We start from the raw sequence: 55,963 nt of genomic DNA, 5'->3' as shown, positions 1-55,963 counted from the left end.
TGGTGGCCCGCAGCACGGGCATTTCCAGGCTCAATGAGGTGATGCTGCGCCCCGCCAGTTCCAGCGGCTGCAGCAGGTGCACCTGGTCAGGGTCCGACTCCAGCGCCGCATCTTCAGCCTGCTCGAGGAAGTAGCGGCTCGGGCGGGTCGACATGTCGTGAACGTACTGGGCGATGCTCACGTAGTCCGGACGCTTGAGCTGGTCGAGCAGCTTGTCCGAGAGGCCGGTGGCGAGCTTGGCCAGTTCGAAGAACTGATCGTCCTCATCCTCGCCGGCACGGGCCAGGGCCTCCTTTTGCGCGGCGTAGAACAGCGGCTTGAGCTGGATCTCTGCGATCTGCGAGCCGTCATCGGCGTTGATTGGCGAAAGCAGGCAATGCTTGGGGGGCAGCCAGGACATGTAGTGAACTCCTTGATGACGGATGGGGCCGCCAGCGACGCCATGGAATGCGTCGGGACGGCCAACAGGAAGCGGCGAAACGCGGCTCAAGGCATCAGCACGGCACGGCGTGCGCTACCGAGGATGTCCACGCCGTTGAGCACGAACTTCTGCGTACGCACGTCGACATCGATCACAGACACGCCGTTTTCCAGGCGGTTGTAGGTACGGCAGGAGAACTCGAGGGTGGTCTTGGGCTTGTCGCCCATTTTCAGCATGCCTTCCTCGAGGGATTTCAGCCGGCCGCCGACTGTGTGGTAGATGAAGTAGGTGTTGCCATCCTGGTCCTGGCCCGCCTCGCGGACATTGAGCAGGATGTCGTCGCCCACGGTCACGCCCAGGGCCAGCATCAGTTCCGGACCTGCGCCCTGCAACTCCAGCTTGGCGGTCAGCGGCTTGCCACTCTTGGCCATTTCCTCGCCGATGAAGCGCCCGCCTTGCATCGTCTCCATCTCGAATTCGATCTTCGGTGGGGTAAACGTCTCCACCGTGGCCGACAGCGGCAGGCCTTGGAGGGTGGCCGCAATGGCCTGTCTTACGCGGTTGGTAAACATTAGAGAACGTCCTCCAGGAACTGTTCGATGATTTCATCGCGGGCGTTGAGCTGGTAAACCATGTGCTCGTTGGGGGCGTAGCGGCCGTAGTCGATGACCACGAACCAGGTGCCGTTCTTGTACTTCTCGACGCTGTTCAGCTCCGGGTGCAGGTAGACGTTGCCACCGGGGATGGTCTCGTCGGCCACCAGGGTCTGCAGCCAGTCGTTGATGCGCTTGACCTCCTGTTCCATGAAGGACTTGGTGAGGTTGCGCGCCATGGCCTTCTGGCCGGCCTTGACCAGCTTGCGGCTGATGGCATCCTCCAGGCCGACGTAGCTGATGAACTTGCCGGTGACCGAACGGTTGCCCAGCAGGGAAAAGCCGCCGAGCACGGTGCGGGCGTAGTAGCTGACGCCGTAGCGGTTGAGCAGGTCGCCCTCGGTGGAGGTATCGAGGATGTTGTATTCGACGACGCGGGACACGTCCTCGGCGAAGGTCGCCTGGTTGCCCGGGCTTTCCCACTGCTTGACCTTGGCCAGTGCGGCGATGGCCAGGCTCGACGGCGCCAGGAACACGTTCTTCTTCGCCGCCTTGGAATAGACGGCCGGCAGGTTGTGCACCAGCAGGCAACGGTCGAAGCCCAGGTCGGCGCCCCCCAGTTCCTTGCTGTAGGCCACCTGGTCGGCGACCGGGGCATCCTTGCCATCGAGTACCACCCGGGCCTTGATGCGCTTGCCGAAGGCGGCGAACTCGCCGGCGACGGCCTTGGAGCCGGTGAAGCCCGGCGCGCCGATAATGGTCAGGTCCTCGGGAACGCTGCTCAGCGCAGCCAGGCCCAGCTTGCGGCCGGTGGCGGGATCTTCACCGCCGATCACGTTGTTCAGGGTGTCGGCAAAGGTTGCGCCCTCTTCGACGATGACCACGTAGACCGGTACCTTGACCACTTTCAGGATCTGGTACACCGCCTGGAACAGGGTGCCGGCCTCCGCGCCGGTGGGGTCCAGCTGGGCCTGGGTGGTGAAGCTGTTCAGCCGCAGCGGGGTGTTGCGCGGCAGCAGGGCGCTGGCATTCGGTGCAGTACCGACCAGACCGATCACGTTGTCGCCCAGGCCACCCATGGCCTCCGGCGATTCGGTGGCATTGACGGTGATGCCGTTGTGCTCGAAGTTCAAAACCTCAGCCATGGTTATTCTACCTTCCGGGTGTTGGCCTTCTTGGCCGGGTGGGTGTTCTGGGCCAGGACGCTGGACAGTTCCAGGCGCCCGGCGCTACGCAGCGCGCTGGCCTCGACATCGAGCAGCTCGAGCTCCTGGCCGACGCTCGACCAGTGCCCGCCCCCGATGGGGAACGGCACGATGACGGTGTATTTCTGGCGGTTGGACATTTGCGAATTTCTCCAGACGCAAAAACACGAAAGCCCCTGGGCAGGGGCTGTGTGCAGGCGAAAAAAAACCGCTTTCGCGGTGTTGGGTTACTTCAGAAAGGCCGGTGCCTCGGGCCAGGTAATCGTGAACGGATCACCAACGTCCTGCGGAATGTCGCGCAGGGCTTGGCGATACGTCGCCAACTCGTTCGACTGCGCCTCAGTCAGCGGGCTGTCCGCCCCCTGCAGCGAGTCTGCCGCGACGAGCAACTGGCTACGACGGGTGCGGATGGATGCCCACTCGGCGATGGCGATGGCCTCGGCGCTAGGACGAAACTCTATTGTCACAGCGTTATCTTCACTCAATTGAATTCCACCTTTTCAGTAAGGGACAGTTTCGCCTGGAGACTTCCAACTGGCGTCATCCCTCCAACACCCACCTGCATGGTGTCGATACGGACCGTCGTCACATAAATATTCGGAAACTTCAGCCTGATCACCACATTGCCCAGGGAGTCGGTGTAGATAGCTGGCGACATGTTGCCGAAAACAGCCTGATTGATCACTGCTCGCTGTGGGGAGTAGCAGTAGCCAACGATCGTTTCGTCAACAATAGCGGCCCCCCCGTAGCTGTAGCCGCGAATGTTGTACCAGAACATCTGATCATGCTTGTTGATATTGAATGGCAGCCTGAAGTGCATGTAGACATTGACGGAGCTGCCCAGGTCGACTTGCGAGAATCCACCTGAAACCCCTTTACCGACAGCGCCGCCAGTACCCCAGACACCACCCTGGAAGATGTTCATCAGCAACGTGCCCTGTACACCAGGCGCACCCACCATATCTTTCCGGTTCCGGAAGTCGTCGAATTCGGCCCGTGCGACATCCATCCGCGCATCGATCTGCGCTATTTTTCCGTCAACAACTTTGGTCAGACCATCAGCTGCGCTGACAAGCTCACCAATTTTCTGTTCAATACCCATTTAAAGAACCTCTACCCTCATGAGTTTTTCCTGGACCGGCAACATCTACCCAGATGCTTGCCGTTGAAATCTCTGAAACTGTTGCCATGTTCTAGCTGGCTTCCAATGCCATTACTCGAAACAGCACTCCGAGGTGCCGAGTCATGTTATTGATATTGGCAGTAGCCACTACCGCCAGCTCTTCAGCCATCAATACATTGAGGTTGTTGGAGCCCACTACCACCTGCACGCTTTGCGCCGGCAGCGACGACAGATCCAGCGTGAACTTCTGCAGCACCCGGGCCGCCGCGGCCTTGTAGGTCAGCAGGGTCCCGGCCACCGAATACACCGCCAGCAAGGTCCCGCTGGCGAGGTAGAAACCGAACTCGCCGATTTCGTATTCCTCAGGCCCATCGAACAGCGCAGCCATCCGGAGTTGCCGGGAGCCCAGGTCCTCGTAGTCGACGATCGCCACCCGCTGGCGTTCGTCGCGCAGGGTGGTCTCGCTGCCGTTCGGGTCGTAGCGCGCCGTCCCGGCGCCGATATGGGTGATGCTTCCTTTCAAGCCCTGGTTTCTTGCCTGCAGTACTTCAGCCAGGCCGGCTGAGGTGAAGCGAACCAGGCGCGTAATGTCTCGTGTCATGGCTGCGCCTTGAAATTGTCGTGTGAAAAGGGCTCCGACGGGGCCCATCGATTGCGCCTGCCCATCCGTTCAGGGCAGGACCGCACTGAGGAAAAGCTCACCCTCGCCGAACGGCTGGTGAGTGCCACTGCCGACGCCCAGCGATGCCTGCAGCCTCAGGTCAGGCAACGCGCCTTCGAGGCTGTCGTCGTGAATACTGAGCAGGCTGTCGGCGGCAGCGGCGACCCGCACATCCCCGCGGGTTTCGTGCACGAGGGTGATCGTCCCCAGGTCGCGCTCGCTTTTGGCCGCATTGATGCGGCGGATCAGCCGGTTGTGATCGCCACTGGACCAACTGCGGCCGATGATCGCCTGCACATCGAAGGAGTATGGCGTGCCTCGGGGATGCTGTTCGTACCAGGCAAAAATGTTCGGCGTGAAGCCCAGCGACTCCACCGCATGACTCAACGCCTGGCGCACCCCGGCCTGGCGCTGGATCTGCCAGGAAAGAGAAACCGTCAGGCGTTTTTCGGTCTCGCTGGCCTGGGCATCCCACTCGCTGACTCCTCGATCCGCGCCCAGATAGGGCAGGAACCCGGCAGGTGTCTGCAGCGGATTCATCAGTTCGGGAAAAGGCGGGACGACACGTTCGAGCAGTTTGCCGAAAGCCAGGTCGAGGGCCTTTTCCAAGGGTGAGCTGTTCGCGGGCAACAGGCTGCCGGATCGTGTTTGCTGCGTCATAACGTCAGCACCTCCACCTCGACCCCTGTGCAATAGGGTGCCTGGAAGGCCGTCGTGACGATGGGCTCGCGCGGCTCAAGAATCTCGACCTGAACCGCCCCGACACTGTGCAGGGTGTAGTCGATCCAGCTCGGCTCGACCCGCCCTTCCAGGCGATGGCAGGCCTCGGCATAAGCCTGGAGCTGACGGCTTGCCGCCAACTGCGTCAGCCCCGAATCCGGCCCACCATTGATCCTGGCCACCACCCGGATCTTGTAGCCCTTGATCTCGGCCCCCTGGACACTCACGAGGTCCGTCTCCGGCCTGACATCCGGGCGGGAGAAATGACTGCGCACCCGCTCAAGCAGGTCGGCCGACGGCGTGCCGTCGCCACGGCGTGCGAGAACCGTCACCATCACCTCGCCAGGCGCCGTGCGCCGGCCGTTGCCGTCCTTGACCTGAGCGGCGTAACCATCCGGGTCGAAGGTGTAGGTGACCGCCACGACGCCCGGTGAAGTGCTTTGTACCTTGACCGAGGGCCGCTCACCCAGCGTGAACACCTCACGACGATACTGCATGCGCGACCCTGCGGCCGGCGCATGGGGTGCCAGGTAGTAGCGCAGGCGCGCATCGTCATCGCTTTCATGGATCGGTGGAACCGGCGGAAACGCCGTCGGGTCGCCCGGATCCAGCAACTGTCGCTCCAGCCCCATGTCCGCCAGGCGAGCGTCAAGGTTGCTGCCGGTGGCCCACCACGCCAGCATCTGCCTGATACGGGCGTTGTACTTGCGCTCATGGGTTTGCAGACGCACGCAGAACGCTTCAAGGGCCATGGTCAGCAACTCGCTTTCATTCTCGAGGCTGACTTTCAGCTTGGCCGCACTGTCGGGGGAACGGGCGCCGACATACTCGACGACAAAGGTCTTGAACTCGGCGAGCAGGTCCTCGAAGACGTCGACGTTGACGATCTCCGGCTCCGCCAACTGGTTCTGCCCAGGGATCAACATGCTCATGTGACTACCTCGAATGTCTGTTGACGGTTCTTCCAGGTCCCGGCGAAACGCAGCAACAGGCCGGCATCCTGGCGACTGGCGACGATCACCTGCGGAGCGAAATCGCCGATGCCATTGGCCGAGTTGTAGAACGCCTGTGCCGCATGACTCTGGGCCAGCAGCAGCAGGTCGTCGCCCAGGTTCTGCCCCAGCAATTCGGGAATCCGCGAGCCGTAGAGAGGCCGCTTCTGGCGGGTGCCCAGGGGCGTGGTCAGCGCGCGGGTGGCGCGCTGCACGAACTGGAGCCAGTCGTCGACCGTGGCTCCGCTGTTTCTGTCGACTCCGATCAAGACGGGCTCCTTATGCGGTGCTGATGACCCGGCCCCGGTGATCCACCAGCGGGCCGAGCAGGTGAACGCCGGCGGCATCGAGGGTCAGGCCCACCGCGCCCAGCTTCAGTTCGATGGACTGCGGTGTCAGCGCCAGGCGCGCCGGTCCCAGGGTCAGCTCAATGGTTTCGCGGGAACCTCGAAAAGTGGCTTCGGCGTTTTTCCAGCTCAGGACATGAGCGCTATCGTCGTAGCTGCTCTCGGTACCGTCCCTGTGCAGCCGGCGTGTCAGGTTGGCCGTCGTCGCAGCCGGGGGGAAGCGATCGCAGTTGATGCCAAACAGCGCCACCGACTGGCTACCACCCTCGCCTGCGCCGTAGTTGAGCAGCAGGCATTGCTCGCCCAGCGAGGGGATGCGCGATTCGCTCTGCTCGCCAGCGCTGGGATTGAAGAAACGGATCGCCGGTGTCAGCAGCTCGCCGTGGCTGACCTTGCAGGTATTGCTCGCCGCGTCCACCGCAGCGCATACGCCGATACGGCAGAAACTCTCGGCCCGGCGATGCAGGTCGTCGATTTCCGCCTCCATTTCGGCAAGACGCTCGATGATCGGGCTCAGTTGCAGGCGTAGCAGCGCCTCGAACATGATGAGTTCCTTGTGGGTTTTCTAGGGAAGCGGCAGGTATTGATCGGGGTCGTCCAGGTTGGTCACTTCCCAACTGCGGGCGAACCTGGGAATACCGGTCGGATCGTCCAGCAGGGGCTGGCCGAAATAGAACATCTGCTTGAAGGAAATGGTCCAGCCGCCGTAGACCTGGCCGGCATCGGCGAAGGTCGAGGGCACCCCCTGGATGTTGCTCGGCAACTCGCATTGCCCTGCTGCTCCCCAGCGGTTATCGATCACCAGATCGATCAGTTGGCTGGCGAGGTTGCAGGCCGACAAGGTCGCATCCATCTCCTGGGTGGACACGACTGTCTGCAGCGAAAGGCTGAACTCGTGGGCGCGGCGACCGTCGTGGGCGCGACTACCCGCGCTGTCACCGTCGATGCCTATCAGCACCCAGGCAGGTACCACCACGCCATCAAACTCGCGACGAGTCCCCACCTTGAGTTGTGGGTAAGCGGCCTTGATCACGTTCCTGAGGGTGCTAAACAGCATCGAGGGCGTGTCGATAGTGTTTGAAGACATATACGATTCCTGTTGCAGCGTCACGGCCGATCCGATTGAGAATTGCGCACGACCGGCTCATCGATCCCGATGCGCCTGGCCGCCCAGCGCTCATAGAGACCGATGGCGACATCCGCCCCGGCCATGGCCGTCAGGCAGCCGAAGGCACCGGCGGTCCAGATCGACACGCCGGCGGCGTACAGCAGCATGATGGTCGACACGCCGCAGACCATGCAGGCGCCGGAGCGCAGTACCAGCCGCCGCAGCAGTGGCCAGCCGCGGGCGCCCTCCTTGTCGGCGCGCCACATCTCGCCGGACACTCCGCCGATCACGGCCAGTACGATGACCAGCCAGATAGGCATGTCTGCCAACGCTTGTTGCTCGTTCGTCATGTCACGCCTCCTGTGGAAGAAAATGGCCACTGACTGGCCGGTAATGGTTTGGCTTGTAGTTCAAGGTGAAGGATTCTCGTGGGAGCCCGGTTCCGTGGGCATTCCAAAAGGCCCGGCTCGTGCCAGGCCCTTTGGTAATGCCGGTGTCGGCTCCGGCCCCGCACGCCATCAGGGCGAGCGCGGGATACGCGAAGCGGACACCCGATCCTTCGGCGCTACTGGCGCGGTACGGATCGATTCAAATTGTTCCTCCGACCGCGGCCCCTGCCCGCCGGATAACTGCTTACGGTGCTTTACGCTGCACACCCGGGTCAGTTGCCAACCCTCTGGACCATCAAGGCCGATCCATCGCTGCCTGTTCTTTGAAGCGGTACGACTAAAGAGCTTCGGGGTCATGCCCCTGGCATCGCTGCCTTTGGCTGGCCTTTCCGGCCGGCTTGGAACAAAGAATATGCATGTATGCATATCCAGTCAATGCACAAATGCATTTATTTTTGCACGAGCAATGCACGAATGCATGGAGGCCCCGCCGATCAAGGGGTGGGTCTTTTTTGCAGGCGAAAAAAAACCCACATGACTGTGGGTTTTTCCGAATCAGAGAGGGTTAACGGGCGTACATGCCCCACCAGAAGACGTGCCCGAGGATGGCGATCTGCTCTTCCTGGATTTCCTGGAAGGTGTAGTCCTCATCCGGGTGCTCGTCGCGGTTGAAGCTGCGCAGGCGGATACCGGTGGGCAGGCGATAGAGCTGCTTCACCCGCAGTTGGCCGTTGTGGTTGATCGCGTAGAGATCGCCGTCGACGATATCGCCGATGGCACTCTTGCCGGCGTTGACCCCGACCGTGGCACCGTCGCGCAGTACCGGCAACATGCTGTTGCCGCGCACGGTCACGCACTTGGCCTGGTCGAACTGCACGCCGTTGTGGCGCAGGCTGCGCTTGCCGAAGCGCAGGCTGGCCTTCTCGCTTTCCTCGATGACGAATCTTCCTGATCCAGCAGCCAATTCAACCTCGCGAAGAAAGGGCACGGACACCTCGTCTTCATCGACGGGGGTGTCGTCGTCCCACAGGCTTATATCCTTGAGTTCAGAGTGCAGCGGGCCCTGCTCCTGATCGCGGGCGGCGCCGATATCGGCACGGCCGCGCAACTGGTCGGTGGTCACCTGGAAATACTCGGCGATCTTCGAAATGTGCTTGTCCGAAGGATCGACGATCTTCCCGCTGAGTATGCGCGACAGGGTGGATTGGGGCACGCCGGTACGACGGTGAAGCTCCGTGGGGGAGATCCCGTGGCGGTCGAGCAGCGCTCGGAGGACGGTAGAAACATTGCGTATTTGCATAACGCGCATATTGATTGGGCTTTGCGTGAATAGCAAATGCTAATTTGCATATCCAGTGCATAAATCTAACATCAAAAGCAAAAGGCCATGTCTGCGGACCCGAAGCACCCGTGTTAACCTTGCGCCCATTGCCAGGCAAACAGCCCGATTTTGCCCCCACACTTTATTCAAGCTATCACCTACCCCACTGATGAATAAGCCAATTTCCGACCTGTCCTCGCACACCCCGATGATGCAGCAATACTGGCGCCTGAAGAACCAGCATCCCGATCAGCTGATGTTCTACCGCATGGGCGACTTCTATGAGATTTTCTATGAAGACGCGAAGAAGGCCGCCAAGCTGCTGGACATCACCCTGACCGCCCGCGGCCAGTCGGCCGGGCAGTCGATTCCGATGTGCGGGATTCCGTTTCACTCCCTCGAAGGCTACCTGGCCAAGCTGGTGAAACTCGGCGAATCGGTGGTGATCTGCGAACAGATCGGCGACCCGGCGACCAGCAAGGGCCCGGTGGAGCGCCAGGTGGTGCGGATCATCACCCCCGGCACCATCAGTGACGAAGCCCTGCTCGACGAGCGCCGCGACAACCTGATCGCCGCCGTGCTCGGCGACGAGCGGCTGTTCGGCCTGGCGGTGCTGGACATCACCAGCGGCAACTTCACCGTGCTGGAAATCAAGGGCTGGGAAAACCTGCTGGCCGAGCTGGAGCGGATCAATCCGGTGGAGCTGCTGATCCCCGACGACTGGCCGCAGGGCCTGCCGGCGGAGAAACGCCGTGGTACCCGTCGTCGCGCCCCCTGGGATTTCGAACGTGATTCCGCGCACAAGAGCCTCTGCCAGCAATTCGCCGTGCAGGACCTCAAGGGCTTCGGTTGCGAAACCCTGACCCTGGCCATCGGTGCCGCCGGCTGCCTGCTAGCCTACGCCAAGGAAACCCAGCGCACCGCCCTGCCGCACTTGCGCAGCCTGCGTCATGAGCGGCTGGACGATACCGTGGTGCTCGACGCCGCGACCCGCCGCAACCTGGAGCTGGACATCAACCTCGCCGGCGGTCGCGACAATACCCTGCAGTCGGTGGTCGACCGTTGCCAGACCGCCATGGGCAGCCGCCTGCTGACCCGCTGGCTGAACCGCCCGTTGCGCGACCTGAAGATCCTCACCGCGCGCCAGGTGTCCATCGGCTGTCTGCTGGAAGGCTACCGCTTCGAACGGCTGCAACCCCAGCTCAAGGAAATCGGCGATATCGAGCGGATCCTCGCCCGGATCGGCCTGCGCAACGCCCGCCCGCGCGACCTGGCGCGCCTGCGCGATGCCCTCGGGGCCCTGCCGCAACTGCAGGACGCGATGCTCGAACTGGACGCCCCGCACCTCAAGCAACTGGCCGCCACTGCCCGCACCTACCCGGAACTGGCGATCCTGCTGGAACGCGCCATTATCGACAACCCGCCGGCGGTGATCCGCGACGGCGGCGTATTGAAGACCGGCTACGATGCCGAGCTGGACGAACTGCTGTCGCTCAGCGAAAACGCCGGGCAGTTCCTGATCGACCTGGAAGCCCGGGAAAAGGCGCGCACGGGCCTGGCCAACCTCAAGGTCGGCTACAACCGCGTGCACGGCTACTTCATCGAACTGCCGAGCAAGCAGGCCGAATCGGCCCCGGCCGACTACATCCGGCGCCAGACCCTCAAGGGCGCCGAGCGCTTCATCACCCCGGAACTCAAGGAATTCGAAGACAAGGCGCTGTCGGCCAAGAGCCGCGCCCTGGCACGGGAGAAGATGCTCTACGAGGCGCTGCTGGAAACCCTGATCGGCGAGTTGCCACCGCTGCAGGACACCGCTGCCGCGCTGGCCGAACTGGATGTGCTGAGCAACCTTGCCGAACGCGCGCTGAACCTCGACCTGAACTGCCCGCGTTTCGTCGACGAGCCGTGCATGCGCATCAGCCAGGGTCGCCACCCGGTGGTCGAGCAGGTGCTGACCACACCGTTCGTGGCCAACGACCTGGCCCTCGACGACAACACCCGCATGCTGGTGATCACCGGTCCGAACATGGGCGGTAAATCCACCTACATGCGCCAGACCGCCCTGATCGTGTTGCTGGCCCACATCGGCAGCTATGTGCCTGCCGCCAGTTGCGAGCTGTCGCCGGTGGACCGGATCTTCACCCGGATCGGCTCCAGCGACGACCTGGCCGGTGGTCGTTCGACCTTCATGGTGGAAATGAGCGAAACCGCCAATATCCTGCACAACGCCACCGAGCGCAGCCTGGTGCTGATGGACGAGGTCGGTCGCGGCACCAGTACCTTCGACGGCCTGTCCCTGGCCTGGGCAGCCGCCGAGCGCCTGGCGCACCTGCGGGCCTATACGCTGTTCGCCACCCACTACTTCGAACTGACGGTGCTGCCGGAGAGCGAACCGCTGGTAGCCAACGTGCATCTGAATGCTACCGAGCACAACGAACGGATCGTCTTCCTGCACCACGTGCTGCCCGGTCCGGCCAGCCAGAGCTACGGCCTGGCGGTGGCGCAACTGGCCGGCGTACCCGGCGACGTGATCCGCCGTGCCCGCGAACACCTGAGCCGCCTGGAGACCACCAGCCTGCCCCACGAGGCGCCGGTGGCCAAGCCCGGCAAGCCGGCGGTGCCGCAGCAGAGCGACCTGTTCGCCAGCCTGCCGCACCCGGTGCTCGACGAACTGGCCAAGCTCGACCTGGACGACCTGACACCACGCCGTGCGCTGGAAATGCTTTACACATTGAAGACACGGATCTAACGCAGACGGCCGCAAGCTGCTAGAATCTCGCGCGGCTTGGGAAGCTGCGGGCTATTAGCCTGGTTCGCAGAGCCGTTCCCAAGCCCAGCGAGCCCGTCCTGATAGGGTTTTCGCCGCCGCCGCCTGAGGAGAGAATTAGAAATGACCTTCGTCGTCACCGACAACTGCATCAAGTGCAAGTACACCGACTGCGTAGAAGTCTGTCCGGTGGACTGCTTTTACGAAGGCCCGAACTTCCTGGTGATTCACCCGGATGAGTGCATCGATTGCGCACTGTGCGAGCCAGAATGCCCGGCCGTGGCCATCTTCTCCGAAGATGAAGTCCCGGAGGAAATGAAAACCTTCATTGAATTGAACCTCGAGTTGGCCGAGATCTGGCCGAACATCACCGAGAAGAAGGATTCGCTGCCGGACGCCGAGAAGTGGGATGGCGAAAAGGACAAGTTGCAGTATCTCGAACGCTGAGTCCTGCGTACTCCCGAAAAGGCCCCTTGCGGGCCTTTTTGCGTTGTTGGGCCAGGGCCAGCACTTTTCTACAGGCAAAAAAAAGGGGCGGTGTAACCCGCCCACATTTTTTCCCTAGTCCCTTTTTTCCCTTTCATCATCCTGATGAATCGCATCCCGCGATGTTCCTCTTAGCGATCTTCCATGATCGCCGTGTCTATCCGTCGACACAGGGCTGATATTAATGACTTTCAGATCGCCCGCAAGTGGATCCAGAAGCACACAGAGAGTTTTCGGATCCATTGGAAGTTTTAAAAAGCACTTATATTTCAATCAATTAAACAGATTTCTCGGCAATCTGCTGCCGTGTTCATCCTCGATCGCTTACGCAACACGTAAGTAAAGGCTTACACAGCCAAGCCAGCAAAAAAGAACTTCCGCAGCTCCGGAAGGTCGGAATGAACCCCGAAAACGCTCAAAAATAAGTAACGCCTTCGTCACCCGGCTCCCTCCGAAAACTTTCCACGGGTAAAAACCTCGATACTCAAAACCAATCCTTAGTATAGAAAACAGCACTCAGATATTCAGCTACCTCACGCCACGCAGGCTCATGCAACTTGGGCAAGACAGCGACTCTTCCAAACTGAGGACCGGGAAACCGGCCCCTTGACCGAAAGGTCAAATGCTAATTATTATCATTAGCATAACCCCGTCAGGTGCCGTCGTGACGCAATCCCAGTTCAACCAGGTCTTCCTCACCCAGCGGCTTACGTTGCTGCGTACGCTGCAACGCATGGTGCAGAACCCCAGCACCGCCGAGGACCTGCTGCAGGAGACCTACCTGCGGGTCACCCGTGCCCTGAGCGAACGCTCCATCGATCATCTTGAACCCTTCGTGTTCCAGACCGCTCGCAACCTCGCGCTCGACCACCTGCGTGCACGGCGTATCCAGGCCCGCACGCTGATGGAGGATGTGCCGCTGGAGGTGGTGGAAAGTGTCGTCGCCCCCTTGAGTACTCCGGAAGATGCCACCCATGCCGAACAATTGCTGGAGCGCCTGAGCGTGAGCCTGGGTCAACTGACTGCCCGCCAACAGCAGATCTTCATTCTCAGCCGCCTGCATGGCTGCAGTTACCAGGAGATCGCCGAACGCCTCGAAGTGTCCCTGAGCACCGTGCAGAAGGACCTGAAACTGATCATGGCCATCTGTGTCGGGGTGGCCGAACGCCTGGATCGCCCTTAAGCTTGCCCTCAGCGCCAAGACCTACAAGATCCGCCAGCCCACGGGAGGCGGATCACCGAACCAAACCGTGACAACGATTGCCGAGGAACACCCGTGACGGACAGCCCCAACCAGCCACCTCCCGCAGCCGCTCGGCCAGTGTTGCCAGACGACGCCATGGATCAGGCACTGGACTGGCTGATCGTGATGGAATGCCCGACAGCCGGGCAACGCGCCGAATTCGACGCCTGGCTTGCCGCCGATCCGGCCCATGCCCAGGCCTATGCCCGGGCCAGTGGCGCCTGGAACGCACAAGCGGTGATCGCCGCCGCCCAGGCGCTGCAGGCAACCACCCGCCGGCGACCGTCCCTGCTGCGGCGCCTGCGCCCACACTGGAAACCGCTGGCAACCGCCGCCGTGCTGCTGATCGCCATCGGCACCTACGGCAACCTGCCCCTGCGCCTGCAGGCCGATCACCTGACCGTGGCCGGCGAGCGCCAGCACCTGCAACTGGAAGACGGCTCGAAGGTCCTGCTCAACACCAACTCGGCGTTCTCCAGCCGTTTCACCGACCAGCAACACCTGGCCCGACTGTACAAGGGCGAGGCGTTCTTCGAGGTATCCGGCCAGCGCGAACATCCGCTGGAGATCGATGCCGGGCCGGTCCAGGCCAGCGTACAGGATACCGCCTTCGCCGTGCGCTACCTGGACGGTGAGGCGCAGGTGCAGGTACAGCGCGGCGATGTCGACCTGCGTACCCGCGACGACAGTGCCCGCCTGCGCCTGTCCGCCGGCAGCAGTGTGCGGGTCGGCCCGCATGGTTTCGGGCCTCCGGAAAAACTCGATGCACAGAAGGACCTGGCGTGGATCCAGGGCCGCCTGGTGTTCGAGAATTGCCCGATGGGCCAGGTGCTGGCCGAACTGCGACGCTACTACCCGGGCTGGATCGTCAACAACAACGAGCAGTTGGACAAGGTCGCCGTGACCGGCAACTACCGCCTGGACAAGCCGCTGGACGTGCTCCGCTCACTGGCCCACATCACTTCCGCAAGGGTCTCGGAGTACCCAGCGCTGGTCATTCTCAACTGACCGAAAGTTTTTTTACTCGATAGCACTCGATCATTCGTCTCGTCATAGCCAATGCAAGTGATTCTCATAACGAATCGCATCGCATCGCAACTATAAGTTTCGAAGATCGGAGCGCTTTCGATGCCCACTCGTTTCACCTCCAAGGCCCGCAGTGGCGGCCTGCAACAGTGCACCCTGTCCCTGCTTACCGCCGCCATGCTGCTCGCCGGCGCCCAGGCGACACCCGTACTGGCGGCCAGCGGCGCCACGCAACCGGCGCGCAGCCTCGCCAACTACAATTTCGCCATCGCCCAGCAGCCGCTGGTTTCGGCGCTGAATGCGTTCACCGCGGTGACCGGTTGGCAGGTCGGCTTGCCCGCCGAGCTCGGCCAGGGCGTGGCATCGCCTGGCGTACACGGTGCGTTGCCCCCGGAAAAGGCCCTGGAGCAGTTGCTGACCGGCACCAACCTGAGCTACCGCAAGCTCGGCGACAACAACGTCGTCCTGGAAAAGCGGGCCAATGGCACCACGCTCAATCTGCAACAGGTGACCATCAGCGCCACCCGCCAGGAGCAGGACGTGTCCTCGGTCCCCAGCACCGTGACTGTGCAGGACCGCCAGCAGCTCGACCAGCAGAACGTCAACACCATCAAGCAACTGGTGCGCTATGAGCCGGGCGTTTCCGTCAGCGGCGCGGGCCTGCGCGGCGGCGGTATCAGCGGCTACAACATCCGCGGTATCGATGGCGACCGCATCCTGACCCAGGTCGATGGTGTCGAGATTCCCGACAGTTTCTTCAATGGCCCCTATGCACAGACCCACCGCAACTACGTCGACCCGGAAATCGTCAAGCGCGTGGAAATCCTCCGCGGCCCGGCGTCGGTGCTCTACGGCAGCAACGCCATCGGTGGCGCAGTCAGCTATTACACCCTCGATCCGAGCGACATCATCAAGCCCGGCGAGGACGTCGGCGCCCGCCTTAAGAGCGGCTACAGCTCCTCCGACAACAGCTGGCTGACCTCCGGCACCGTCGCCGGCCGTACCGGCGACTTCGATGGCCTGCTGCACCTGAGCCAGCGCAACGGCCGCGAAACCGAGTCCTACGGCGACACCGGCGGCACCGGCCTGAAACGCACCGAAGCCAACCCGGAAACCAACCGCACCACCAACGTGCTGGCCAAGCTGGGCTGGAACTACAACGATGACTCGCGCCTGGGCCTGACCTACGAGCGCTACAAGAGCGATATCGACACCAACCAGCGCAGCGCCGTGGGTGGGCCGTTCAGCAATGGTACGGGAGTGGGCATGTACCGTTCGCGTACCGGCAACGATACCGTCACCCGCGAACGCTTTGGCATCGAGAACAGTTTCGGTCTGGACAGCGCCGTGGCCGATCACGTCAAGCTGAGCCTGAATTATCAAACCGCCAAGACCGATGAAAGCACCCTGGAAGACTACTTCCCCTTCGTGCGTCGTGTGCTGCGCAGCCGGGACACGGTCTACAAGGAGCAGCAATGGGTACTCGACGCCCAGGCGGACAAGGCCTTCAACCTCGGTGAAACCGATCACCTGCTGACCTACGGCAGCACCATCAAGCAGCAAAAGGTCACCGGCTCGCGTAGCGGCAGTGGCACCTGTCTGGCGGTGAGCACCGTACCCGGCCAGGGTTGCACCGCGGTCGGCGGCAACAGCCCACTGGATCGCCTGGTGAAATCCAGCGACTTCCCCGATCCGACCATCGACACCTACTCGCTGTTCGCCCAGGACCAGATCAGCTGGAACCAGTGGACCTTCCTGCCCGGCCTGCGCTATGACTACACCCAGCTCAAGCCGCACATCACCCAGGCATTCATCAATACCATCACCGCCGCAGGCGGTGGCGACATCGACGGCTCGAAAAAGACCTGGCACCGCGTCTCGCCCAAGTTCGGCCTGACCTACGCCCTGACCGACCAGTACACCTGGTACGGCCAGTACGCCGAAGGTTTCCGCACCCCGTCCGCCAAGGCCCTGTACGGTCGCTTCCAGAACGGTACCACCGGCTATAACGTCGAACCCAACCCGAACCTGGAGCCGGAAAAAAGCAAAAGCTACGAAACCGGCCTGCGCGGTCGATTCGAGGCCGGCTCCTTCGACGTGGCGGTGTTCTACAACAAGTATCGCGATTTCATCAACGAAGACGCGGTCGCTCCCGGCTACAGCGAGCTGACGTTCCAGACCAACAACATCAAGCACGCCACCATCAAGGGCGCGGAGGTCAAGGGACGGCTGAACCTGGACCACTTCGGCGCACCGCAAGGGCTCTACACCCAGGGCTCGGTGTCCTACGCCTACGGTCGCAACGATGACAGTGGCGAACCGATCAACAGCGTCAACCCGCTCACCGGCGTGTTCGGCCTGGGCTACGACCAGGACAAGTACGGGGCACTGCTGAGCTGGACCCTGGTCAAGCGCAAGGACCGGGTCGACGACAGCACCTTCAACGCGCCAGACGGCCTGACCAGCAGCAAGCAGTTCAAGACCCCGGGCTATGGCGTATTCGACCTGACCGGCTTCTACAAGGTCACCGACGACGTGACGGTCAATGCCGGCCTGTACAACCTGACCGACAAGAAGTACTGGAACTGGGATGACGTACGTGGCTACGACGGCGTGGGCGAAGCCGGTGTGCTCAGCCCGGCCAACCTCGACCGTCTGACCGCTCCGGGCCGCAACTTCTCGGTCAACCTGATCTGGGATATCTGACCGACCGCCGCCTCCCCCGCCACACTGCCAGACGGCGGGGTGAGGTTTTTTTACTGTGGCGCGTCTCCTTGTTCGTCTAGTAACTGAAAGCGCCTCTCATTCCCAAGGACTCCCCAATGACCTCCCAGGACAATACCCAACGCCCAAGCCTGCGCTCCCAGCGTCTGAACCAGATCACCCACGAGCCACACAGCAAGCTCGATCAACTGGTGAAGGCCCACGCACCGTTCGAGAACCAGGCCAATTTCGCCCGTTTCGTGGTCGCCCAGTATCTGTTCCAGTCGGAACTGGTGGCGCTGTACAACGACCCGGAACTGATCGCCATCGTCCCCGACCTGCCGGCGCGCTGCCGTGCCGAAGCGGCCAAGGCCGACCTGGCGGACCTGGATACCGAAGTCCCGGAGCCGGTGGCCGGTGCCCTGAAGCACCCGAGCAAGGCCGAAGCCCTGGGCTGGATCTTCGTCTCCGAAGGTTCCAAGCTCGGTGCCGCGTTCCTGATCAAGCGTGCCGTAGGCCTGGGCCTGAGCGAAACCTTCGGTGCCCGTCACCTGGGCGAGCCGGCTGGTGGCCGTGCCGAGGGCTGGAAGAGCTTCATCAGGACCCTGGACGGCCTGGAGTTCAGCGCCGAGGAGGAAGCGGCGGTGGAGAAAGGAGCCATCGATGCGTTCGTACGCTTTACCGTGCTGCTGGAACAAGCCTACGAATCGGCGCCTGAGCTGGCCTGAATACGGGTCTGCCTGCAAGACCTTCGGTGGTTTCGAAGGCCTCTTCGCAGGCAAGCCCTGCTCCTACAGAGATAAGTCGTACATCCTTCCAGGATACGGCGTACATCTGTAGGAGCAGGGCTTGCCCGCGAAGGGCCCCGACGTGAATGAAACACCAGGCTTGAGCCAAGCCGCCCGGCGCACCACAATTGAGACCATGACCAGCAAAACACCCTCGTCCTCCAAGCTCAGCCGCCTCCTGTTCGGCGTGCTTGCCTATGTCAGCCTCGGCATCGGCCTGATCGCCATCGTCGTGCCCGGCCTGCCCACCACCGAGTTCATCCTGCTGGCCGCCTGGGCCGCCACCCGCAGTTCGCCGCGGCTCAGCGCCTGGCTGGAGAACCACCGGCTGTTCGGCCCGATCCTGAGCAACTGGCGCAACGGCAAGATCATCGCCCGTCGGGCCAAGGTCAGCGCCACCGTCAGCATGCTGCTGTGCGCGACGCTGATGCTGGTGATGCTCGAACACCACTGGCCGGTGTACCTGGCCATTGCCGGCATGACCCTCGGCAACCTGTGGATCTGGTCCCGCCCCGAACGCCTGCCGGTCATCGAGCTGCCCTGAAAGGCAGCGAAGCCCCGCACTGATGTACGCCCCGCCTTCCTGTAGAAGCAGGGCTTGCCCGCGAATGGGCCCTCAAGCCCCCAGCCAATTCTGCGAAGTATCCGATTCAGCCATCGCGTCCAGCGCACAATCGTCGGAAGGGACCTGCAAAAATCGACAGCCGCGAATATTTGCGCTGCAATGATTCTACTCATGGAGGGCCTTTCGATGACCGATCTGCTGACATCCATTCAAGCCGCACTCGAGCTACCCGCCTCGACTCCAGACTTCACCGAATCCGGTGCCCTGCCCTCGGCCTTTGCCGTCACCGAGTTGGCCAGCGCCAGCCTGGCGGCCGTGGGCGAAGCGGTGGCCGAACTGCTCCGGCAACAGACCGGACAAAACCCGGGAGTCAGCGTCGACCGGCGCCTGGCCTCGTTCTGGTTCGCCAGCTCCCTGCGCCCCATCGGCTGGAACCTGCCAGAGCCCTGGGACCCGATTGCCGGCGACTACGCCACCGCCGATGGCTGGATTCGCCTGCACACCAACGCGCCGCATCATCGGGCCGCCGCCGAGCGGGTACTCGGGCCGGCCGGCGACCGCGCGGTGATGGCCGAGCTCGTCGCCCGCTGGAACAAGGGCGAGCTTGAGCAGGCGATCGTCGACAGCGGAGGCTGCGCTGCCGAAATGCGCACCTGGGACGACTGGAAAAACCACCCCCAGGGACTGGCGGTCAACGCCGAGGCACTGATCCAGCGCAGTACCGACGACGATCCGCACCCCCGGGCCTGGAGCGGCTCGACCACGCAGCCGCTGGCCGGAGTCAGGGTCCTCGACCTGACCCGCATCCTCGCCGGCCCCGTCGCCAGTCGCATGCTGGCCGGGCTCGGCGCCGAGGTGTTGCGAATCGATCCGCCCCATTGGGAGGAGCCGAGCCTGGTCCCGGAAGTCACCCGGGGCAAACGCTGCGCCCGCCTGGACTTGCACGACAGCGCCGACCGACGGGTGTTCGACCGCTTGCTGGGCGAGGCCGATATCCTGCTGCATGGCTATCGGGCCGACGCACTGGAACGGCTGGGCTACGCTGCGCAGCACCGTCGGCAACTGTCGCCCGGGTTGATCGATGTCAGCCTCAATGCCTATGGCTGGAGCGGGCCGTGGCGCAACCGCCGCGGCTTCGACAGCCTGGTGCAGATGAGCTGCGGCATCGCCCAGGCCGGCATGCACTGGAAGCCGGCGCAGGTGCCGACGCCACTGCCTGTGCAAGCACTGGACCATGGCACCGGCTACCTGATGGCGGCCACGGCGATCCGCGCGTTGACCGAACGGCTGCACAGCGGACGTGGCGGCTCGGCCAGGCTGTCGCTGGCACGCACGGCGAAACTGCTGCTGGAGCAGGGGACGGCCCATGACCCGCAGCCCCTGCGTCGGGAAACCTCCAGAGACCGTAGCACCTGGGTCGAGTACACCGCCTGGGGGCCGGCGCATCGCCTGATCCCGCCACTGAACATCGAGGGCACGCCGTTGCATTGGCGGTTGCCGGCCACGAAATTGGGCAAGCACCCACCCCAGTGGTGACTTCGAGGGCTGGCCATTATATGGCCAGCCTTTTTATTTCCAGTTATTTCAGTCGCTGAGAAACATGTAGGTCCTACACCATTAACCCTGTTCCAACTCATGGCGCCACAAACTTTCAAATTAGCGACAAAGCCTGACCGGCAAGCCCATAAAAAACATAAAAAAATCAATAAAAATCAATTACTTAAAATAAATAGCCGCGCAATTAAATGCAGTTGGACATTCAAGATCCGATACACCCATAACCTGATCTGAATCAGTTCCCGCCTCAACCTGCATCCCTACTCTGGAGCCTCACTTCTCCTGAACTGGAGTCATGCAATGGCTGAGTCTCCCGGAAAACTACGCTTGGGCGCCCTGGTTGCCCTGGTAGTGGGTTCGATGATCGGCGGTGGAATCTTTTCCCTGCCACAAAACATGGCCGCCAGCGCCGATGTCGGCGCGGTCCTGATCGGCTGGGCGATTACCGCCGTGGGCATGTTGACCCTGGCCTTCGTGTTCCAGACCCTGGCCAATCGCAAGCCGGACCTGGACGGCGGGGTCTACGCCTATGCCAAGGCCGGTTTCGGCGACTACATGGGTTTCTCCTCGGCCTGGGGTTACTGGATCAGCGCCTGGCTGGGCAACGTCGGCTACTTCGTCCTGCTGTTCAGCACCCTGGGCTACTTCTTCCCGATCTTCGGCGAGGGCAATACCGTCGCGGCGGTGGTCGGCGCCTCGTTGCTGCTGTGGGCCGTACACTTCCTGGTGTTGCGCGGTATCCGGGAAGCAGCGTTCATCAACCTGGTGACCACGGTCGCCAAGGTGGTGCCGTTGCTGCTGTTCGTACTGATCGCGCTGTTCGCCTTCAAGCTGGACATTTTCACCGCTGACATCTGGGGCCTGAACAACCCGAACCTGGGCAGCGTGATGAACCAGGTGCGCAACATGATGCTGGTCACCGTCTGGGTGTTCATCGGCATCGAGGGCGCGAGTATCTTCTCCTCCCGCGCGGAAAAACGCTCGGACGTGGGCAAGGCAACGGTCATCGGTTTCATCACCGTGCTGCTGTTGCTGGTGCTGGTCAACGTGCTGTCGCTGGGGATCATGACCCAGCCGGAACTGGCCAAGCTGCAGAACCCGTCCATGGCCGCCGTGCTCGAGCACGTGGTCGGTCACTGGGGCGCGCGGCTGATCAGCATCGGCCTGATCATCTCGCTGCTCGGGGCCCTGTTGTCGTGGGTGCTGCTGTGCGCCGAGATCATGTTCGCCGCCGCCCGCGACCACACCATGCCGGCGTTCCTGCGCCGCGAGAACGCCAATCACGTGCCGGCCAACGCCCTCTGGCTGACCAACGCCATGGTCCAGGTGTTCCTGGTCATCACGCTGTTTTCCGCCAGTACCTACCTGTCGCTGATCTACCTCGCCACCTCGATGATCCTGGTGCCCTATCTGTGGTCGGCGGCCTATGCGGTGCTGCTGGCGGTACGTGGCGAAACCTATGAAAACGCCCCGGCCGAACGCCGCAAGGACCTGTGCATCGCGGCCATCGCCCTGCTCTACGCGATCTGGCTGCTGTACGCCGGTGGGGTGAAGTACCTGCTGCTGTCCGCCCTGCTCTACGCCCCGGGCGCGATCCTGTTCGCCAAGGCCAAGCACGAGCTGGGCAAACCCATTTTCACCCCCGTCGAGAAGCTGATTTTCACCGCAGTGGTCGCTGGCGCCCTGCTGGCCGCCTACGGCCTGTACGACGGCTTCCTGACGCTGTAACCCCCTGTTCGTTCCCTCTGGAGGATCTGCAATGACCACGGAAAAAGTGAAGTACGGCGTCCACTCCGAAGCCGGCAAACTGCGCAAGGTGATGGTGTGCTCGCCGGGCCTGGCTCACCAGCGGCTGACCCCGAACAACTGCGACGAACTGCTGTTCGACGATGTGCTCTGGGTCGCCCAGGCCAAGCGCGATCACTTCGACTTCGTCACCAAGATGCGCGAACGCGATATCGACGTGCTGGAAATGCACAATCTGCTGACCGACATCGTCGGCCAGACGGAAGCCCTGGACTGGATTCTCGATCGCAAGCTCACCGCCAATCAGGTCGGAATCGGCCTGGTCAACGAAGTCGGCTCGTGGCTGCGCAGCCTGGAACCCCGCAAGGCCGCCGAGTTCCTCATCGGCGGGATATCGGCCGACGACTTGCCCGACAGCTTCGGCGGCAAGACCATCCAGATGTTCCGTGACTTCCTCGGCCACTCCAGCTTCATCCTGCCGCCACTGCCCAATACCCAGTTCACCCGGGACACGACCTGCTGGATCTACGGCGGGGTCACCCTCAACCCGATGTACTGGCCGGCACGCCGCCAGGAAACCCTGCTGGCCACGGCCATCTATAAATTCCACCCGGAATTCGTCAACGCCGACTTCCAGGTCTGGTACGGCGACCCGGACCAGGAGCACGGTAACGCCACCCTAGAGGGCGGCGACGTGATGCCGATCGGCAACGGCGTGGTCCTGATCGGCATGGGCGAGCGTTCCTCGCGCCAGGCCATCGGCCAGTTGGCGCTGAACCTGTTCAAGAACAAGGCGGTGGAACGGGTGATCGTCGCCGGCCTGCCGAAGTCCCGCGCGGCCATGCACCTGGACACCGTGTTCAGCTTCTGCGACCGCGACCTGGTGACCGTCTTCCCGGAAGTGGTGAACCAGATCGTCGCCTTCAGCCTGCGGCCCGACGAGAGCAAGCCGGGCGGCATCGATGTACGCCGCGAGGAAACCAGCTTCCTCGACACCGTCGCCAAGGCCCTCGGCCTCAAGGCCCTGCGCGTGGTGGAGACCGGCGGCAACAGCTTCGCCGCCGAACGGGAACAGTGGGATGACGGCAACAACGTGGTCGCCGTGGAGCCGGGCGTGGTGATCGGTTACGACCGCAACACCTACACCAACACCCTGCTGCGCAAGGCCGGCGTCGAGGTCATCACCATCAGTGCCGGCGAACTCGGCCGCGGCCGTGGCGGCGGTCATTGCATGACCTGCCCGATCATACGCGACCCCATCGACTACTGACCGACAACCCGCCACGGTTCCCCAGGGCACCGGCCCTTGTAGGAGCAGGGCTTGCCCGCGAAGGCGTCCGTTTAGGCAGCGCCAGGCTTGAGGGCCTATTCGCGGGCAAGCCCGGCTCCTACAAGAAGGGCGAGAAAGGCCGGCCGATCGTGGCGACAACCGATATATCCAGGGAGATACCCAACATGGCTTTCAACATGCGCAACCGCAGCCTGCTGAGCTTGATGCACCACACCAACCGCGAGCTGCACTACCTGCTCGACCTGTCCCGCGACCTCAAGCGTGCCAAGTACACCGGCACCGAGCGGCCGCACCTCAAGGGCAAGAACATCGCGCTGATCTTCGAGAAGACCTCGACCCGCACCCGCTGCGCCTTCGAGGTCGCGGCCCATGACCAGGGCGCCCACGTCACCTACATCGACCCGGTGTCATCGCAGATCGGCCACAAGGAAAGCATGAAGGATACGGCCCGCGTCCTCGGACGGATGTTCGACGCCATCGAGTACCGCGGCTTCGAACAGGAGATCGTCGAGGAACTGGCCCGGTTCGCCGGCGTGCCGGTGTTCAACGGCCTGACCGCCGAGTTCCACCCGACCCAGATGATCGCCGACGTGCTGACCATGCGCGAGCACAGCGACAAGCCGCTGCATGACATCAGCTACGCCTACCTGGGCGATGCCCGCTACAACATGGGCAACTCACTGCTGATGATCGGCGCCAAGCTCGGCATGGACGTGCGAATCGCCGCGCCGAAGGCGCTGTGGCCCCATGCCGACTTCATCGCCCAGTGCCAGGCGTTCGCCGAGGACAGCGGCGCACGCATCACCCTCACCGAGGACCCCGTGGCGGCGGTCAAGGGCGTGGATTTCATCCACACCGACGTGTGGGTCTCCATGGGCGAGCCGGTGGAGGCCTGGGATGAACGCATCGAGCAGTTGCTGCCGTACCAGGTCAACAGCCGGCTGATGAAGGCCGCAGGCAATCCACGGGTCAAATTCATGCACTGCCTGCCGGCGTTCCACAACAGCGAGACCAAGGTCGGCAAGGACATCGCCGCCCGTTACCCGCACCTGGCCAATGGCGTGGAGGTCACCGAGGAGGTGTTCGAGTCGCCGGCCAACATCGCCTTCGAACAGGCGGAAAACCGCATGCACACCATCAAGGCGATCCTGGTGGCGGCGTTGGCGGATATCTGACCCTGCAGGAGCGGGCTTGTCGGGACGCCGCACCGCCGCGAAGCCCTTGGCGGCCAAGCCCACTCCCCCCCCAAAACCGGCCACACGACTCTCAAAGAAGGACTGCACCATGCGTATCGTCGTAGCCCTGGGCGGCAACGCCCTTCTGCGCCGTGGTGAACCCATGACCGCGGACAACCAACGCGCCAACATCCGTATCGCTGCCGAACAGATCGCGAAAATCCACCCTGGCAACCAACTGGTGATCGCCCACGGCAACGGGCCGCAGGTCGGTCTGCTGTCATTGCAGGCGGCCGCCTACACCCAGGTTTCGCCCTACCCGCTGGATGTCCTCGGCGCAGAAACCGAGGGCATGATCGGCTACATCATCGAACAGGAACTGGGCAACCTGCTGGATTTCGAGGTGCCTTTCGCCACCTTGCTGACCCAGGTCGAGGTCGACCCCGGCGACCCGGCCTTCCAGCAGCCGAGCAAACCCATCGGCCCGGTCTATACCAGGGAAGAGGCCGAACGGCTGGCCGCGGAAAAAGGCTGGAGCATCGCCCCCGACGGCGACCGGTTCCGCCGGGTGGTCGCCAGCCCGAAACCCAAGCGCATCTTCGAGATCCGTCCGATCAAGTGGCTGCTGGAAAACGGCAGCATCGTGATCTGCGCCGGCGGCGGCGGGATTCCGACGATGTACGACGAAAACCGCAAGCTGCAAGGCATCGAGGCGGTGATCGACAAGGACCTGTGTTCGGCGCTGCTGGCCCGGCAGTTGGAATGCGACCTGCTGGTGATCGCCACCGACGTCAGCGCGGCCTTCGTCGACTGGGGCAAGCCGACCCGGAAGGCGATCGCCCAGGCGCACCCCGACGACCTGGAAAAACTCGGCTTCGCCGCCGGCTCCATGGGCCCGAAAGTCGAGGCCGCCTGCGAGTTCGCCCGGCAGACCGGCAAGGTTGCGGTGATCGGCTCGCTGGCGGATATCGAGGCTATCGTCCAAGGTAAAGCGGGCACCCGGGTCAGTACCGCCCAACCCGGCATCGTCTATTCATGAGAACCTTCGGGGCAGGCCATGGTCTGCCCTACTCACGCCTTGTAAGGAGACATCACCATGGCCAAGTTCGAGCCCGGTCACCTGCATATCGAGCGACACGCGCTGAACAGGGATGACTTCAGCTACAACCTGTGCATCGACTACGAACTCGCCCAGGATCCGCGCGAGGGCCAGGGCATGCAGTTCCGGCTGCACGGCACCATCGAAGACAAGCCACTCGACGAGTCGTTCTTCCTGGCCAAGGACCAGGCCTTCGACTTCGCCCGCCACGCCACCCGCCTCGCCCAGCAGCACGGCATGCCCAAGAGCGCCAACATCATCGCGCTGCACCGGTACTACGACGAGATGTTCGAGGATGTGCGCGCGCAACTGCATGTGAAGTCCGGCGATCCGATGAAGCCCGAACACCTCGAGTAGCCCGCGCGGCTGGTGCGGAGCATTGCGCGTGGGAAGCCTGCGGCGGAGATGGCATAATTGCGCCCTTCTCGCCAGGAACCGTATCCCGTCCCATGCGTATCCACGTCAGCTTCATCGACCGCGTCGGCATCACCCAGGAGGTCCTGGCGCTGCTCGGTGGGCGCAACCTGAACCTGGATGCGGTGGAGATGGTGCCACCCAACGTCTATATCGACGCACCGACCCTCAGCCCGCAAGTGCTGGAAGAGCTGCGCGATGCCCTGTTCAGTGTGCGTGGCGTTCAGGCGGTCACGGTGGTGGACATCCTGCCCGGACAACGCCGGCACCTGCAGCTCGACGCCCTGCTCGCGGCCATGACCGATCCGGTGCTGGCGCTGGACAGCCAGGGCGTGGTGCTGCTGGCCAACCCGGCCATGGTCGCCCTGTACGGCCGCGAGCCGGCGGGGGAAAGCGTCGCTGGGCTGTTCGCCGACCCCGGCCTGCTGGATGCCCTGCTGGAGAACGGCTTTCGCCTGCCGCTGCGGGAAATCACCGTCAATGGCCAGACGCTGCTGCTCGATGCCACGCCGATCACCGATGCCGGTGCCCTGCTGACGCTGTACCAGCCCAGCCGGATCGGTGAACGCCTGTCCGCGCTGCATCACGATCATGCCGAAGGCTTCGACTCGCTGCTCGGCGAGTCGGCGCCGATCCGTACCCTCAAGGCCCGGGCCCAGCGGGTCGCGGCCCTCGATGCCCCCCTGCTGATCCAGGGCGAAACCGGTACCGGCAAGGAACTGGTGGCCCGTGCCTGCCATGCCATCAGCGCCCGTCATGGTGCGCCGTTTCTCGCCCTGAACTGTGCGGCACTCCCGGAAAGCCTCGCCGAGAGCGAACTGTTCGGCTATGCCCCCGGCGCCTTCACCGGCGCCCAGCGCGGCGGCAAGCCGGGGCTGATGGAACTGGCCAACCAGGGCACGGTATTTCTCGACGAAATCGGCGAGATGTCGCCGTACCTGCAGGCCAAGCTGCTGCGTTTTCTCAATGACGGCAGCTTTCGCCGGGTGGGGGGCGATCGCGAGATCAAGGTCAATGTGCGGATCATCAGCGCCACCCACCGCGACCTGGAGAAGATGGTCAGCGAAGGCAACTTCCGCGAAGACCTGTTCTACCGCCTCAACGTCCTCAACGTCGAGGTGCCGCCGCTGCGCGAACGCGGCCAGGATATCCTGCTGCTGGCGCGCTACTTCATGCAGCAGGCCTGCACGCAGATCCAGCGCCCGGTGTGCCGGCTCGCCCCCGGCACCTACCCGGCGCTGCTGGGCAACCGCTGGCCGGGCAACGTCCGCCAGTTGCAGAACGTGATCTTCCGCGCGGCGGCGATCTGCGAGGGCAGCCTGGTGGATATCGGCGACCTGGACATCGCCGGCACCTCCGTGGCGCGCGAGAGCGACGGCGAAATCGAAAGCCTGGAACAGGCGGTCGAGGATTTCGAGCGCAACCTGCTGGAAAAGCTCTACGCCCAATACCCATCGACCCGCCAGTTGGCCAACCGCCTGCAGACCTCCCACACGGCGATTGCCCATCGCCTGCGCAAGTACGGGATTCCCGGCAAGCCCTGAACCGCCACCCTATCCCTGGCTGCAAACCGACCCGCGGGGTACACCAGCAGGCGGCCAGCGGCCGACCTCCGGGAACAACCATCCCCTGCGACCACTCCAGAAGCGACACTCATCTGTACTGAAAGCGATACAGCGGAACGATTTCGCTACAACGACTGCCTTCCCCATTCTGACAAGACTTTGATCCCGTTGCGCTTTTTTCGGCCGCCCAGACTGTAGCGATTTCACTACAGCCCATTCGCGGCAACTGCGCCGAAACCTGCGCCAAACCCTTGATTTTCAAGCTCCTCACCCGATTGGCCGCAAACTTGCTAAGGGAGTCCCATTCAAGCGGGGCGAAGTCCTCGCCTTCAATAGCGTCCACCAGACGAATCTGGCCCTTGAGGAGTGTTTCCATGACCGAGTTGCGTTTTACCGAAGACCACGAGTGGCTGCGTACCGAAGCCGATGGCAGCGTAACGGTCGGGATCACGGCGTTCGCCCAGAACGCCCTCGGTGATGTCGTATTCGTCCAGTTGCCGGAACTGCAGGCCTACGACAAGGGCGCCGAAGCCGCCACCGTGGAATCGGTCAAGGCCGCCAGCGGCGTGTACATGCCTCTGGACGGGGAAGTGCTGGAGGTCAACCCGGCACTGGAAGACAGCCCGGAACTGGTCAACGAAGACCCGCTGGGCGAAGGCTGGTTCTTCCGCTTCAAACCCGCCGATGCCGCCGCTGTCGGCCAACTGCTGGATCAGGCCGCCTACGAGCGCCTGATCGAAGCCCAGGCCTGAGGAACCACCATGACCATCAACCTCGGCACCGCCAACGAATTCATCGCCCGTCACATCGGCCCACGCCAGGATGACGAACGCGCCATGCTCGCCACCCTCGGTTTCGACTCCCTGGAAGCCCTGGCTGCCAGCGTGATTCCCGACAGCATCAAGGGCACCAGCGTCCTCGACCTGCCGGCCGGCCAGAGCGAAGCCGATGCCCTGGCATCGATCAAGGCCATCGCCGCACAGAACCAGTTGTTCAAGACCTACATCGGCCAGGGCTACTACAACTGTCACACGCCGGCGCCGATCCTGCGCAACCTGCTGGAGAACCCGGCCTGGTACACCGCCTACACCCCCTACCAGCCGGAAATTTCCCAGGGCCGCCTGGAAGCGCTGCTGAACTTCCAGACCCTGATCAGCGACCTCACCGGCCTGCCGATCGCCAACGCCTCGCTGCTCGACGAGGCCACCGCCGCCGCCGAAGCCATGACCTTCTGCAAGCGCCTGAGCAAGAACAAGGGCAGCCACGCCTTCTTCGCTTCCGTGCACTGCCATCCGCAGACCCTCGACGTGCTGCGCACCCGTGCCGAGCCGCTGGGCATCGAGGTGGTGGTCGGTGACGAACACGCACTGGGCGATGTCAGCAGCTTCTTCGGTGCACTGCTGCAATACCCGGCGAGCAACGGCGATCTGTTCGACTATCGCGAACTGACCGAACGCTTCCACGCCGCCAACGCCCTGGTCGCGGTCGCCGCCGACCTGCTGGCGCTGACCCTGCTGACTCCGCCGGGCGAATTCGGTGCCGATGTCGCCATCGGCAGTGCCCAGCGCTTTGGTGTACCGCTGGGCTTCGGCGGCCCGCACGCGGCCTACTTCTCCACCCGTGATGCGTTCAAGCGCGACATGCCCGGCCGCCTGGTCGGTGTTTCGGTGGACCGTTTCGGCAAGCCGGCCCTGCGTCTGGCGATGCAGACCCGCGAGCAACACATCCGTCGCGAGAAGGCCACCAGCAACATCTGCACCGCCCAGGTGCTGCTGGCCAACATCGCCAGCATGTACGCCGTGTATCACGGTCCCAAGGGGCTGAAGCAGATCGCCCGGCGTACCCACCGCCTGACCGCGATCCTGGCCAAGGGCCTGGCCGCGCTGGGCCTGGCCGTCGAGCAGAACAGCTTTTTCGACACCCTGACACTCAAGACCGGTGCCCAGACCGCGGCCTTGCTGGCCAAGGCCCGTGAGCAGCAGATCAACCTGCGGGTGGTCGATGGCGAGCGCCTGGGCCTGTCGCTGGACGAAACCTGCGGCCAGGCCGATGTCGAAACCCTCTGGGCCCTGCTGGCCGAGGGCAAGGCGCTGCCGGACTTCGCCGCCCTCGCCACCGCGGCCCAGGACAGTATCCCTGCAGCCCTGGTTCGCCAGTCGCCGATCCTCAGCCACCCGGTGTTCAACCGCTACCACTCGGAAACCGAGCTGATGCGCTACCTGCGCCGGCTGGCGGACAAGGACCTGGCCCTGGACCGCACCATGATCCCGCTGGGCTCGTGCACCATGAAGCTCAACGCCGCCAGCGAGATGATCCCGGTGACCTGGGCCGAGTTCGGTGCCCTGCACCCTTTCGCCCCGGCCGAACAGAGTGCCGGCTACCAGCAACTGACCGACGAACTGGAAGCGATGCTCTGCGCCGCCACCGGCTATGACGCGGTCTCCCTGCAGCCGAACGCCGGCTCCCAGGGCGAGTACGCCGGTCTGCTGGCGATCCGCGCCTACCATCAGAGCCGCGGCGAAGGCCGTCGCGATATCTGCCTGATCCCGTCGTCGGCCCACGGTACCAACCCGGCCACCGCCCACATGGCCGGCATGCGCGTGGTGGTCACCGCCTGCGATGCCCGTGGCAACGTCGATATCGAGGACCTGCGGGCCAAGGCCATCGAGCACCGCGAACACCTCGCCGCGCTGATGATCACCTACCCGTCGACCCATGGCGTGTTCGAGGAAGGCATCCGCGAAATCTGCGGCATCGTCCACGACAACGGCGGCCAGGTGTACATCGACGGTGCCAACATGAACGCGATGGTCGGCCTCTGCGCCCCCGGCAAGTTCGGCGGCGACGTCTCGCACCTGAACCTGCACAAGACCTTCTGCATCCCCCACGGCGGTGGCGGCCCGGGCGTCGGCCCGATCGGCGTGAAGTCGCACCTGGCGCCGTTCCTGCCCGGCCATGGCGTGATGGAGCGCAAGGAAGGCGCGGTCTGCGCGGCACCGTTCGGCAGCGCGAGCATTCTGCCGATCACCTGGATGTACATCCGCATGATGGGCGGCGAAGGTCTCAAACGCGCCTCGCAACTGGCCATCCTCAATGCCAACTACATCTCCCGGCGCCTGGAAGAGCACTACCCGGTGCTGTACACCGGCAGCAACGGCCTGGTGGCCCACGAGTGCATCCTCGACTTGCGCCCGCTGAAGGACAGCAGCGGCATCAGCGTCGACGACGTCGCCAAGCGCCTGATCGACTTCGGTTTCCACGCCCCGACCATGTCGTTCCCGGTCGCCGGCACGCTGATGATCGAGCCGACCGAAAGTGAGTCCAGAGAAGAACTGGACCGCTTCTGCGACGCCATGATCCGCATCCGCGAGGAAATCCGCGCGGTGGAAAACGGCAGCCTGGACAAGGACGACAACCCGCTGAAGAACGCCCCGCACACCGCGGCGGAACTGGTCGGCGAGTGGGCGCACCCGTACAGCCGCGAGCAGGCGGTTTACCCGGTGGCATCGCTGGTCGAAGGCAAGTACTGGCCGCCGGTCGGTCGCGTCGACAACGTGTTCGGCGACCGCAACCTGGTCTGCGCCTGCCCATCGATCGAGAACTACGCTTGATCACATGACTCACCCCCTGCGGGAGCCGGCTTGCTGGCTCCCGCAGGGGACTGCGTCCTCACCATAATAAGAACGCCCCCGGAGAACCCACATGTCCCTGAGCGTGTTCGACCTGTTCAAGATCGGCATCGGTCCCTCCAGCTCCCACACCGTCGGACCGATGCGCGCCGCCGCACGTTTCGTCGAAGGCCTGCGTCGCGAGAACCTGCTGGAGCAGACCACTTGCGTCAAGGTTGAGCTGTACGGCTCGCTCGGCGCCACCGGCAAGGGCCACGGCAGCGACAAGGCCGTGCTGCTCGGGCTCGAGGGCGAGCACCCCGATACCGTCGATACCGAAACCGTCGCCGATCGTCTGCAAGCCATTCGTAGCAGCGGACGCCTGAAACTGCTCGGCGAACACTCCATCGAATTCAGCGAAAAACTTCACCTGGCGATGATCCGCAAACCGTTGGCCTATCACCCCAACGGCATGATCTTTCGCGCCTTCGACAGCGCCGGCATCCAGATCCGCAGCCGCGAGTACTACTCGGTCGGCGGCGGTTTCGTCGTCGACGAAGATGCCGCCGGTGCCGACCGCATCGTCGAGGACAGCACCCCGCTGACCTTTCCGTTCAAGAGCGCCAAGGAGCTGCTGGGCCACTGCAGCACCTACGGCCTGTCCATCAGCCAGGTCATGCTGACCAACGAAAGCGCCTGGCGGCCCGAGGCGGAAACCCGCGCCGGCCTGCTGAAGATCTGGCAGGTGATGCAGGACTGCGTCGCCGCCGGCTGTCGTAATGAAGGCATCCTCCAGGGCGGCCTCAAGGTCAAGCGTCGGGCGGCCGCACTGCACCGGCAGCTGTGCAAGAACCCGGAAGCGGCCCTGCGCGATGCGCTGTCGGTACTGGACTGGGTCAACCTCTACGCCCTGGCGGTCAACGAGGAAAACGCCAACGGCGGCCGGGTGGTCACCGCGCCGACCAACGGTGCGGCCGGGATCATCCCCGCCGTACTGCATTACTACATGCGTTTCATCCCCGGAGCCAACGAGGATGGCGTGGTGCGCTTCCTGCTCACCGCCGCCGCGATCGGCATCCTCTACAAGGAGAACGCCTCGATCTCCGGCGCCGAAGTCGGCTGCCAGGGCGAGGTCGGCGTGGCCTGCTCGATGGCCGCCGGCGCCCTCTGCGAGGTGCTCGGCGGCAGCGTGCAACAGGTCGAGAACGCCGCCGAAATCGGCATGGAGCACAACCTCGGGCTGACCTGCGACCCGATCGGCGGGCTGGTGCAGGTACCGTGCATCGAGCGCAACGCGATGGGTTCGGTCAAGGCCATCAATGCCGTGCGCATGGCCTTGCGCGGTGACGGCCAGCACTTCGTTTCCCTCGACAAGGTGATCCGCACCATGCGCCAGACCGGTGCCGACATGAAGAGCAAATACAAGGAGACCGCCCGTGGCGGTCTGGCCGTAAACATTATCGAATGCTGATCGGCGAGGCTGGCGCAAGCCGCCTTCCGACAATTTCCAGGAGTTGAAGATGTCCACCGAAAACCTGCTGAAAACCCCGCTGCACGCCCTGCACCTGCAACTCGGGGCACGCATGGTGCCGTTCGCCGGCTATGAAATGCCGGTGCAGTACCCGCTGGGCGTCCTCAAGGAACACCAGCACACCCGTGACCAGGCCGGGTTGTTCGATGTCTCGCACATGGGCCAGATCCGCCTGGTCGGCGCCGGGGCCGCCAAGGCCCTGGAAAGCCTGGTGCCGGTGGATATCGTCGACCTGCCGGTGGGCATGCAGCGCTATGCGATGTTCACCAACGAAAACGGCGGCATCCTCGACGACCTGATGGTCGCCAACCTGGGTAACGACGAGCTGTTCCTGGTGGTCAACGCCGCCTGCAAGGAACAGGACCTGGCCCACCTGCGCAAGCACCTGGGGCATCTGTGCGAGGTGCAGCCGCTGTTCGAGGAGCGCGCCCTGCTCGCCCTGCAAGGTCCCGCCGCCGTTACCGTGCTGGCGCGCCTGGCACCGGAAGTAACCCGGATGACCTTCATGCAGTTCGCGCCACTGCGCCTGCTGGGGGTCGACTGCTACGTCAGCCGCTCCGGCTACACCGGTGAAGACGGCTTCGAGATTTCCGTGCCGGCAGCCAGTGCCGAAAGCCTGGCCCGCAGCCTGCTGGCCGAGACCGAAGTCGAGGCCATCGGCCTCGGCGCCCGCGATTCGCTACGCCTGGAAGCCGGCCTGTGCCTCTACGGGCACGACATGAACGAGCAGACCACGCCCGTGGAGGCCAACCTGCTCTGGGCCATATCCAAGGCCCGGCGTGCCGATGGCGCCCGTGCCGGTGGCTTCCCCGGTGCCGAGCAGGTCTTCGCCCAACAGCAACAGGGGGTGCAGCGCAAGCGTGTTGGCCTGCTGCCCCAGGAGCGGACTCCCGTACGCGAAGGTGCGGAAATCGTCGACGAAGCCGGCACGGTGATCGGCAGCGTGTGCAGCGGCGGCTTCGGCCCGACCCTTGGCGCCCCGCTGGCCATGGGCTACGTGGACAACGCCCACTGCGCCCTGGATAGCCAGGTCTGGGCCATCGTACGAGGCAAGCGCATCCCGCTGAAAGTCAGCAAAATGCCGTTTGTCGCACAACGTTACTATCGTGGTTGATACCAACAGTAACAACTAACGGTAATGAAACTGTGCACTGGTTTGTAACGTGTCCGCCACAAACCAGTGCATATATTCGCAAGTGAACTTGGCTTATAACAGTCGAACACAAGTGAATGCCTGAATGTCCGGGATGTCCCCGCCAGAGCCCGCGAAAACTGCGGCAAACGGCCTCAAATCGCGGGATGGACGGGGGCTTGTTTTTTCTCCCACAGTTGGCGTAGAGTTTCCCTACTGTGTTTGCATGGGTCGCTTGGAATCGTGACCTGGGCAGTAGCTTTAAGTTCGCTACAACCCGTTCGACGTCTCTTACTTTCCTGCAACCCAGCCCAGTACTCTTTCCAGCGAAAGGGGCTGTCATTAATTTTTAGCGTCAAAGGAAATAAGAAATGTCCGAACGTAAGAGCGGTACCGTCAAGTGGTTTAACGACGAAAAGGGTTTTGGTTTTATCACTCCTGAGAGCGGTCCGGATCTGTTCGTCCACTTCCGCGCCATTCAGGGCAGCGGCTTCAAGAGCCTGAAAGAAGGCCAGAAAGTGACCTTCATCGCAGTACAGGGCCAGAAAGGCCTGCAGGCTGACGAAGTCATCGCAGAAAACTGAGTTCGGTTTTCATGCCTGAAAAGCCCCTGATGGTGACATCAGGGGCTTTTTTTATGTGCGCGGTTTGTGCATCAACCGCTGCAGGTCTGGTTTTATGGGGGTAGCTTCGTAAAATGGCCTTTTCCTCGAGAGAAAGCCCCCATGACGAAGCACGTACTAAGCCCACAGGGTGACTTCCCCGCCGCCGGCCTGGGCCGTCGCCTGGCAGCGATGTTCTATGACGCCCTGCTGTGCACCGCCCTGCTGATCGTGACCGGCTTCATCTACAAGCTGGCGCAGATGGCAATCATCGGCGAGCAGCGCCTCAAGACCCTGGCCGACTCCGGCGCCCTGGACGGCGACCCCTTGTTCTCGACCGTGGTGTTCTGCGTACTGTTCGGCTTCTTCGCCAAATTCTGGACCTACAAGGGCCAGACCCTGGGCATGCAGGTGTGGGGCATTCGCGTACAGAACGCCGATGGTTCTGCCATCAGCCTCTGGCAGGCCCTGCTGCGCTTTCTCATTGCTATCGTTTCCATGCTCTTCGCTGGCCTGGGCTTCATCTGGGTACTGCTGGACAAGCAGAAACGCAGCTGGCACGACATCTATTCCGACAGTCGGCTGGTACGCATCCCCAAGCAGCGCTGAGACTTTCCGCCCGCCCATGAAAAAGCCCGCCTCATTTCAAGGCGGGCTTTTCTACATCCAGTCACCAACCGGCTGGTTTACTCGGCCAGCTTGAAGGTGATGAAGCTCGCACGTCCCTGACGCAGGACACGCATCGACACCGAACGATTCTTCGGCAGGGCCTTGGCGATTTCGGTGAACTGCTTGGCATCAGTGATCGCCTGGTTGTTCAGGTGAGTGATCACATCGCCCGGCTGCAGGCCGATCAGCGCCGCAGGACCATCCTGGACTTCCTTGATGACCACGCCGCCCTTGACCAGGTCGTTGGCCTTCTTCTGCTCATCGCTCAGGTCGGCAACGGAAACGCCCAGACGGTTGCTGCTGCGCTCGGCACCGGCCGACTTGCCGCTGTCCATTTCCTTGCCTTCGTCCGGAATTGCCCCGACGGTCAACTCGATGGTCTTGCGCTGGCCTTCACGAACCACTTCCAGCTTGGCCTTCTCGCCCGCCTTCAGCGCACCGACCAGGTGCGGCAGGTCGGCGGACATCTCGATAGGCTGGCCGTTCATGCTGAGGATCACGTCACCCACCTGCAGGCCACCCTTGGCCGCCGGGCCGTCATCCTGCACCTGGGCGACCAGGGCACCGGCCGGCTTGTCCAGGCCGAACGATTCGGCCAGGTCCTTGTTGACCTCCTGGATGACCACGCCCAGCCAGCCCCGGCTGACCTTGCCACCGGCTTTCAACTGGTTGGAAACGTCCATGGCCACGTCGATCGGGATGGCGAAGGAGACGCCCATGAAGCCACCGGAACGGGTGTAGATCTGCGAGTTGATACCGACCACTTCACCGTTGAGGTTGAACAGCGGACCACCGGAGTTGCCCGGGTTGATCGGCACGTCGGTCTGGATGAACGGTACATAGTTCTCGTTCGGCAGGCTGCGGCCCACGGCGCTGACGATACCCTGGGTCACGGTGTGGTCGAAGCCGAACGGCGAACCGATGGCGACGACCCACTGGCCAGGTTTCAGGTCCTTGGACTTGCCGAGCTTGAGGGTCGGCAGGTTCTTGCCGTCGATCTTCAGCAGGGCCACGTCGGAACGCGGATCGGTGCCGACCAGCTTGGCCTTGAGCTCGCTACGGTCGGCCAGGCGCACGAGGATCTCGTCCGCATCGGCGACCACATGGTTGTTGGTCAGGATATAGCCGTCATTGGAAATGATGAACCCCGAGCCCAGCGACTGGGCTTCACGCTGCCGACCGCCGCCGCCCCCTTTCGGGCCGCGCGGTTGCGGAAAGCCGCGGAAGAACTGCTGGATCTCCGGAGGCAGGCCTTCCAGCCCCTGGATATCCGAAACCTTGCGGTCCGGCAGCTTCTGGGTGGTACTAATGTTCACCACCGCCGGCGAGGCCTGCTCCACCAACTGGGTGAAATCGGGCAGCTCCGCGGCCTGGGCCGCCACCGCCTGCCCAAGAAGCAGGACCGTGGCGAAAATGGACAGATAGGATTTCAAGCTTGGTATCGACATACGGCTCCCGTGAATAACGAGCATGGTTAAGCGACAGGTACCATAAAACCCAAAGACGATTAAGCCTGGATTACGGACCGGGAACAACACACAAGGCCAGGGCCGAGAGGGTCCTGACCTATAGGAAAATTCCGATTGGTTTGCAAGGGAAAATAATCACCAGACATTTCGGCATCTCGATCCCGCTGCCAGACAGCGTGCAGGTGGGCGCAGGATCGAGGCGACAGACGTCATGGTTCAGTCTCTCACTGCCGGGCAGCCTGCGCATCGCCGGTGCGCATCGACAGGGCGATACGTTCGGCGGTCCCGATGGGAATTTCGCCCACGACCGTGACCATGATCTCCCCGGTCGGCGTGGTCAGGCGCCGGGAGACGGCAACGGTCGGGCCGAGTTGGGTGCGGGTATCGGCGATGTTGGCGCCGTGGAGGGGCTCGAGGAACACCGAGAATCGCGCCAGGCCATCGTCATACATCAGGCTGCTGACCTGGGTTTTGGTCTGCGGATCGACACGCGCCGAACTGTTCACCAGCTCGAAACCCGGCGGTAGCCAATCGGAATGCCATTGCTGGGCCACCTTGCTGGCCTGGGCCTGGTTGCCGGCCTGGGTCACCGGCTTGCATTCGGCACCGCCCTGCAATTGGCTGTCCTGAGGGATATCGGTGGTATTGAGTTCGGTGAACTGGAAGCGTTCGAGCAACTGGCCCTTGTCGTTGATCAGCAACGACTTCAGGGGCAAGCCGGTCTGGCGGTCCAGATGCAGTTCGAAGCCATAGCGATGCTGATCGCGAGGCGTCAGGGAGACGATCACCGCAGGGCGACCGGCGACGCGGGACTTGCCAACGATCGCGAGGTCATACCAGGACTTGAGTTTCTGTGGATCAAGCGCGCGGGCATGGGCATCAGGCGATTGGCCGAGCCCCGCTACCAACGTGCCGCTGACGCATTCGGTGCGTCCATCGACCCGTACCACCTCTTGTGCCGACCCATCGAGCTGCAGCAGGCGTTCGCGAACCTGACCGTTCTGGACCAGATGCCAGATACTGTGGGTCGAGAAACTGCCATTGCGTTCGTAGACGAAGGTGCCCTGGAAGCTTTGCTGCTGCTCGGCTTGCCCAAGACGGCTCAGCCAGTCCTGGGCTTCGTCGGCCTGGGCGGCGAGAGCGAATCCACCGGCCAGGGCAAGCGTGAAAAGAGGTAGTGCGCGCATGATCCTCCTTACTTGGCGGTTTCCAGGCTGGCTGCACGTGCGTAGGGCAGCGCGCTCTCGGTGCCTTTCAGGGCAGCTTGCTGGGCATGCTGGCGCAGGTAGCCTGGCAGACGCTGGTCCCAACCGGCCTGGCCTTGTTGCAGCACACCGTTGGCCATCGGCCCGGTAGGCTCGGAGCCTTCAGTATAGCCGGCCAATACCGCAGGGCCCTTCGCCGTTGGCGCGGCCAGGCCCGGCTGATTGGATTGCTGGGCCAGTTGGGCGCCGGCAATCTCGTCCTGGTTGTAGAACCGCACGCCGGCCAGCACCGCCATGGTCACCGAAGCGGCCACCGCCAGGCGACCGAGGGTGCGCCACGGACCACGGGTGTTCCTGGCTGGCACATCTTCGCCAGCCAGCGCCGCCGATACAGCCGATGCGATATCCAGGCGCGGGTCCAACAGATCCTTGTGCATCACAGCCCGGGCAACCTGATAACGCGACCAGGTGGCACGAGTGTCGGCATCGTCGAGGGCATTGAGCACTCGACGCAATTCCAATTCGTCCGCTTCGTTATCCATCACCGCGGACAGCGATTCCTGCAGGGCTTCACGACTCATGACGGTTCCTCTCTTGGCTGTCGCCGCTGTCTCAGGTTTCCTGCAACAACGGTTGCAGGGCTTTATCGATGGCCTCCCGAGCGCGGAAAATCCGGGAGCGCACGGTGCCCACCGGACATTGCATGACGGCTGCAATGTCCTCATAACTCAGACCGTCGAATTCACGTAAAGTTAACGCTGTACGCAAATCTTCCGGCAGTTGCTGAATGGTTCGATGGACGGTGCCTTCGATCTCATCCCGGAGCAACGCGCGCTCCGGCGATTCGAGATCCTTGAGGCCATGATCGCCATCGTAGAACTCGGCATCTTCGGAACTCACATCGCTGTCTGGAGGCCTGCGACCGCGGGACACCAGATAGTTTTTCGCCGTGTTGATGGCGATGCGGTACAGCCAGGTATAGAACGCACTGTCACCGCGAAAATTTCCCAGCGCACGGTAGGCTTTGATAAACGCTTCCTGTGCCACATCCTGGGCTTCATGGGTGTCGTGCACAAAGCGCACGATCAACCCGAGAATTTTGTGCTGGTATTTCAGCACTAGCAGATCGAAAGCCCGCCGATCGCCGCGTTGCACGCGTTCGACCAGCTGCTGATCCTCTTCCTGGGTTAGCATGAATGCTCCTCATTGGACTTGAAGGAGGCTGCCATTGCTAATCGATCAGGCTTGCAAACATAGACTCGGACTGTCGGCAAAAGTTCTCCCCCTTCAAGCAAGTTTCCTGCGACCCTTCAAACGGGCCCACACGAAAAACGCAGCACGGCCCTGGCCGGCTGCGTGAATGATCTTGTCGTCGAATCCGCTGGCGTATCCTTCGTCAGGCTACGCAGACAACCGACGCTGTCCCCTTCTCTCTGGCACCTGCCTATGGAGCCCGGGGCGTTTTAAAAGTTCCCGGACACCCCAGCAAGTAATAGCATTGTGCCGTTCCCTCGGGCAAAGGCGGCATGAGCCTCGTTATAGCCGAAAAATCATCGTCTTACCGTGCAAAACCATATGCACGAGAGCCCGGAGTGGCGCACACTTCCCGCCCGCAGTAATTTCACAATGCCACGAAGGCCCGGCTATTGTGCCGATCCCCCCCAGCAGTTACCAGTGGGCCGTGTGGCGAGTTCCGAGCCCTGACTTGACCGGGCCCAACGCACCGTTGACCCGGTGCTTATTTTCGGATTGATTGAGATGAGCCAACATTTTCAACACGATGTGCTGGTGATTGGCAGCGGTGCCGCCGGCCTGAGCCTGGCGCTGACCCTGCCGGGCCATCTGCGCATCGCCGTGCTGAGCAAGGGCGACCTGGCCAACGGTTCGACCTTCTGGGCCCAGGGAGGGGTCGCGGCGGTACTGGACGATACCGACACGGTGCAATCCCATGTCGAGGATACCCTCAACGCCGGCGGCGGCCTGTGCCATGAGGACGCGGTGCGTTTCACCGTCGAGCACAGCCGCGAGGCCATTCAATGGCTGATCGACCAGGGAGTGCCGTTCACCCGCGATGAAGAGGCCAATGTCGACGATGGCGGTTTCGAGTTCCACCTGACCCGCGAGGGCGGCCACAGCCATCGGCGCATCATCCATGCCGCCGACGCCACCGGCGCGGCGATCTTCAGGACCTTGCTGGAACAGGCCCGCCAGCGTCCGAACATCGAACTGCTGGAACAGCGCGTGGCCGTCGACCTGATCACCGAGAAACGCCTGGGCCTGGACGGCGAGCGTTGCCTGGGTGCCTACGTGCTCGATCGCGGCACCGGCGAGGTCGATACCTACGGTGCACGCTTCACCATTCTGGCCTCGGGCGGCGCGGCCAAGGTCTACCTCTATACCAGCAACCCCGACGGCGCCTGTGGCGACGGTATCGCCATGGCCTGGCGCTCGGGCTGCCGGGTGGCGAACCTGGAGTTCAACCAGTTCCACCCCACCTGCCTGTATCACCCCCAGGCCAAGAGCTTCCTGATCACCGAGGCCCTGCGCGGCGAAGGTGCGCACCTCAAGCTGCCCAATGGCGAACGCTTCATGCCGCGCTTCGACCCCAGGGCGGAGCTTGCGCCACGGGATATCGTCGCCCGGGCCATCGACCACGAGATGAAGCGCCTGGGTATCGACTGCGTCTACCTGGACATCAGCCACAAGCCCGAAGCCTTCATCAAGGCGCACTTCCCGACGGTGTACGAGCGCTGCCTGGCGTTCTCCATCGACATCACCCGCCAGCCGATCCCGGTAGTGCCCGCCGCGCACTACACCTGTGGCGGCATCCTCGTCGACCAGCAGGGCCGCACCGACGTTCCCGGCCTGTATGCGATCGGCGAAACCAGCTTCACCGGCCTGCACGGCGCCAACCGCATGGCCAGCAACTCGCTGCTCGAATGTTTCGTCTATGCCCGCTCGGCCGCCGCCGACATCCTCCGGGAACTTCCGCAGGTCGCCCAGCCAGCGGCCCTGCCGAGCTGGGACGCCAGCCAGGTGACCGACTCCGACGAGGACGTGATCATTGCCCACAACTGGGACGAGCTCCGGCGGTTCATGTGGGACTACGTGGGCATCGTACGCACCAACAAGCGCCTGCAGCGGGCCCAGCACCGGGTGCGCCTGCTGCTGGACGAGATCGACGAGTTCTACAGCAACTACAAGGTCAGTCGCGACCTGATCGAGCTGCGCAATCTGGCCCAGGTGGCCGAATTGATGATCCGCTCGGCCATGGAACGCAAGGAAAGCCGCGGCCTGCACTACACCCTCGACTACCCGGGCCAGTTGCCCGAGGCCCGAGACACTATCCTGGTGCCGCCCACCTACGCCGGCTGAACCTGAGCCGTACGCGCAGGCGCCGATGGTCATCGTGCGCCAGCGCGTCGCGAGGTACGCAGAGCGAGCGCGGCAGCCAATTCCCAGGCTGGCGGAAGCGCAGTACCACCAGCCAGGGCAAGGCCAGGCTGTCGCGGCACAACCGCACCGGCTGCCAGCCACCGGCCCGGCTCCACAACTGCCAGCCCTGCTCGTCCCGGCGCAGCCCGGTAAAAGCCGCAGAATGGCTCAGCAGGATCTGTCGCGGCAGCACCCAGGCCGCGTGCAACAGGCAGGCGAAAGCCCCGGACAGGCTTGCCCAGAGCGGAATATCCAGGAGAAACAACGACAGCAGCGCGAACCCGAGGGCCGCGAGATACGCCGCCAGCAGCAGCCGTGAAGCCCGCCAGCGGCATTCGAAGCGATTACTTGGGCTGAACACGATCCAGGATCATGCGCACCATGCGCTGCAGTTCCGGATCCGGCGACTCGGAACGCTCCATGAACCAGCCGAACATGTCCTGGTCCTCGCACTCGAGCAGATTGCGATAGCACGCGCGGTCGGCGTCATTCAGATGCGGGTACACCTCCTTGACGAACGGTACCAGCAGCACGTCCAGCTCCAGCATGCCGCGGCGGCTGTGCCAATAGAGGCGATTGAGTTCTACATCTTCGACCATGGAACGCTCCTCGAATTTGGCCGCAAGTATACAGGCCTGATCGACGTCGCACAGTCGGCTTTGGTCGGCATGAGCCGGCGTTTTGCGAACTATCCATTTCCAGGGCACCCCTCTATGATGTGTACCAGACTTTTTCATGCTGCGAAGACTCATGGCCGATTCCGCTTTTTTCTGCACCCTGTCCCACGAAGGCGTCCTCGCTGTCCGCGGCGCCGAAGCCAGCAAGTTCCTGCAAGGCCAGTTGACCTGCAACCTCAATTACCTCAGCGACAGCCATGCCAGCCTCGGCGCGCGCTGCACGCAAAAAGGCCGCATGCAATCGAGCTTCCGCATCCTGCTCGAAGGTGACGGAGCCTTGCTGGCCATGGCCGGCGAGCTGCTTGAGCCGCAACTGGCGGACCTGAAGAAGTACGCCGTGTTCTCCAAGGCCAGGCTCACCGACGAAAGCGCCGGCTGGGTCCGTTTCGGCCTCGGCGAAGCCGATACCTGCCTGGCCGGCCTGGGCCTGCCATTGCCCGCCGACAGCGACAGCGTAGTGCGTGCCGATGGCCTGATCGCCGTGCGTGTGTCGCCGGGTCGCAGCGAACTCTGGGTACCGGCGCAGCAGGCCGAAAGCGTGCGTGCCCGCTTGGCCAGCCAACTGCGTGAGGCCGATCTCAACACCTGGCTGCTCGGCCAGGTGCGTGCCGGCATCGGCCAGGTCATGCCACAGACCCGCGAACTGTTCATCCCGCAGATGCTCAACCTGCAGGCCGTTGGCGGCGTCAGTTTCAAGAAAGGCTGCTATACCGGCCAGGAAATCGTCGCGCGCATGCAGTACCTGGGCAAGCTCAAGCGTCGCCTGTACCGCCTGGCGCTGGACGGCGAACACCTGCCGCAACCGGGCAGCGAGCTGTTCTCACCATCCCACAACAGCTCGGTCGGCGAAGTGGTGATCGCGGCCAGGGCCGAGGACAGCATCGAACTGCTGGCCGTCCTGCAGGCCGAAGCGGCCGAGGAAGGCACGGTCCACCTGGGCGATCTGCAAGGTCCGCTGTTGACACTGCTGGATCTGCCCTATCAACTGGACCGCGACCGCGAAATCCAGCGTTAACTGCACCGCTGTAGAGAGCACGAATGAACAAGCTGGCGGAAAAGGTCCAACAGGACTTGGTGGCGGCCATCGATAACGATGACCTGGTTCTGCCCACGCTGCCGGAGGTCGCCCTGAAGATTCGCGAGGCGGCCGAGGATCCGGAGATCAGCGTCAGTACCCTGAGCAAGGTGATCGGTGTCGACACCGCGCTGTCGGCGCGCCTGATCAAGGTGGTCAACAGCCCACTGCTGCGGGCCAGCCACGAAGTGACCGACCTGTATACCGCCATCACCCGACTGGGAGTGAACTACAGCAGCAACCTGGCGGTCGGCCTGGTGATGGAGCAGATCTTCCATGCCCGCTCCGAGGTGGTGGAACAGAAGATGCGTGAGGTCTGGCGCAAAAGCCTGGAAATTGCCGGGATCTGCTACGTACTGTGCCGCGATTTCACCCAACTCAAGCCGGACCAGGCGGCGCTCGGCGGGCTGGTGCACCAGATCGGCGTGCTGCCGATCCTCACCTATGCCGAGGATCATTACGAACTGCTGGCCGACCCGCTGAGCCTGGACCATGTGATCGACAGCATCCACCCGATGCTGGGCGACAAGCTGCTGCGGGTGTGGGACTTCCCGGAGCGGCTGATCAGGTTGCCGGGCCAGTACCTGGACCTGCGCCGGAACAGCGCGACCACCGACTACGTGGACCTGGTGCAGATCGCCACGGTGTTCTGCCACCAGGGCACGACGCAGTCCTTTGCCCATATCGACCCGACCAGCCTGCCGGCCTTCCGGAAGCTGGGGCTGGCCCCGGACAATGTGGCCTGGGTCGAACAGCTCAATGATGCACGGATGATGCTCAACTAGGGTCTTTTGGTGCTCCGTTCGCGGATGAGTCCGCAAACGGGCCACCGCAGGCACCCACTCAACCGGCGATAAAACTCACCCGCACCTTCAGCCCCCGCTGTTCGCCATCATGCAGGCTGATCTGCGCCAGATGCGCCCGACAGATCTCGCCGACGATCGCCAGGCCCAGCCCCGAACCCACGCCCTGCTGGTTACGCCGATAGAAGCGCTCGAACACCCGGTCGCGCTCCTCCAGCGGAATACCCGGCCCATCGTCCTCCACCTCCAGCACCGCCGGAGCACTGACCCGCAGGATCACGTTGCCGCCGGCCGGGGTATGGGCCAGGGCGTTGTCCACCAGGTTGCTCAGCAGCTCATTGAGCAGGGTCGGTTCGCCACGCAGCCACACCGGCTCATCCGCCTCCAGCGCCAGTGCCACGCCTCGGGCATGGGCCAGGGGTGCCATGGCCATGCCCAGCTCCCGGGCCAGTTGGCTCAGGTCGAGCAACTGCGCACCGCCCTCGGCAATCGCCCGGGCGCCATTCTCCACCCGTGCCATCGACAGCAACTGATTGGCCAGATGAGTCAAGCGATCGGTGCCCTGGGCCGCCGTTTCCAGGGTACTGCGCCAGGTGTTGGCATCCGAGGCCCGCAGCCCCAGTTCCAGGCGTGCCTTCAGGGCCGCCAGGGGAGTACGCAGTTCATGGGCAGCATCGGCGATGAACTGTTCCTGGCGCTCGAACTGCCGGCGCAGACGCTCGGTGAAATGGTTGAGAGCACGGACCAGGGGCCACAACTCGCGCTGCACCTCGACCAGCGGCAGGGGCCGCAGGTCATCCGACTGACGCTCTTCCACCGCCGTGCGCAAGCGCTCCAGCGGGCGCAGCGCGGCACTCACGGCGAACCACACCAGCAGCAGCGCGCCCCCCGCCAGCATGCCCAGGCGCAACAACGTGTCGGCCATCAGGCTGCGGGCCATGTTGACCCGGGCCTCATCGGTCTCGGCCACCCGGATTTCCGCCATGCCATTCATGTTCGGCTCGCTGACCGCCTTGAGCAGGCTCACCACCCGTACCGGCTGGCCGCGGTACTGGGCATCGTAGAACCGCGCCAGGGCCGGGTAGTCGTCGGTACGCGGCGTGCCGGGCGGTGGCGGCGGGAGATTCTCGTAGCCGGAAATCGGTTGCTGGTGAATGTCGTTGACCTGGTAGTAGATCCGTCCGGCACTGTCGTAGGCGAAGGTGTCGAGGGCGACATAGGGCACATCGGCGCTGAGGGTCCCGTCGCGCTGCGACAGCCCGGCGGCGATGGTTCGTGCCGAGGCCAGCAGGGTTCGGTCATAGGCAGTGTCGGCAGCCTCGCGGCCGTTCCAGTAGGCACTCCAGCCACTGGCGAGCATCAGCACCACCAGCAACAGCGCGAGGTTCCACAACAAGCGCCAACGCAGGCTGCCCGGCTTATGCATCACGGGCTTCCAGCAGGTAGCCGAGGCCGCGGAAAGTGACAATGGCCACCGCATGGCCATCGAGTTTCTTGCGCAGGCGATGCACGTAGATCTCGATGGCATCGGCGCTGGCTTCCTCATCCAGGCCGAACACCTGGGACGCCAGTTGCTCCTTGCTCATCACCCGGCCCGGGCGGGCGACCAGGGCCTCGAGCACCGCCTGCTCGCGGGAAGTCAGGGTCAGCAACTGGTCACCGAGAGTGAAACGGCGGGTATCGAGGTCATAGACCAGTTCCCCGCAGCGCTGCTGTCGTTCGCCCCCCAGCACGCTGCGGCGCAACAGCGCCTTGACCCGCGCCTCCAGTTCCGTGAGTTCGAAGGGCTTGGCCAGGTAGTCGTCGGCTCCCAGGTTCAGGCCATGCACCCGATCCTTCACATCGCTGCGGGCGGTCAGCATCAGCACCGGAAGGTTCTTGCCACGTGCGCGCAACCGCGCCAGCACTTCGAAACCATCCATGCGCGGCAGGCCCACATCGAGGATCGCCGCCGCGTAGTCCTCGCTGCCCAGGGCCAGGTCCGCCGCCACCCCGTCATGCAGCACATCCACGGTCAACCCCGTACTCTTGAGCGCCTGGGCGACACTTTCGGCCAACTGCAGATGATCTTCGACCAAGAGTACACGCATGAATTTTCCACCTCTGACTGGGGCGGCCAAACGCCCTTTCGAGCACGGAGTTTACCCAATAAACGTAGCGCCGCTAGCCGGCCAGACCCATGTTTGTCGGGCCCTGGCGGATGAAAGGTTGGTGAAAGGTTCGCTCGTTACAGTCTTTTCACGGACAGTTGCGCCCAGCGCTGCCAGCAGCGCATGGCTGTCCGAAAAATGGCAATGCCGAGAAAAACGCCACGATGCGTTTTCATCAAGAACAAGAACAATAACGGAGTCCGACACGATGCTGCCTCTACAGCTTCAGGCTTTCACGCCTGCCCGTTCTTTTGGTTCCCCTCCTCCCGATCGACCTCTCGCCACACGCTGACGACTGCGCGCGCCCGCTCGCACGCCACGCTATTGCCCCGTGGAAACCGTACGCCCATAACAACAACTCCCCTGGAGAGAACAATGGACCTGTCGCTACGTAAACTCGCCCTCGCCGCCAGCCTCGCCCTGCTGGCCGGCCAGACCTTCGCCGCCGAACCCAAGCGCCCGGAATGCATCGCCCCGGCCTCCCCTGGTGGTGGCTTCGACCTGACCTGCAAGCTGGCGCAAAGCGCCCTGGTCAACGAGAAAGTGCTGAGCAAGCCGATGCGCGTCACCTACATGCCCGGCGGAGTGGGTGCCGTCGCCTACAACGCCGTGGTCGCCCAGCGTCCGGCCGATGCCGGTACCCTGGTAGCCTGGTCCAGCGGCTCGCTGCTGAACCTGGCCCAGGGCAAGTTCGGCCGCTTCGATGAAAGCGCGGTGCGCTGGCTGGCCGCCGTCGGCACCAGCTACGGCGCCATCGCGGTGAAAAGCGACTCGCCTTACAAGAGCCTCGACGACCTGGTCAAGGCCCTGAAGAAAGACCCCGGCAGCGTGGTGATCGGCTCCGGCGGCACCGTCGGCAGCCAGGACTGGATGCAGACCGCCCTGATCGCCAAGGCCGCCGGCATCAACCCGCGCGACCTGCGCTACGTGGCCCTCGAGGGCGGCGGCGAAATCGCCACGGCCCTGCTCGGCGGACATATCCAGGTCGGCAGCACCGACATCTCCGACTCCATGCCGCACATCCTCAGCGGCGACATGCGCCTGCTCGCGGTGTTCTCCGAACAGCGCCTGGACGAGCCGGAAATGAAGAATATCCCCACCGCCCGCGAGCAGGGCTACGACATCGTCTGGCCGGTAGTGCGCGGCTTCTACCTCGGGCCGAAGGTCAGCGATGAAGACTACGCCTGGTGGAAAGAGTCGTTCGACAAGCTGCTGGCCTCCGACGAGTTCGCCAAGCTGCGCGACCAGCGCGAACTCTTCCCCTTCGCCATGACCGGCCCGGAGCTGGACACCTACGTGAAGAAGCAGGTCGCCCAGTACAAGGTGCTGGCCAAGGAATTCGGCCTGATCCAGTGACCACCGCCCTCTAGTCGCAGCCACGTACCCCGTGCGACGGGGGCGTGGCCCAGGAGTCGCTCATGCTCTTGCAACGTCTCTTCGCCTTCGCGCTGCTGCTGGCCTGTGCCGGCCTGGCGCTGATGGCCTGGCCTTACCAGGCCGCCTTTTCCTACGAACCGGTGGGGCCGCGCGCCTACCCGCTGCTGATGCTCGGCCTGATGGGCCTGGCCCTGCTGTACATGCTGTTTCGCCCGGCCCCACTCAAGCACAGCGAGGACGAGCCGCCGCTGGATCGCGAAACCCTGACCAAGATCGCCCTCTGCGTCGGCCTGCTGCTGGTGTTCGCCGGCACCTTCGAACCGCTGGGCTTCATTCTCAGCAGCATCCTCGTCGGCATCCCGATGGCGCGCCTGTACGGCGGCCGCTGGCTGCCCAGCGCGGTGATCATCAGCCTGATGAGCATTGGCCTCTACCTGCTGTTCGACAAGGCCATGGATGTACCGCTGCCCCTTGGACTGCTCGACGTTCTGGAGAACTGACATGGATACTTTCAGCTACCTGGGCCAGGGCTTCGGCGTCGCGCTCAGCCCCTACAACCTGGTCACCGCCCTCAGTGGCACCCTGATCGGCACCATCGTCGGCCTGCTGCCCGGCCTCGGCCCGATCAACGGCGTCGCCCTGCTGATCCCGATCGCCTTCGCCCTCGGCCTGCCACCGGAGTCGGCGCTGATCCTGCTGGCGGCGGTCTACCTGGGCTGCGAGTACGGCGGGCGGATCAGCTCGATCCTGCTCAACATTCCCGGCGAAGCCTCCACGGTGATGACCACCCTCGACGGCTATCCGATGGCCCGCCAGGGCCTGGCGGGCGTTGCCCTGTCGCTGTCGGCCTGGAGTTCGTTCATCGGCGCCTTCATCGCCACCTGCGGCATGGTGCTGTTCGCCCCGCTGCTGGCGAAATGGGCGATCGCCTTCGGTCCGGCGGAGTACTTCGTACTGATGGTGTTCGCCATCGTCTGCCTCGGTGGCATGGCTGGCGATCGTCCGCTCAAGACCTTCATCGCGGCGCTGATCGGGCTGTTCCTGTCGAGTGTCGGGATCGACGCCAACAGCGGCGTCTACCGTTTCACCGGCGATAACGTACACCTGACCGACGGCATCCAGTTCGTCGTACTGGTGCTGGGCCTGTTTTCCATCAGCGAGATCCTCCTGCTGCTGGAGAAAACCCACCACGGCCAGGAAGCGGTGAAAGCTACCGGCCGGATGATGTTCAACCTCAAGGAAGCGGCCTCGGTGTTCGTGGTCAACATCCGCTGCGGCCTGCTGGGCTTCATCATGGGCGTACTGCCCGGCGCCGGGGCGACCCTGGCCAGTGCCGTGTCCTACATGGCCGAGAAGCGCCTGGCCGGCAGCAGCGGCAAGTTCGGCCAGGGCGACAAGCGTGGCCTGGCCGCGCCGGAAACCGCCATCGGCGCCTCGGCCTGCGGCGCCCTGGTGCCGATGCTGACCCTCGGCGTACCCGGTTCGGGCACCACCGCAGTGATGATCGGCGCGCTGACGCTGTACAACATCACGCCCGGCCCGCTGCTGTTCGAACAGCAGCCGGATATCGTCTGGGGCCTGATCGCTTCGCTGTTCATCGCCAACGTCATGCTGGTGATCCTCAACATCCCGATGATCCGTATCTTCACCCGCATCCTCGCGGTGCCGAACTGGGCACTGGTGCCGGTGATCGCGATCATTACCGCGATCGGCGTCTACGCGGTGCACGCCACCACCTTCGACCTGTTCCTGATGATCGGCATCGGCATCTTCGGCTATATCCTGCGCAAGCTCGATTTCCCACTGTCGCCGGTGCTGCTGGGCTTCATCCTCGGTGGGCTGATGGAGTCGAACCTGCGCCGGGCGCTGTCGATCTCCAACGGTGCATTGGAGATTCTCTGGGCCAGCCCGATCAGCATCGGGGTCTGGGTGCTGACCGTGATCATGCTCGCGATGCCGCTGCTGCGCATCTGGCGCAAGCGCTCCACCCAGCGCCGTGACCTGGCCAATGCCTGATCTTGCTTTTCGTCACTGGTGGGGAACCCCGCTGGTCGGCCTGGCTGGCGGCTACCTCGCCAGCCAGGTCGGCTGGCCACTGCCCTGGATGGTCGGCTCGCTGCTGGCGATCATTCTGGTGCGCTGCCTGACGCCCTGGCAGCTCAAGGAGATTCCCGGTGGACGCAAGACCGGCCAGTGGGTGGTGGGCATCGGTATCGGCCTGCATTTCACCCCGCAGGTGATGGAACAGGTAATAGCGCATTTCGGCCTGATCCTGTTCGGCGCGCTGGTCACCAGCCTGTCCAGCGTGCTCGGGGTGTGGCTGCTACGGCGCACCGGAGAGGACCGCGCCACGGCGTTCTTCTCCAGTATGCCGGGCGGCTCCGGGGAGATGGTCAACCTCGGCGCGCGCAACGGCGCGGTACTCAGCCGGGTCGCCGCCGGCCAGAGCCTGCGGGTGCTGGTGGTGGTGCTGTGTGTGCCGGCGGCGTTCAAGTATCTGCTGGGTGAAGGTGTGCCGATTCAAGGTTCCAGTGTCGTCGATTGGCACTGGCTGGCCGTGCTGTTTCCCCTCGGCGCCCTGCTCGCCTGGCTCTGGCAGCGACTGCGCCAACCCAATCCATGGTTGTTCGGCCCCTTGCTGGTGAGCGCAACGGTGAGCATCGCCTGGGACCTGCACATCGGCCTGCCCAACGGCGCCAGCCAGATCGGCCAGTGGCTGATCGGCAGCGGCCTGGGTTGTCATTTCAATCGTGAGTTCTTCCGCCGGGCACCATCATTCATGGGCCGCACCCTGGTCGGCACGGCGTTGACCATGCTGATCGCCAGCCTGTCGGCCTGGGCCCTGAGCGCGCTGAGCCATCTCGACCTGCGCTCGCTGACCCTGGGCATGATGCCCGGCGGCATCGCCGAGATGAGCCTCACCGCCGAAACCCTGCAACTGTCGGTCCCGCTGGTGACCGCCATGCAGGTGATGCGATTGCTGTTCGTACTGTTCATGGCCGAGCCGTTGTTCCGCCACTGGAACAGACCCGCCTGAAGTCGCCGCGCCCCAGCAGCGCGGTACCCAGGTTACAGCGGTGGCAAGGCCCACTGGATCGGCGTCAGGCCGTTCTGTTCGAGGAACTTGTTGGTCCGGCTGAAGTGCCCGCAACCGAGGAAGCCGCGATAGGCCGACAGCGGCGATGGATGCACCGACTTCAGCACCAGGTGCTTGGTCGAGTCGATCAGCTTCTGCTTGCTCTGGGCATGGGAACCCCACAGCAGGAACACCAGCTTGTCCTGGCGCTCGCTGACCACCTCGATGATCCTATCGGTAAAGAACTGCCAGCCACGGTTGGCATGGGACGCCGCATTGCCCCGCTCCACGGTCATGGTGGTGTTGAGCAGCAACACGCCCTGCTCGGCCCAACTCTGCAGGTAGCCGTGATTGGGGATGTCGATGTTCAGGTCGCGCTGCAACTCCTTGTAGATGTTCACCAGCGACGGCGGCGTCGGCACGCCCGGCTGCACCGAGAAGCACAGACCATGGGCCTGGCCGGGGCCGTGATAGGGGTCCTGGCCGAGGATGACCACCTTGACCTGATCCAGCGGCGTGGTGTTCAGCGCGTTGAAGATCAGCGGACCTGGCGGATAGATCTGCTTGCCGGCGGCATGCTCCTGGCGCAGGAACTCGCGCAACTCGGCCATGTAGGGCTTGTCGAATTCTTCGCGCAGCGCCTGCTTCCAGCTGGGTTCGAGTTTGATACGGTCGTCGTCGGTCATGGCGGGGTCCGGAAATCACAATGGGGCGGACACTAGGGATGCCTACCACGCTTGTCAATTGATCCGACGCATTACCGGCAGTTTCCCACACAAGGATCATACTGAGGATTCAACCCGCAGTCAGAGGTCGCGATGAACCTGCTTTTCGAAGAACTCATCGGCAGCAATGGCGCCCGGATCGGTATCGCCAGCCTGAATGCCGAACACAGCCTCAACGCCCTGTCCCTGCCGATGATCAACGGTCTGCATGAACGGCTCGATGCCTGGTCCAGGGATCCTCATGTGGCCTGTGTCCTGTTGCGCGGCAATGGCGCCAAGGCCTTCTGCGCCGGCGGTGAAGTGCGCAGCCTGGCCGAGGCCTGCCGTGCCCGGCCCGGGGAAGTGCCGGCCTTGGCGGCGGATTTTTTCGCCGCGGAATATCGTCTCGATCATGCCCTGCACACCTACCCCAAGCCGCTGATCTGCTGGGGCCACGGCTATGTGCTAGGCGGCGGGATGGGCCTGCTGCAAGGCGCCAGCATCCGGATCGTCACCCCCGGCAGCCAACTGGCGATGCCGGAAATCGGCATCGGCCTGTATCCGGACGTCGGTGGCAGTTGGTTTCTCTCCCGCCTGCCGGGCAAGCTGGGGCTGTTCCTCGGCCTGACCGGCGCCCGGATGAATGCCCGCGATGCGATCGACCTTGGCCTGGCCGACCGCATCCTGCGTGACGACCAGCAGGACGAACTGATCGACGGCCTGCTGCAGCTCAACTGGCAGGAACATGCCGCGCTGCAGCTCAACAGCCTGCTCAAGGCCCTGGAACACCAGGCCCGCGAACGGCATCCCCCAGCGCAGTGGTTGCCACGCCGGGAACGGATCGATGCGCTGCTGGATGTCGCCGATGTGAGTTGTGCCTGGAAGGTGCTGGCCCAGCACACCGAGGACAGCGACAGCCTGCTGGCGCAGGCGGCGAAGAACCTCAGGGACGGCTGCCCGCTGACCGCCCATCTGGTCTGGGAACAGATCGCCCGGGCGCGCCACCTGTCGCTGGCCGAGGTGTTCCAGATGGAGTACACCCTGAGCCTGAATTGCTGCCGCCACCCGGAATTCGGCGAAGGCGTGCGCGCCCGGCTGATCGACAAGGACCAACAGCCCCGCTGGCACTGGCCGAACGTGGCGAACGTGCCGCGGGCAGTGGTCGAGGCGCATTTCCACAAGGCCTGGGAAGGGCGGCACCCATTGGCGGACTTGTCGGGCTACTGAAGCGCTGGTGCCCAGGGCTGTCTTGCAAGGCCTCCTTCGCGGATGAATCCGACTCTGGCGCCCATGAGTCTCATGGGCGACACAAAACCTGTGGGAGCCGGATTCATCCGCGAACAGCACCCGCTCCAGCTGGCGGCCTAGTGCCCGCGCCCGCCATGGCCGCGTCCACCGTGATCATGGTCGCCACGCCCGCCGCCATGGTCGCCCCAGCCCTGGTAAGGGTATCCCCAGCCGCGGTTCGGATAAGGCCGCGGCGACGGGACGTAGTAACGCGGTGCCGAGTAGTAGCGTGGCTGTGGCGCGTAATAGCGAGGTTGCGGGGCATAGTAATAGTCCCGACGGTAGTAGGAACCGCCACCGTAGTAGACCGGCGCGGGTGACGTATAGACATCGGAACGGTAGTAGCTCGCGCCGTCCTCGTAGTAAGGCACACACGCAGAAAGGGTCAAAGCCAGGCTTGCCGTGAGAAGAAGTCGAAGATGCATGGCGGCCTCCCGGACCGCGAAGAAGCCGGGCCAGCGACGCTGGTCGGCATACGCCGACAGGAACGCCGACGCATACTTCTAAGACCGTGAAACCCTGATGAAGTGCCGTTTGGCAATATTTGGAAACACGCTTCCAGGACGGGTGGCAACGGCTCAAGCAGCCGCTACACAGACAGCACCGTCCTGGACTGCCCCCTCAAGGACGCGCGTTGATCTGCTGCTGCAGATTCTGGATCTGGCTCTGCAGGGTATTGATGTTGCGGGTGACCTGTCCTCGGAAGGCGTCGAACTCCGCCGTACTCGCGCCCTGGCCACCCGCCGCCTGGCGATTGTCCTGCTCGCTCTTGAGCACGATCATGTCCTGCTCCAGGCGCTCCAGGGCTGCACTCGGATTGCCCTGCTTCTTCAGCGCGGCGATATCCGCCGCATGGCTCTTGAGTTCGGCATCGTACTTGCCGCTGTCGGGCTGGGCCGCCTTCAGCGCCGCCAGGTCGCTCGCCAGGCTCTTGAGCTGAGCCTGCAATTGAGCGTTGGCCGTCTGCAGGTCCGCGGTCTGTGCGTTCATTTTCTGCAGACGCTGATCCAGTCCGGTCTGCTGGCCGGCAACCCCCTGCTGCTGGCGATCCTGCTCCTGCAACTTGCCCTCGAGCTGCCGGACCTGCAGTTTCAACGCCTCGGTATCGCTGTTGGCACTCGACTCGCTGGAAGCCACCTTGCCGGAGATCGCCTGCAGGCGCCCCGCCGCTTCCTCGCTGATCCGCGCAAAGCTCTCCTGGGTGGCCACCAGTTGCTGCTCCATCAGCGAGATCTGCTGGAAGCTCCACCAGGCCAGCCCGGCGAAGGCGAAGAACAGCGCCCCCACCAGCGCCCACAAGGGACTTGTGCTCGCCGCCCTGACCTTGACCACCGGCGTGCTGCGCGAAGCCACCCGGGTGCGCTCACGGGCGGCGGGGCTGAGCGGAAACTCGTCGTCATCCTCCACATCGGCCCGCAGGCTCGGTACATCATCGAAATCGTCGTTGGCATCGTTACGCATGAAAGAACCTTTCCGAACCAGGTTGATGGCGAAATGCCCGAGTATAAACCCGTTGTCCGCCGCTCTGATCGACTCCGAACCGGGCGTTCGGTTCAGCATTGGTTATCGAATGTTTCAGCGGACAGTCGATTCCTGGGCCTGCCACCAGTGGCAGAACTCATCCAGCGCCGCCCACAGGCTGACCTTGGGCTCGTAGCCCAGATAATGCCGTGCGCGGCTGATGTCCAGGGTGAAATCCTTGTTCATCACCTGCATTCCCAGTCGCGAAAGGGTCGGCTCCGGGCGCCCGGGCCACAGCGCGCAGGCCGCCTCATTGAGCGCCGCGACGCTGTAGGCCAGGCCGTAGGAACGGTAGCGTGTCACCTGCGGCACCTGCATCTGGCGCATCACGTAGTTGACCACGTCCCACAACGGCACCGGCGTACCGTTGCTGATGTTGTAGACCTTGCCCAGCGCCGAGCCGCCGGCCTGCAGGCAACTCAGCAGCGCGTCGTTGAGGTTCTGCATGCTGGTGAAGTCGACCTTGTTCAAGCCATTGCCGACGATCGCCAGACGGCCCTTGCGCTGCATCTTCAACAACCGCGGGAAGATACTCATGTCGCCGGCACCAGTGACGAAGCGCGGCCGCAGGGCGAGCACCTCCAGGCCGAACTCCTGGGCGCCGAAGACCTTCTGTTCAGCCAGGAACTTGGTTGCCGCGTAGGGATGCCGGAAGCGCCCGGGCACCTGTTCCTCGGTCAACCCCAGGTGCGAGCGGCCATCGAAATACACCGACGGCGAGGACAGGTGGACCAGGCGCCGCACCTGCTCCTTCAGGCACGCCTCGACGACATTCTCGGTGACCAGCACATTGCCCTGGTGAAACGCCTGGTAACGCCCCCACAGGCCGACCGCACCGGCGCAATGCACCACCGCCTCGACCTCACGGCACAGCTCGCGGACCAACTGCGGATCGCTCAGATCGCCCTGGACGAACTCGGCTCCGCGACGCACCAGATGCTCGACACCTTCGGCCCGGCGGCCATTGACCCGCACCGTATAGCCCTGCTCCAGGGCACAGCGCGCAAAGCGCCCGCCAATGAAGCCGCTCGCGCCGGTGACCAGAATTTTCATGTCGTCTCCAAATACCTTGATTCGTGTTGCCTGCTACTTAAACGCTGCCGATCACGCCAGAGGCACCAACCATTGCCCGGCCGAGCGTGCCAGATGCTCGGTGAGGCGGCCAAGCAACTGGCCCCCGTTGCGCCAATGATGCCAGTACAGCGGCACATCGACCGGTCTATCGGGTATCAACTCCACCAGTCGCCCCCGCGCCAACTGCTCCTGCGCCTGCAACTCGGGCACCAGCCCCCAGCCCAGCCCAGCTTCACTCATGCGCAGAAAGCCTTCGGCCGAAGGGCATAGATGGTGCTCGAAGCCGCCCTCCACACCCAGCGCGGCGAGGTAGCGATGTTGCAGCAGATCGTCCGGGCCGAACACCAGCGCCGGCGCCCGCGTCAGCGAATGGACATCGACCCCCTCGGGAAAATGCCGGGCCATGAACGCCGGCGTGACCAGCGCCCGGTAGCGCATGGCGCCGAGCGGCAGGCTGCGGGCACCGGCGACCGGACGTTCGCTGGCACAGACGCAGGCCGCCACCTCGCCGGCGCGCATGCGCTTGAGACCGACGGTCTGGTCTTCCACCACCAGGTCCAGCAGCAGGTGGTTGGCGACGCAGAAATCCCCAATCGCCTGGGCCCACCAGGTCGCCAGGCTGTCGGCATTCAGCGCGATACGCAGGCGCTCCGGCTGGCCTTCCTCATCCAGCGCCGGCACCTGCCCCTGCAGATCGCGTTCGAGCAGGCGCACCTGCTGCACATGGTTGAGCAGGCGCCGGCCGATCTCGGTCGGGCTGGGCGGCGTGGCCCGCACCAGCACCGGCTGGCCGACCCGCGCCTCGAGCAGCTTGATCCGCTGGGAAACCGCCGACTGCGACAGCCCCAGCACCTGCGCCGCGCGATCGAAACCGGCCTGCTCGACCACGGCGGCCAGGGCGGAAAGCAGTTTGTAGTCGAACATCAGTTTTCCTAATGAGCGATCACCAATATTGGTTTTTCTTATACAGGATCGCGCTGGAAAATACCCGCCAGCACTCTTCGAATACAAGGATACCGGCATGGCTGGCGAAACCTCCCTGGCAACCCTGCTGCGCAGCATGAGCCCACAACTGAACGACGGCGACTACGTGTTCTGCTCCATCGCCAACAGCAGCCTGCTGCAGGGCCGCGAAGCGCTCGGCAGCTTTCGCGAACGCGAAGGCCTGACAGTGATCCTCAAGCGTGAGGACGCCGAGGCGCTGGGCCTGCTTTTCGACTACTGCGCCGCCTGGATCACCCTGAACGTGCATTCGGCGCTGCA

The 55,963-nt window shown here is 63.6% G+C and carries 57 protein-coding genes (2 of these 57 running past the window's edge); 29 read left to right on the top strand and 28 right to left on the bottom strand.

All coding sequences use genetic code 11. The features are described from left to right. The 14 genes from ACMGT0_RS07745 to ACMGT0_RS07680 form a co-directional block, all read right to left on the bottom strand. Positions 1-400 carry the 5' portion of a phage tail assembly protein gene (locus tag ACMGT0_RS07745; RefSeq protein ID WP_416772069.1) on the bottom strand. It extends 182 nt beyond the left edge of the window, so 400 of the gene's 582 nt are visible here — the first part of the coding sequence; its start codon is at positions 398-400; the stop codon falls past the left edge of the window. An 86-nt stretch (positions 401-486) separates the two neighbouring features. Continuing rightward, positions 487-993, bottom strand: coding sequence for a phage major tail tube protein (locus ACMGT0_RS07740; RefSeq protein WP_054061797.1), 507 nt, complete (start codon positions 991-993; stop codon positions 487-489). After that, entirely contained in the window at positions 993-2,159 is a 1,167-nt protein-coding gene (locus tag ACMGT0_RS07735) for a phage tail protein (protein WP_054061798.1), read from the bottom strand. Before ACMGT0_RS07735 ends, ACMGT0_RS07740 begins: the two co-directional genes overlap by 1 nt. 2 nt (positions 2,160-2,161) lie before the next feature. Then, entirely contained in the window at positions 2,162-2,359 is a 198-nt protein-coding gene (locus ACMGT0_RS07730; RefSeq protein WP_054056803.1) for a hypothetical protein, read from the bottom strand. Between the two features lie 87 nt (positions 2,360-2,446). Then, positions 2,447-2,704, bottom strand: a complete 258-nt coding sequence (locus ACMGT0_RS07725; RefSeq protein ID WP_416772066.1) for a tail fiber assembly protein — start codon at positions 2,702-2,704, stop codon at positions 2,447-2,449. Further along, positions 2,701-3,321, bottom strand: a complete 621-nt coding sequence (locus tag ACMGT0_RS07720) for a hypothetical protein (RefSeq protein WP_054061799.1) — start codon at positions 3,319-3,321, stop codon at positions 2,701-2,703. The genes ACMGT0_RS07725 and ACMGT0_RS07720 overlap by 4 nt, the downstream gene beginning before the upstream one ends. Positions 3,322-3,412: 91 nt before the next feature. Next, entirely contained in the window at positions 3,413-3,943 is a 531-nt protein-coding gene (locus ACMGT0_RS07715; protein ID WP_416772063.1) for a hypothetical protein, read from the bottom strand. Positions 3,944-4,012: 69 nt separating this feature from the next. Beyond that, positions 4,013-4,663: a phage tail protein I gene (locus ACMGT0_RS07710; RefSeq protein ID WP_416772061.1), complete on the bottom strand. Its 651-nt coding sequence runs from the start codon at positions 4,661-4,663 to the stop codon at positions 4,013-4,015. Further along, entirely contained in the window at positions 4,660-5,655 is a 996-nt protein-coding gene (locus ACMGT0_RS07705) for a baseplate J/gp47 family protein (RefSeq protein WP_416772059.1), read from the bottom strand. Before ACMGT0_RS07705 ends, ACMGT0_RS07710 begins: the two co-directional genes overlap by 4 nt. Further along, the gene (locus tag ACMGT0_RS07700) at positions 5,652-5,984 is read right to left on the bottom strand and encodes a phage baseplate protein (protein WP_416772057.1); all 333 of its coding nucleotides are present in this window, start codon (positions 5,982-5,984) and stop codon (positions 5,652-5,654) included. Before ACMGT0_RS07700 ends, ACMGT0_RS07705 begins: the two co-directional genes overlap by 4 nt. A 10-nt stretch (positions 5,985-5,994) precedes the next feature. Beyond that, positions 5,995-6,606, bottom strand: a complete 612-nt coding sequence (locus ACMGT0_RS07695) for a phage baseplate assembly protein V (protein ID WP_416772056.1) — start codon at positions 6,604-6,606, stop codon at positions 5,995-5,997. 21 nt (positions 6,607-6,627) lie between these two features. Then, complete coding sequence (locus tag ACMGT0_RS07690) at positions 6,628-7,119, bottom strand: hypothetical protein (protein WP_054061944.1); 492 nt, start codon at positions 7,117-7,119, stop codon at positions 6,628-6,630. A gap of 50 nt (positions 7,120-7,169) precedes the next feature. Continuing rightward, positions 7,170-7,520 carry a phage holin family protein gene (locus ACMGT0_RS07685; RefSeq protein ID WP_054056796.1) on the bottom strand — a complete coding sequence of 117 codons (351 nt, stop codon included), beginning with the start codon at positions 7,518-7,520 and terminating at the stop codon, positions 7,170-7,172. Between the two features lie 604 nt (positions 7,521-8,124). Further along, positions 8,125-8,868 (bottom strand): LexA family transcriptional regulator, encoded by a 744-nt coding sequence (locus ACMGT0_RS07680; protein WP_416772053.1) that lies wholly within the window; start codon positions 8,866-8,868, stop codon positions 8,125-8,127. A 193-nt stretch (positions 8,869-9,061) separates the two neighbouring features. Here ACMGT0_RS07680 and mutS point away from each other — a divergent pair, with 193 nt between their 5' ends. The 14 genes from mutS to ACMGT0_RS07610 all read left to right on the top strand — a co-directional run bounded on the left by mutS (position 9,062) and on the right by ACMGT0_RS07610 (position 27,284). After that, complete coding sequence (gene mutS, locus ACMGT0_RS07675) at positions 9,062-11,629, top strand: DNA mismatch repair protein MutS (RefSeq protein ID WP_416773439.1); 2,568 nt, start codon at positions 9,062-9,064, stop codon at positions 11,627-11,629. A 141-nt stretch (positions 11,630-11,770) separates the two neighbouring features. Continuing rightward, a complete protein-coding gene (fdxA, locus tag ACMGT0_RS07670; protein WP_054061806.1) occupies positions 11,771-12,094 on the top strand; it encodes a ferredoxin FdxA in 324 nt (107 codons plus the stop codon). A gap of 703 nt (positions 12,095-12,797) precedes the next feature. Then, entirely contained in the window at positions 12,798-13,316 is a 519-nt protein-coding gene (locus ACMGT0_RS07665; protein ID WP_054056792.1) for an RNA polymerase sigma factor, read from the top strand. Between the two features lie 93 nt (positions 13,317-13,409). After that, entirely contained in the window at positions 13,410-14,384 is a 975-nt protein-coding gene (locus tag ACMGT0_RS07660) for a FecR family protein (protein ID WP_054056791.1), read from the top strand. Between the two features lie 120 nt (positions 14,385-14,504). Beyond that, positions 14,505-17,108, top strand: a complete 2,604-nt coding sequence (locus ACMGT0_RS07655) for a TonB-dependent receptor (protein WP_416772050.1) — start codon at positions 14,505-14,507, stop codon at positions 17,106-17,108. 116 nt (positions 17,109-17,224) lie between these two features. After that, positions 17,225-17,833, top strand: a complete 609-nt coding sequence (locus ACMGT0_RS07650) for a biliverdin-producing heme oxygenase (protein WP_054056789.1) — start codon at positions 17,225-17,227, stop codon at positions 17,831-17,833. Positions 17,834-18,029: 196 nt separating this feature from the next. Further along, entirely contained in the window at positions 18,030-18,437 is a 408-nt protein-coding gene (locus ACMGT0_RS07645; protein ID WP_054056822.1) for a YbaN family protein, read from the top strand. Positions 18,438-18,644: 207 nt separating this feature from the next. Continuing rightward, positions 18,645-19,994, top strand: coding sequence for a CoA transferase (locus tag ACMGT0_RS07640; protein WP_054061945.1), 1,350 nt, complete (start codon positions 18,645-18,647; stop codon positions 19,992-19,994). A 321-nt stretch (positions 19,995-20,315) separates the two neighbouring features. Next, complete coding sequence (gene arcD, locus ACMGT0_RS07635) at positions 20,316-21,743, top strand: arginine-ornithine antiporter (RefSeq protein WP_416772047.1); 1,428 nt, start codon at positions 20,316-20,318, stop codon at positions 21,741-21,743. Between the two features lie 31 nt (positions 21,744-21,774). Then, entirely contained in the window at positions 21,775-23,031 is a 1,257-nt protein-coding gene (gene arcA, locus ACMGT0_RS07630; RefSeq protein WP_054061035.1) for an arginine deiminase, read from the top strand. A 185-nt stretch (positions 23,032-23,216) separates the two neighbouring features. Beyond that, on the top strand, positions 23,217-24,227 hold the full coding sequence (locus ACMGT0_RS07625; RefSeq protein ID WP_054061036.1) for an ornithine carbamoyltransferase: 1,011 nt from the start codon (positions 23,217-23,219) through the stop codon (positions 24,225-24,227). A gap of 109 nt (positions 24,228-24,336) precedes the next feature. Next, entirely contained in the window at positions 24,337-25,266 is a 930-nt protein-coding gene (gene arcC, locus ACMGT0_RS07620; protein WP_054061037.1) for a carbamate kinase, read from the top strand. Between the two features lie 57 nt (positions 25,267-25,323). Beyond that, complete coding sequence (locus tag ACMGT0_RS07615) at positions 25,324-25,683, top strand: DUF5064 family protein (protein ID WP_054061038.1); 360 nt, start codon at positions 25,324-25,326, stop codon at positions 25,681-25,683. Between the two features lie 92 nt (positions 25,684-25,775). After that, positions 25,776-27,284 (top strand): sigma-54-dependent transcriptional regulator, encoded by a 1,509-nt coding sequence (locus ACMGT0_RS07610; RefSeq protein ID WP_054061039.1) that lies wholly within the window; start codon positions 25,776-25,778, stop codon positions 27,282-27,284. Positions 27,285-27,393: 109 nt separating this feature from the next. Here ACMGT0_RS07610 and ACMGT0_RS07605 read toward each other — a convergent pair whose 3' ends face one another. Then, on the bottom strand, positions 27,394-27,681 hold the full coding sequence (locus ACMGT0_RS07605) for a hypothetical protein (RefSeq protein WP_054061040.1): 288 nt from the start codon (positions 27,679-27,681) through the stop codon (positions 27,394-27,396). Here ACMGT0_RS07605 and gcvH point away from each other — a divergent pair. From gcvH to ACMGT0_RS07575, 6 genes are all read left to right on the top strand, one after another. After that, positions 27,680-28,057 (top strand): glycine cleavage system protein GcvH, encoded by a 378-nt coding sequence (gcvH, locus tag ACMGT0_RS07600; RefSeq protein ID WP_054061041.1) that lies wholly within the window; start codon positions 27,680-27,682, stop codon positions 28,055-28,057. The two genes, ACMGT0_RS07605 and gcvH, sit on opposite strands and share 2 nt — an antisense overlap. 9 nt (positions 28,058-28,066) lie before the next feature. Continuing rightward, the gene (gcvP, locus tag ACMGT0_RS07595; protein WP_416772043.1) at positions 28,067-30,916 is read left to right on the top strand and encodes an aminomethyl-transferring glycine dehydrogenase; all 2,850 of its coding nucleotides are present in this window, start codon (positions 28,067-28,069) and stop codon (positions 30,914-30,916) included. A gap of 91 nt (positions 30,917-31,007) precedes the next feature. Continuing rightward, positions 31,008-32,384 (top strand): L-serine ammonia-lyase, encoded by a 1,377-nt coding sequence (locus ACMGT0_RS07590; protein WP_054061043.1) that lies wholly within the window; start codon positions 31,008-31,010, stop codon positions 32,382-32,384. 49 nt (positions 32,385-32,433) lie between these two features. Then, positions 32,434-33,558: a glycine cleavage system aminomethyltransferase GcvT gene (gene gcvT / locus ACMGT0_RS07585; protein ID WP_416772040.1), complete on the top strand. Its 1,125-nt coding sequence runs from the start codon at positions 32,434-32,436 to the stop codon at positions 33,556-33,558. 389 nt (positions 33,559-33,947) lie between these two features. Then, positions 33,948-34,160 (top strand): cold-shock protein, encoded by a 213-nt coding sequence (locus tag ACMGT0_RS07580; protein WP_017906209.1) that lies wholly within the window; start codon positions 33,948-33,950, stop codon positions 34,158-34,160. A 141-nt stretch (positions 34,161-34,301) separates the two neighbouring features. Continuing rightward, positions 34,302-34,787, top strand: coding sequence for an RDD family protein (locus tag ACMGT0_RS07575; RefSeq protein ID WP_054061045.1), 486 nt, complete (start codon positions 34,302-34,304; stop codon positions 34,785-34,787). Between the two features lie 77 nt (positions 34,788-34,864). Here the strand turns inward: ACMGT0_RS07575 and ACMGT0_RS07570 are convergent, their stop codons facing one another. From ACMGT0_RS07570 to rpoE, 4 genes are all read right to left on the bottom strand, one after another. After that, entirely contained in the window at positions 34,865-36,289 is a 1,425-nt protein-coding gene (locus ACMGT0_RS07570) for a DegQ family serine endoprotease (protein WP_416773437.1), read from the bottom strand. Between the two features lie 251 nt (positions 36,290-36,540). Next, positions 36,541-37,503: a MucB/RseB C-terminal domain-containing protein gene (locus ACMGT0_RS07565; protein WP_054061047.1), complete on the bottom strand. Its 963-nt coding sequence runs from the start codon at positions 37,501-37,503 to the stop codon at positions 36,541-36,543. 8 nt (positions 37,504-37,511) lie between these two features. Further along, positions 37,512-38,102, bottom strand: coding sequence for a sigma-E factor negative regulatory protein (locus tag ACMGT0_RS07560; protein WP_017906213.1), 591 nt, complete (start codon positions 38,100-38,102; stop codon positions 37,512-37,514). 31 nt (positions 38,103-38,133) lie between these two features. Continuing rightward, positions 38,134-38,715 carry an RNA polymerase sigma factor RpoE gene (gene rpoE / locus ACMGT0_RS07555; RefSeq protein ID WP_010452874.1) on the bottom strand — a complete coding sequence of 194 codons (582 nt, stop codon included), beginning with the start codon at positions 38,713-38,715 and terminating at the stop codon, positions 38,134-38,136. 564 nt (positions 38,716-39,279) lie between these two features. Between rpoE and nadB the strand changes: the two genes are divergently transcribed. Then, positions 39,280-40,896 carry an L-aspartate oxidase gene (nadB, locus tag ACMGT0_RS07550; protein ID WP_416772036.1) on the top strand — a complete coding sequence of 539 codons (1,617 nt, stop codon included), beginning with the start codon at positions 39,280-39,282 and terminating at the stop codon, positions 40,894-40,896. Here nadB and ACMGT0_RS07545 read toward each other — a convergent pair. Both ACMGT0_RS07545 and ACMGT0_RS07540 read right to left on the bottom strand, forming a co-directional pair. Continuing rightward, complete coding sequence (locus ACMGT0_RS07545) at positions 40,865-41,317, bottom strand: protein YgfX (RefSeq protein ID WP_273819468.1); 453 nt, start codon at positions 41,315-41,317, stop codon at positions 40,865-40,867. The genes nadB and ACMGT0_RS07545 overlap by 32 nt on opposite strands. Beyond that, on the bottom strand, positions 41,301-41,555 hold the full coding sequence (locus ACMGT0_RS07540) for a succinate dehydrogenase assembly factor 2 (protein ID WP_054061051.1): 255 nt from the start codon (positions 41,553-41,555) through the stop codon (positions 41,301-41,303). The genes ACMGT0_RS07545 and ACMGT0_RS07540 overlap by 17 nt, the downstream gene beginning before the upstream one ends. A gap of 151 nt (positions 41,556-41,706) precedes the next feature. On the opposite strand from ACMGT0_RS07540, the gene ACMGT0_RS07535 reads away from it, so the two are divergent. After that, positions 41,707-42,648 carry a YgfZ/GcvT domain-containing protein gene (locus ACMGT0_RS07535; RefSeq protein WP_054061052.1) on the top strand — a complete coding sequence of 314 codons (942 nt, stop codon included), beginning with the start codon at positions 41,707-41,709 and terminating at the stop codon, positions 42,646-42,648. A 23-nt stretch (positions 42,649-42,671) separates the two neighbouring features. Beyond that, a complete protein-coding gene (locus ACMGT0_RS07530) occupies positions 42,672-43,493 on the top strand; it encodes an HDOD domain-containing protein (RefSeq protein ID WP_054061818.1) in 822 nt (273 codons plus the stop codon). 58 nt (positions 43,494-43,551) lie between these two features. On the opposite strand, the gene ACMGT0_RS07525 is transcribed toward ACMGT0_RS07530, so the two are convergent. Then, positions 43,552-44,937 carry a sensor histidine kinase gene (locus ACMGT0_RS07525; protein ID WP_054061054.1) on the bottom strand — a complete coding sequence of 462 codons (1,386 nt, stop codon included), beginning with the start codon at positions 44,935-44,937 and terminating at the stop codon, positions 43,552-43,554. After that, positions 44,930-45,601, bottom strand: a complete 672-nt coding sequence (locus ACMGT0_RS07520; RefSeq protein ID WP_017906220.1) for a response regulator — start codon at positions 45,599-45,601, stop codon at positions 44,930-44,932. Before ACMGT0_RS07520 ends, ACMGT0_RS07525 begins: the two co-directional genes overlap by 8 nt. 435 nt (positions 45,602-46,036) lie before the next feature. Here ACMGT0_RS07520 and ACMGT0_RS07515 point away from each other — a divergent pair, with 435 nt between their 5' ends. The 4 genes from ACMGT0_RS07515 to ACMGT0_RS07500 all read left to right on the top strand — a co-directional run bounded on the left by ACMGT0_RS07515 (position 46,037) and on the right by ACMGT0_RS07500 (position 50,075). Then, positions 46,037-47,017 (top strand): Bug family tripartite tricarboxylate transporter substrate binding protein, encoded by a 981-nt coding sequence (locus ACMGT0_RS07515; RefSeq protein ID WP_054061055.1) that lies wholly within the window; start codon positions 46,037-46,039, stop codon positions 47,015-47,017. A gap of 62 nt (positions 47,018-47,079) precedes the next feature. Then, a complete protein-coding gene (locus ACMGT0_RS07510; protein WP_054061056.1) occupies positions 47,080-47,538 on the top strand; it encodes a tripartite tricarboxylate transporter TctB family protein in 459 nt (152 codons plus the stop codon). A 1-nt stretch (position 47,539) separates the two neighbouring features. Next, a complete protein-coding gene (locus ACMGT0_RS07505; protein WP_054061057.1) occupies positions 47,540-49,054 on the top strand; it encodes a tripartite tricarboxylate transporter permease in 1,515 nt (504 codons plus the stop codon). Beyond that, on the top strand, positions 49,047-50,075 hold the full coding sequence (locus tag ACMGT0_RS07500) for an AbrB family transcriptional regulator (RefSeq protein WP_416772030.1): 1,029 nt from the start codon (positions 49,047-49,049) through the stop codon (positions 50,073-50,075). The genes ACMGT0_RS07505 and ACMGT0_RS07500 overlap by 8 nt, the downstream gene beginning before the upstream one ends. Before the next feature lie 32 nt (positions 50,076-50,107). Here the strand turns inward: ACMGT0_RS07500 and ung are convergent, their stop codons facing one another. After that, the gene (gene ung, locus ACMGT0_RS07495; protein WP_054061059.1) at positions 50,108-50,800 is read right to left on the bottom strand and encodes a uracil-DNA glycosylase; all 693 of its coding nucleotides are present in this window, start codon (positions 50,798-50,800) and stop codon (positions 50,108-50,110) included. Between the two features lie 132 nt (positions 50,801-50,932). On the opposite strand from ung, the gene ACMGT0_RS07490 reads away from it, so the two are divergent. Next, complete coding sequence (locus ACMGT0_RS07490; RefSeq protein WP_054061060.1) at positions 50,933-52,045, top strand: enoyl-CoA hydratase/isomerase family protein; 1,113 nt, start codon at positions 50,933-50,935, stop codon at positions 52,043-52,045. Positions 52,046-52,182: 137 nt separating this feature from the next. On the opposite strand, the gene ACMGT0_RS07485 is transcribed toward ACMGT0_RS07490, so the two are convergent. From ACMGT0_RS07485 to ACMGT0_RS07470, 4 genes are all read right to left on the bottom strand, one after another. Beyond that, positions 52,183-52,530 (bottom strand): hypothetical protein, encoded by a 348-nt coding sequence (locus ACMGT0_RS07485; protein ID WP_081006096.1) that lies wholly within the window; start codon positions 52,528-52,530, stop codon positions 52,183-52,185. A gap of 196 nt (positions 52,531-52,726) precedes the next feature. Then, positions 52,727-53,566 (bottom strand): ATPase, encoded by an 840-nt coding sequence (locus tag ACMGT0_RS07480; RefSeq protein ID WP_416772027.1) that lies wholly within the window; start codon positions 53,564-53,566, stop codon positions 52,727-52,729. Positions 53,567-53,680: 114 nt separating this feature from the next. Continuing rightward, positions 53,681-54,679 carry an NAD-dependent epimerase/dehydratase family protein gene (locus ACMGT0_RS07475; RefSeq protein WP_273819457.1) on the bottom strand — a complete coding sequence of 333 codons (999 nt, stop codon included), beginning with the start codon at positions 54,677-54,679 and terminating at the stop codon, positions 53,681-53,683. Positions 54,680-54,730: 51 nt separating this feature from the next. Then, entirely contained in the window at positions 54,731-55,624 is an 894-nt protein-coding gene (locus tag ACMGT0_RS07470; RefSeq protein ID WP_054061823.1) for a LysR family transcriptional regulator ArgP, read from the bottom strand. Between the two features lie 97 nt (positions 55,625-55,721). On the opposite strand from ACMGT0_RS07470, the gene ACMGT0_RS07465 reads away from it, so the two are divergent. Continuing rightward, on the top strand, positions 55,722-55,963 hold the 5' portion of the coding sequence (locus ACMGT0_RS07465; protein ID WP_054056377.1) for an ACT domain-containing protein. The gene runs 160 nt beyond the window's last position; 242 of the gene's 402 nt are visible here — the first part of the coding sequence; its start codon is at positions 55,722-55,724; its stop codon lies off the right edge, out of view.

It is taken from the genome of Pseudomonas sp. RHF3.3-3, from assembly GCF_048069595.1.
In the GTDB taxonomy this organism is placed as follows: Bacteria; Pseudomonadota; Gammaproteobacteria; order Pseudomonadales; family Pseudomonadaceae; genus Aquipseudomonas; species Aquipseudomonas fuscovaginae_B.
Note: the sequence above shows the minus strand (reverse complement) of the source record. Positions and strands in the feature narration are given on the sequence as shown.

Bases quoted from the DNA above. Each gene is read 5' to 3' on its own strand.
- ACMGT0_RS07515 (WP_054061055.1), top strand. From the start codon at position 46,037: ATGGACCTGTCGCTACGTAAACTCGCCCTCGCCGCCAGCCTCGCCCTG.
- ACMGT0_RS07520 (WP_017906220.1), bottom strand. From the start codon at position 45,601: ATGCGTGTACTCTTGGTCGAAGATCATCTGCAGTTGGCCGAAAGTGTC.
- ACMGT0_RS07500 (WP_416772030.1), top strand. From the start codon at position 49,047: ATGCCTGATCTTGCTTTTCGTCACTGGTGGGGAACCCCGCTGGTCGGC.
- ACMGT0_RS07510 (WP_054061056.1), top strand. From the start codon at position 47,080: ATGCTCTTGCAACGTCTCTTCGCCTTCGCGCTGCTGCTGGCCTGTGCC.
- arcD (WP_416772047.1), top strand. From the start codon at position 20,316: ATGGCTGAGTCTCCCGGAAAACTACGCTTGGGCGCCCTGGTTGCCCTG.
- fdxA (WP_054061806.1), top strand. From the start codon at position 11,771: ATGACCTTCGTCGTCACCGACAACTGCATCAAGTGCAAGTACACCGAC.
- ACMGT0_RS07690 (WP_054061944.1), bottom strand. From the start codon at position 7,119: ATGCTGTTTAGCACCCTCAGGAACGTGATCAAGGCCGCTTACCCACAA.
- ACMGT0_RS07740 (WP_054061797.1), bottom strand. From the start codon at position 993: ATGTTTACCAACCGCGTAAGACAGGCCATTGCGGCCACCCTCCAAGGC.
- ung (WP_054061059.1), bottom strand. From the start codon at position 50,800: ATGACCGACGACGACCGTATCAAACTCGAACCCAGCTGGAAGCAGGCG.
- ACMGT0_RS07565 (WP_054061047.1), bottom strand. From the start codon at position 37,503: ATGCGCGCACTACCTCTTTTCACGCTTGCCCTGGCCGGTGGATTCGCT.
- ACMGT0_RS07685 (WP_054056796.1), bottom strand. From the start codon at position 7,520: ATGACGAACGAGCAACAAGCGTTGGCAGACATGCCTATCTGGCTGGTC.
- ACMGT0_RS07530 (WP_054061818.1), top strand. From the start codon at position 42,672: ATGAACAAGCTGGCGGAAAAGGTCCAACAGGACTTGGTGGCGGCCATC.
- ACMGT0_RS07680 (WP_416772053.1), bottom strand. From the start codon at position 8,868: ATGCGCGTTATGCAAATACGCAATGTTTCTACCGTCCTCCGAGCGCTG.
- ACMGT0_RS07655 (WP_416772050.1), top strand. From the start codon at position 14,505: ATGCCCACTCGTTTCACCTCCAAGGCCCGCAGTGGCGGCCTGCAACAG.
- ACMGT0_RS07505 (WP_054061057.1), top strand. From the start codon at position 47,540: ATGGATACTTTCAGCTACCTGGGCCAGGGCTTCGGCGTCGCGCTCAGC.
- gcvT (WP_416772040.1), top strand. From the start codon at position 32,434: ATGTCCACCGAAAACCTGCTGAAAACCCCGCTGCACGCCCTGCACCTG.
- ACMGT0_RS07525 (WP_054061054.1), bottom strand. From the start codon at position 44,937: ATGCATAAGCCGGGCAGCCTGCGTTGGCGCTTGTTGTGGAACCTCGCG.
- ACMGT0_RS07540 (WP_054061051.1), bottom strand. From the start codon at position 41,555: ATGGTCGAAGATGTAGAACTCAATCGCCTCTATTGGCACAGCCGCCGC.
- ACMGT0_RS07535 (WP_054061052.1), top strand. From the start codon at position 41,707: ATGGCCGATTCCGCTTTTTTCTGCACCCTGTCCCACGAAGGCGTCCTC.
- ACMGT0_RS07640 (WP_054061945.1), top strand. From the start codon at position 18,645: ATGACCGATCTGCTGACATCCATTCAAGCCGCACTCGAGCTACCCGCC.
- ACMGT0_RS07560 (WP_017906213.1), bottom strand. From the start codon at position 38,102: ATGAGTCGTGAAGCCCTGCAGGAATCGCTGTCCGCGGTGATGGATAAC.
- ACMGT0_RS07615 (WP_054061038.1), top strand. From the start codon at position 25,324: ATGGCCAAGTTCGAGCCCGGTCACCTGCATATCGAGCGACACGCGCTG.
- arcC (WP_054061037.1), top strand. From the start codon at position 24,337: ATGCGTATCGTCGTAGCCCTGGGCGGCAACGCCCTTCTGCGCCGTGGT.
- ACMGT0_RS07590 (WP_054061043.1), top strand. From the start codon at position 31,008: ATGTCCCTGAGCGTGTTCGACCTGTTCAAGATCGGCATCGGTCCCTCC.
- ACMGT0_RS07480 (WP_416772027.1), bottom strand. From the start codon at position 53,566: ATGCGTAACGATGCCAACGACGATTTCGATGATGTACCGAGCCTGCGG.
- ACMGT0_RS07470 (WP_054061823.1), bottom strand. From the start codon at position 55,624: ATGTTCGACTACAAACTGCTTTCCGCCCTGGCCGCCGTGGTCGAGCAG.
- ACMGT0_RS07695 (WP_416772056.1), bottom strand. From the start codon at position 6,606: ATGTTCGAGGCGCTGCTACGCCTGCAACTGAGCCCGATCATCGAGCGT.
- ACMGT0_RS07490 (WP_054061060.1), top strand. From the start codon at position 50,933: ATGAACCTGCTTTTCGAAGAACTCATCGGCAGCAATGGCGCCCGGATC.
- ACMGT0_RS07605 (WP_054061040.1), bottom strand. From the start codon at position 27,681: ATGGAAACACTCCTCAAGGGCCAGATTCGTCTGGTGGACGCTATTGAA.
- ACMGT0_RS07650 (WP_054056789.1), top strand. From the start codon at position 17,225: ATGACCTCCCAGGACAATACCCAACGCCCAAGCCTGCGCTCCCAGCGT.
- arcA (WP_054061035.1), top strand. From the start codon at position 21,775: ATGACCACGGAAAAAGTGAAGTACGGCGTCCACTCCGAAGCCGGCAAA.
- ACMGT0_RS07710 (WP_416772061.1), bottom strand. From the start codon at position 4,663: ATGACGCAGCAAACACGATCCGGCAGCCTGTTGCCCGCGAACAGCTCA.
- rpoE (WP_010452874.1), bottom strand. From the start codon at position 38,715: ATGCTAACCCAGGAAGAGGATCAGCAGCTGGTCGAACGCGTGCAACGC.
- ACMGT0_RS07625 (WP_054061036.1), top strand. From the start codon at position 23,217: ATGGCTTTCAACATGCGCAACCGCAGCCTGCTGAGCTTGATGCACCAC.
- gcvP (WP_416772043.1), top strand. From the start codon at position 28,067: ATGACCATCAACCTCGGCACCGCCAACGAATTCATCGCCCGTCACATC.
- gcvH (WP_054061041.1), top strand. From the start codon at position 27,680: ATGACCGAGTTGCGTTTTACCGAAGACCACGAGTGGCTGCGTACCGAA.
- ACMGT0_RS07485 (WP_081006096.1), bottom strand. From the start codon at position 52,530: ATGCATCTTCGACTTCTTCTCACGGCAAGCCTGGCTTTGACCCTTTCT.
- ACMGT0_RS07475 (WP_273819457.1), bottom strand. From the start codon at position 54,679: ATGAAAATTCTGGTCACCGGCGCGAGCGGCTTCATTGGCGGGCGCTTT.
- ACMGT0_RS07705 (WP_416772059.1), bottom strand. From the start codon at position 5,655: ATGAGCATGTTGATCCCTGGGCAGAACCAGTTGGCGGAGCCGGAGATC.
- nadB (WP_416772036.1), top strand. From the start codon at position 39,280: ATGAGCCAACATTTTCAACACGATGTGCTGGTGATTGGCAGCGGTGCC.
- ACMGT0_RS07730 (WP_054056803.1), bottom strand. From the start codon at position 2,359: ATGTCCAACCGCCAGAAATACACCGTCATCGTGCCGTTCCCCATCGGG.
- ACMGT0_RS07645 (WP_054056822.1), top strand. From the start codon at position 18,030: ATGACCAGCAAAACACCCTCGTCCTCCAAGCTCAGCCGCCTCCTGTTC.
- ACMGT0_RS07715 (WP_416772063.1), bottom strand. From the start codon at position 3,943: ATGACACGAGACATTACGCGCCTGGTTCGCTTCACCTCAGCCGGCCTG.
- ACMGT0_RS07720 (WP_054061799.1), bottom strand. From the start codon at position 3,321: ATGGGTATTGAACAGAAAATTGGTGAGCTTGTCAGCGCAGCTGATGGT.
- ACMGT0_RS07610 (WP_054061039.1), top strand. From the start codon at position 25,776: ATGCGTATCCACGTCAGCTTCATCGACCGCGTCGGCATCACCCAGGAG.
- ACMGT0_RS07735 (WP_054061798.1), bottom strand. From the start codon at position 2,159: ATGGCTGAGGTTTTGAACTTCGAGCACAACGGCATCACCGTCAATGCC.
- ACMGT0_RS07575 (WP_054061045.1), top strand. From the start codon at position 34,302: ATGACGAAGCACGTACTAAGCCCACAGGGTGACTTCCCCGCCGCCGGC.
- ACMGT0_RS07580 (WP_017906209.1), top strand. From the start codon at position 33,948: ATGTCCGAACGTAAGAGCGGTACCGTCAAGTGGTTTAACGACGAAAAG.